Consider the following 52,374-nt stretch of genomic DNA (forward strand, 5'->3'; position numbering starts at 1 on the left):
CCCCGGTGGTTTGGTCCGCGGTGGGTAGGGGGGGGACGGGCTGGGACCGGGGGAGGGGAGAAAGGGGCGACGCCTGGCCACACGGCGGCCCGCCGCCTCCGGGAAGGAGGCGGCGGGCCGTCGGGAAAGCGGTGCCGCGGGGCTCAGATGAGGCCCAGCTCCTGGACCGCGTCGCGCTCCTCGGTCAGCTCCTTGACCGAGGCGTCGATGCGGGCGCGCGAGAAGTCGGAGATCTCCAGGCCCTGGACGATCTCGAACTTGCCGGCCTTGGTGGTGACCGGGAAGGAGGAGATCAGGCCCTGCGGGACGCCGTAGGAGCCGTCCGAGACGACGCCCATGGAGGTCCAGTCGCCCTCGGCGGTGCCGTTGACCCAGGTGTACACGTGGTCGATGGCGGCGTTGGCGGCCGAGGCGGCCGAGGAGGCGCCGCGGGCCTCGATGATGGCCGCGCCGCGCTTGGCGACGGTCGGGATGAAGGTCTCGTCCAGCCAGGCCTGGTCGCTGCCGATGGCCTCGAAGGCCGGCTTGCCGGCGATCTCGGCCTGGAAGATGTCCGGGTACTGGGTGGCGGAGTGGTTGCCCCAGATGGTGACGCGCTTGATGTCGGAGACGGGCGCACCGGTCTTGACGGAGAGCTGGCCGACCGCGCGGTTGTGGTCCAGGCGGGTCATCGCGGTGAAGCGCTCGGCCGGGACGTCCGGGGCGTTGCGCTGGGCGATCAGGGCGTTGGTGTTGGCCGGGTTGCCGACGACCAGGACCTTGATGTCGTCCGCGGCGTGGTCGTTGATGGCCTTGCCCTGCGGGCCGAAGATGCCGCCGTTGGCCTGCAGCAGGTCGCCGCGCTCCATGCCGGCGGTGCGCGGACGGGCGCCGACCAGCAGCGCGACGTTGGCGCCGTCGAAGGCCTCGTTCGGGTTGTCGGTGATCGTGATGTCACGCAGCAGCGGGAACGCGCAGTCGACGAGCTCCATGGCGGTGCCCTCGGCGGCCTTGAGGCCCTGCGGGATCTCCAGGAGGCGCAGGTTCACCGGGACGTCGGCACCGAGCAGGTGGCCCGAGGCGATGCGGAAGAGCAGCGCGTAGCCGATCTGGCCGGCCGCTCCGGTGATGGTGACGTTGACGGGGGTGCGGGTCATTTCTACCTTCTCCAGCAGATCGCCAGGTGCCCCAGGCACACCGGCGCGCTGGAGCCGAGGATGGTCTCTCGACATCGAGAGACCGGCGTCAGGTTATCGCAAAGGGAAGCGTACGCCGCGGGTGCGGGCCTGGCTGATGCGTCACAACGGACGGCGGCCCCCGCCCTGGCTCGCAGGGCGGGGGCCGTCACGGTCACCCCGGCGTCAGTGCTTGGGCCGGCCGATCAACTTGCCGATGTTGTCGAGCAGCGGGATCTCCAGCCACGGGTTCGGCTGCGCCACCAGGGTCAGCAGCACGATCGACGCTCCCAGGAAGGTCAGCACGATCACGTCGGTGAAGCGGCTGCGCACCGCCAGCATCCCGACCTCGGGCAGCACCAGCCGCAGGACGGCCCCGAGCAGCACCCCGCAGCCGAGGATCAGCAGCCCGTACTTGAAGCCGTCCTTGAAGTCGGCGAACCAGGTGACCGCGAGGCCGGCCCCGACCACCAGCAGGACCAGGGTTATCGGCCACTGCCGGACCGGCAGGGTGTGGTCGCGTCCGAGGGCCGCGGCCGCGCCCTCGGGCGGCAGGGTGCCGGTGGTCTTGACCGGCCTGCGCGGGGTCCGCGCCGGTCGCGGTTCCGTCATGCTCGCCGTCCCTCGTGGTGGTGTCGGTCGCGGGGTCAGACGCCGGCGCGGCGCTCGGCCGCCACGACGATGTTGTTGAGCAGCATCGCGCGGGTCATCGGGCCCACGCCGCCGGGGTTCGGGGAGATCCAGGCGGCCACCTCGGCCACGCCCGGGTGCACGTCGCCGACGATCTTGCCCTCGCTGCGGCTGACGCCCACGTCCAGCACCGCCGCGCCCGGCTTGACGTCCTCCGGCTTGACCAGGTGCGGCACGCCCGCGGCGGCCACGATGATGTCGGCCTTGCGCAGGTGGTAGCCGAGGTCCCGGGTGCCGGTGTGGCACAGGGTCACGGTGGCGTTCTCGCTGCGGCGGGTCAGCAGCAGGCCGATCGAGCGGCCGACGGTGACGCCGCGGCCGATCACGACCACCTCGGCGCCGTTGATCTCGACGTCGTGCCGGCGCAGCAGCTCGACGATGCCCAGCGGGGTGCACGGCAGCGGCCCCTCGATGCCCAGGGCGAGCCGGCCGAGCGAGGTCGGGTGCAGGCCGTCGGCGTCCTTGTCCGGGTCCATCAGCTCCAGGACCGGGTTCTGGTCCAGGCCCTTGGGCAGCGGCAGCTGGACGATGTAGCCGGTGCAGGAGGGGTCGGCGTTGAGCTCGCGGACGACGTTCTCGACGTCCTCCTGGGTGGCGGTGGCGGGCAGCTCGCGCTGGATCGAGGCGATGCCGACCTCGGCGCAGTCCTTGTGCTTGCCGTTGACGTACCAGCGGCTGCCCGGGTCGTCGCCGACCAGGACGGTGCCGAGGCCGGGCGTGACGCCCTTCGCCTTGAGGACCGCCACGCGGGCGGCGAGTTCGGACTTGATCGCGGCGGCGGTGGCCTTGCCATCGAGAATCTGGGCAGTCATGACCCCATTCTCCCGGATCGGGGCAAGCCGCCGTACCAGGGCCCGTCTTCGAGCTCCCGTCGTCCTCCCGTCGTCCTCCCACAGGCCCCCGTCGGCCCCCGTCGTCCTCCCACCGGCCCCCGCCGTCCTCCCGCCCTCCGGTCGGACGGGTACGGAAGGCCCGGACCACGTTGCGGTTGCGCCACAGTCTCGGTCCGGCGCGCGGAACCGGCTGGACACGGCCCCGCCGTCCGGTTGACGATATGCGGGCATTCCCTGCCGCGACCCGGCCCGGTGACGGGCCGACGGACACCCGGCGGGGGCGTACCCGGGGGAAAGAGCACGTGAGCCGACCACTTCAGACCGAGCCGCCCGACCACTGCGGCGCCGTCCTGCCCGCAGCGGGCCCGTCGACGACTCCGCTCGCACTGCTCTCACCGCTCTCAGCGCTCTCACCGCGCGCCTGAGCCGGCCGCGCCCGGATCCGCTCCGGGCTGTCACTCCCCTCCGTTAGCGTCCCGTTCCACCGGCGACCCGACTCGCCAACCGGAACCGGGCCCTCCGTCCCGTCCCCACGTCCCCGCAACTGCCCGGAGGCATCGATGAGTTACCCGCCCGACCCGAACAACCCGAACAACCCGTACGGCCAGCCGCCGCAGGCTCCCGGCTACGGCTACCCCCAGCAGGCCCCGCCGGCCGGGTACGGCTACCCGCCGCCCGCGCCGGGCTACGGCGGACCGGGCTACGGCTACCCGCCGGCCGTCCCGCAGAACATGCCGGGCCTGGTGGTCACCACCCGGGTGCTGCTGTTCATCATCGGCGCCGTGCAGATCATCGGTGGCGGCATCTACCTGATAGCCGCCGCGGCGGCCAAGGAGGTCACCAACCGGGCCCAGCAGATCGACGGGAGCGACCCGTTCAACGGCTTCGGCAACGCGGCGGCCGGCGTGCTGGTGGTCGTCGGCATCGTGTGCGCGCTGTTCGCGGCCTTCTCCATCACGCTGGGCGTGAAGTTCGGCAAGGGCGGGCCCGCGGTCCGCATCACCACCCTGGTGTACGGCTCGTTCGGCGCACTGCTCGGTCTGCTGGGGCTGGCCGGCTCGTTCGCCAACAACGCCAACCCGGTCGGCATCGTCTTCACGCTGATGTGGCTCGCGGTCTCGATCACGATGATCGTCGGGATGAGCGTCAAGGACGGCGTCGCCTGGTTCGCCCGGCCGCGCTACTGACCGGCCGCACCACTGACCGGCCCGGTCCGAGCCGATCGGACGACGAGCGGCCCGGCTCCCCTTCCGGAGGAGCCGGGCCGCTCTGTCATGCCGTCACCCGGGCGGTGCGCCGGGCGAGCGGTGGAACGCGATCAGTGGAAGAAGTGCCGCGCACCGGTGAAGTACATCGTCACCCCGGCCTCGGCGGCCGCCGCGACGACCTCCTCGTCCCGGATCGAACCGCCCGGCTGGACGATCGCCTTGACGCCGGCCGCGATCAGGATGGCAGGGCCGTCCGCGAACGGGAAGAACGCGTCCGAGGCCGCGTACGCGCCCTTGGCCCGCTCCCCGGCCCGCTCGACCGCGAGCTTGCAGGAGTCGACCCGGTTGACCTGGCCCATGCCGACGCCCACCGAGGCGCCGTCCTTGGCCAGCAGGATCGCGTTGGACTTGACGGCCCGACAGGCCCGCCAGGCGAAGGCCAGCTCGGCCAGCTCGGCCTCGGACAGCGCCTCACCGGTGGCCAGCCGCCAGTTCGCCGGGTCGTCGCCCTCGGCCTGCACCCGGTCGGCGTCCTGGAGCAGCACGCCGCCGGAGACCGGGCGCAGCTCCTGGCGGTTGGCCGGCGCCTCGGGGGCCAGCAGCACCCGCAGGTTCTTCTTCCGGGCCAGCACCTCGACGGCGCCGTCCTCGTAACCGGGGGCCACCACGACCTCGGTGAAGATCGGGGCGATCTGCTCGGCCAGCTCGACGGTGACCGGGCGGTTGACCGCGATCACGCCGCCGTACGCCGAGACCGGGTCGCACTCGTGCGCCTTGCGGTGCGCCTCGGCGACGTCCGCGCCGGTCGCGATGCCGCACGGGTTGGCGTGCTTGATGATCGCGACGGCCGGCTCGGCGTGGTCGTACGCGGCGCGGCGGGCGGCGTCGGTGTCGACGTAGTTGTTGTACGACATCTCCTTGCCGTGCAGCTGCTCCGCGCCGGCCAGGCCGCCGCTGCCGTCGCTGTACAGCGCGGCGCCCTGGTGCGGGTTCTCGCCGTAGCGCAGCACGTTCTGCCGCTCCCAGGTGGCGCCCAGGAACTCCGGGAACCGCTCGTCGCTCGGCGCGTAGCCGGCCTCGAACCAGGAGGCGACCGCGACGTCGTACGCGGCGGTGTGCGCGAACGCCGCACCGGCCAGGCGCTTGCGGGTGGCCAGGTCGAAGCCGCCCTCCTGGGCGGCCCGCAGCACGTCGACGTAACGGGCCGGGTCGACCACCACGGCCACCGACGGGTGGTTCTTGGCGGCGGCGCGGACCATGCTCGGGCCGCCGATGTCGATCTGCTCGACGCACTCGTCCGGGGTGGCGCCCGAGGCGACGGTGGCCTTGAACGGGTAGAGGTTCACCACGACCAGGTCGAAGGGCTCGACGCCCAGCTCGGCCAGCTGCGCGCGGTGCGACTCCAGCCGCAGGTCGGCGAGCACGCCGGCGTGCACGCGGGGGTGCAGCGTCTTCACGCGCCCGTCCAGGCACTCCGGGAAGCCGGTCAGCTCGGAGACCTCGGTCACCGGGACGCCGGCGGCGGCGATCCGGCCGGCGGTGGAGCCGGTGGAGACGATGGCGACCCCGGCGGCGTGCAGGCCCTGGGCCAGCTCCTCCAGACCGGTCTTGTCGTACACGCTGATCAGCGCACGACGGATCGGACGGATGTTCTCGGAGACAGGGGGGGTGGTGGAGCTGGCACTCATGCCGGGATCCATACCTTTCGGTCCTCGATGCGGTGGCCCTCGCGGGCCAGCCGGCCCACGACGTCGACGAGCAGCTTGCGCTCGACAGTCTTGATGCGCTCGTGCAGCGCTTCGCCGCCATCGGCGTGGTCGGCGTCGACGACCTCGACGACGCCCTGCGCGATGATCGGCCCGGTGTCCACCCCGGCGTCGACCAGGTGGACGGTGCAGCCGGTGACCCTCACCCCGTACGCGAGCGCGTCGGTGACGCCGTGGGCGCCGGGGAAGGAGGGCAGCAGTGCGGGATGGGTGTTGACGATCCGCCCGGCGAAGGCCGCGATGAACTCGGGGCCGAGGATCTTCATGAACCCGGCCGTGACCACCAGGTCCGGCTCGTGGGCGGCAACGGCGGCGGTCAGCGCGCGGTCCCAGTCGGCCCGGTCGGCGAAGTCCTTCACCCGGTGGACGAAGACCGGCAGGCCCGCCTTCTCGGCCCGCTCCAGGCCCGCGATGCCGTCGCGGTCCGCACCCACGGCGAGGATCTCGGCGCCGTACGCCGGATCGGCTGCGGCGTCGAGCAGCGCCTGCAGATTGGTGCCGGAACCGGAGACCAGCACCACCAGGCGGGCCGGTCCGGGCGTACGGGGCGGGAAGAGCTGGGCGGGGGCGGCGGCCACTGCGCGATTCTCCGTAGGTCGGGCGCCGCCCGCTGGTACGTCCACCGGTGGTGGGGCCACTACGAACGGCAGGTCGAGCGAGGGGGAACACCAGGAGAACCCACCGCGACGCGGGCACCCGGGAACCTCTGCGAGCTGCTGACCGTCACCACGATAACGGCTGGTCGGACGGCCTCCGCACCCTCCCGGCGGCGCTACGCGCGTAGTTGAGACGGGGATCTCCTCCGGCCCGCACAGCGGAGTTGCCCCGGGCACCGGCCCTCCCGGCACCCGCGCAGCGGGCAGGCCGCCTGAGGACCGGCGAACGGCTGCGGGATCATAGGGAAGGCGGGAGACCGCCGCCCCGACCGAGAAGGAATGGCTGAACCATGAGCAGCGGTGACGACACCGGCGAGCGCAACCCCTTCGCGCCGCCGCCGGCGGATGCCCCGGACCAGCCGTGGCAGCCGCGCAACCCCTGGCCCGGCGAGGGCCCGGACGGCACCGGCGGCCAGGGCACCGGCGAACACCCGCAGCTCCCGCCGCCGCACCCCTGGGGCCCCGGCCGGCCCGAGGACGGCCGCCCCACCCCACCGGCCCCGCAGCCGCCCAAGCTCGACCCCGCCGACCCCGCCCAGCGCCGGGCCCGCAACGCCGCACTGGCCGGGCCGCTCGCGCTGGTCTGCCTGTTCGCCGGCTTCCACTGGGCCGCCCTGTTCGTCGGCGCGCTCGGCATCGTGTGGGGCATCAGCGCGCTGCGGACCCCCAAGCCCGCCCCGGCAGCCGCCGTCACCGGCGCCGCCCCCCAGCCCGCCGCCCGCCAGCCCGCCGCCCCGAACCCGCTCACCCCGGCCGCGCTCGCCGGAATCCTCACCGGCGCGATGACCGTCGTGGTCGCGACCTCGGTGATCGGCCTCGGGATGTACTACAACGACTACGTCACCTGCGTCCGGGACTCGCTGACCTCCGTCGGCGCCGACAACTGCGACCGGTTCGCGCCCAAGTGGTACGTCGACTTCACCGGGAACGCCGGCTAGACCCTGTCCGGCCGGTCTTGCCGGACACGCCCTAGTCACTTCCGGGGGCCCGCCCACCCAGGCGCAGCACCGCGGCGTACCCGCGGGCCCGCAGCAGCAGCACCCCCCGGCGCAGCCGCTCGGCCGACCGGGCGCGGGCGGCGGGCAGGGCCTCCTCGTCGGCGTCCGCGTCGAGTTCCTCGGCGGCCTGCCCGTCGACCTCTCCGTCGACCCCTCCGTCGACCCCTTCGTCGGCCTCCGGGACGGTCGCGGGGCACAGCGCCCGATGGCGTACCAGCAGCGCGCCCGGCACGGCCACCAGCGCGAACCAGCCCGCCGCCGCCGGTCCCGTCCACCAGGGCGCCGGCCCCAGCCGGGCCATCCGACCGCCCGCCAGCGCGCCACCCGCCAGCCAGCTCGCCGCCGCCACCGCGACGCCGGTCAGCAGCGCCGCCGCCAGCACCGCCACCACCGTCACCGCGAGCGGCCACGGTCCGTCGCCGCCCCCGTCGCCGTCGCCGTCGCCGGTCCCGGACCCGGCCTCGGCCTCGGCCGCTGCGCGCGGGCCGGCCGCCGCCCGGCCCAGCAGCACCGCCGGCACCACCCCCGCCAGCACCGGCAGCAGCAGTGCCGCCAGCCGCCAGCCACCCGGGCCCTCCGCCGGCAGCAGGGCGAACATCGGGAACTCCGGGACGGGGCCCAGCACGGTGCCGCCCGGCGCCACCACCGTCCCGGAACCCACCGCGAACCCCGGGCCCAGGGCGTACGCCGTCCCCCAGAGCACCGCGTTCGGCAGCAGCACCACCCCGAGCAGCAGCAGCCCGACCAGCGCCGCCGGCCCGCGCCCGAGCACCGCCATCCCGCGCCCGCCCCCGACCGCCGCGTCCAGCGCCGCCGCCACCGCCACCAGCACCCCGCCCGCCGCCACCAGGCCCGCCCCGGCCGCCAGCACCGAGCCGCGCACCGCCGCCGCGCCGCCGGCCGGTCGGAACGGCGCGGGCAGCCGGTCCAGCAGCGGCCACGCCGGGCGGCGGGGCGGGGCGTCGGGGCCGGCGGCCCGGGCCGAACGCGCGCCCGCCGCCGTCGCCAGCCCGGCCAGCAACCCCACCACCAGGACGTCCGGCAGCACCCTGGCCCGGAACAGCCCGGCGCCCGTGCAGTGCAGCACCACCGCCACCGCGACCGCGCAGTAGCCCGCCCAGACCGCCGCCGGGCCGCCCCAGCGCGGCCGGGGCCCGCGCCGCGACGCCACCGCGACGGCGGCCCGGTACAGCTGAGCCACCGCCAGCACGCCCAGCAGCAGCGGGGTGACGGTCAGCGGGGCGCCCGCGTCCCCCCGCAGCACCGGCGCGCCGTGCCCGAGCAACCACAGCGCCCCCGCCAACCGGGTGGCACCGGTCGCCCCGTTGTCCGCGTACGGCGTCGCCACCCAGAGCCCGAGCACCGGCACCCCGACCACCGCCAGGCCGACCAGCGCCGTCCGCACCCCCGCCAACAGGTCGGCCGGCAACGGGCGTCCGCCCAATTCGCCCGGCAGTTCCAGGATCGGACGGCCCATCAGCTGCGTCATACGCCTCATGGTGCCAAGGCGACTCGCCATGCCCCGTGAAGCGGTAAACCGCCGCCGTGTCCCAGATTATTGGCTTATGCGCATTTTCAGACCCGATCCCCAAGCCGCCGGCGCACCGGCCCGGAGCGTCTGATGACCACGCCACCCACCGCCGAACACCCCGCCGGCGCCGACTCCCCCACCCCCGAGAACCGCCCCCGCAAACCCCGGGCCACCCGCCCCGACCAGGACGCGGCGCGCCCCCTACGGAAACTGACGCCCCGTGAGGCCCAGGTGCTCGCCCACCTCGCCGCCGGTCGCGACCTCCCGCAGGCGGCCGCCGCCCTCGGCGTCACCCCGGCCACCGCCCGCAGCTACGTCCAGCGGGCCATGCGCAAACTCGGCGCGGCCACCGAGGCCGAGGCCGTCGCCCTCACCACCGCCCGCCCGAAGAGCCCCGACCCCGCACCACCCGGCCCCACACCACCCGGCCCCGACGCACCCAGCCCCGACGCGCCCGGCGACGCCCAGGCGGACCCTGCCGCCGACCCCCGTACCCCCGACCCCGCGCCGCCGCGCCCGCCCGTCCTCGGCACCGGAGGAGAGCACCCCGGCCCGGCCGCCCACCCCGCCCACGCCCCCACCCCCGCCACCGACGCCGCTAGCGCCCCGGCGGCCCCGAACGCCCCGGGAGAGCGCATCAGCACACCCGCCGCCACCACGACACCGCCGGGCACCCGCGACACCCCGCCCGCGGCGCAGGCCCGACCCGACGACCCGGCCACCGGCACCGGGCGGCCCGCCCGCGCGGCCACGCCGGCCGACGACGAGCGGGCCGGGCCGGCCGGGAGCTTCGAGGAGCTGTACGAGCAGGCGCACACCCGGCTGGTGCAGCAGGTGTTCCTGCTGACCGCCTGCCGGCACCGGGCGGCGCACTGCGTCCGGCTGGCGTTCGGGGCGGCGCGCCGGGGCTGGGCGGAGGTGGCCGCGACGGGGGATCCGGAAGGGTGGGTGCGGGTACGGGCGTGCGAGCTGGCGCTGTCCCCGTGGCACCGGGGCGGGCCCCGGCGGATGCACGCCTGGAAACTGCCGCACCGGCGGATCCGGGTACGGCCGGCGGACGAGTCGCAGGCGGTGCTGCCCGATCACGACCGGCTGACCGACCGGGACCGGGCGCTGCTGAAGGCACTGCGGCGGCTGTCCCGGCCGCAGCGCCGGGCGCTGGTGCTGCACGACGGGCTGGGCCTGCCGGCGACGGCGGTCGCGGTGGAGGTGGAGTCGACGCTGGCGGCGGCCGAGGGGCGGGTGTGGGCGGCCCGGGTGGCGCTGGCCCGGTGGGTGCCGGAGCTGCTGGGGCCGGATCCGGCGGCACCGGGGTTCGCGGACGGCCTGAGCGGGCTGCTGCACCGGGCGGCGGTCCGGGGCTGCCCGCAGCCGCACCGGCCGCCGGTGCCGGTGCTGCTGGCCCGGCACCGGCTGTGGACGGCGAGCCGGACGGGGGCGGCGGCGCTGCTGACGGCGGCGGTGGGCGGGGCGGCGCTGGCGACGCTGGTGGGGATCCGGCCGGTGACGCTGTTCCGGTCCCCGGAGCCGCCGGAGCCGGCGATGTGCCTGTCGACGGCGAACGCGGGCGTGCCGGGCGCGCCTGTTGTGCCGGGTGTGCCGGCGCTGCCGGGCGGGCCGCCGAACGTCGTCCGCAGCCTGTGGTGCAGCCCGACGCCGGGGGTGGAGGCGGTCGTGGTGGAGTCGGCGCCGCAGGCCGCCGCGCGGTGGGAGCTGCCGGCGGTCGCCCGGGGGGCGGGCGCCCCGCCGCCGCCGCAGGGCCCGGAGGTCTGCCCGCTGTGGTCACCGCTGCCGTGCACGACCGGGTCGACACCGCACTGACGGCGTCCGCGAACGCGCGAGCGCCCCTGCCCGTGAAAGGGCAGGGGCGCTAGGGCCTGTCCGGTGGATCTTGCCGGGCGCGCGACGCCGGGCATCCCGGCTGGACGCACGTCCGAATCGTCCAAGTACGTCCAGTACGAGGACGACTCGGACGCACGCCCAGCCGGGCGCCCAACGCCGCGCGCTGATCCGACAAGATCCGCCGGACAGGCCCTGGCTACGCAGTCGACCGACGTCAGCCGGCGATGATCTCGCGCGCCAGGCGGGCGGTCTCGGACGGCGTCTTGCCGACCTTGACACCGGCGGCCTCGAGGGCCTCCTTCTTCGCCTGGGCGGTGCCCGAGGAGCCGGAGACGATGGCGCCGGCGTGGCCCATGGTCTTGCCCTCGGGGGCGGTGAAGCCCGCGACGTAGCCGACGACCGGCTTGGTGACGTGCTCGGCGATGTAGGCCGCGGCACGCTCCTCGGCGTCGCCACCGATCTCACCGATCATGACGATGAGCTCGGTCTCCGGGTCCTCCTGGAACGCCTTGAGGGCGTCGATGTGGGTGGTGCCGATGACCGGGTCACCGCCGATGCCCACGGCCGAGGAGAAGCCGATGTCCCGCAGCTCGTACATGAGCTGGTAGGTCAGGGTGCCCGACTTCGAGACCAGACCGATCTTGCCGGAGGTGGTGATGTCGGCCGGGATGATGCCGGCGTTCGACTGTCCGGGGCTGATCAGGCCGGGGCAGTTCGGGCCGATGATCCGGGTCTTGTTGCCCTTCGAACCGGCGTACGCCCAGAAGGCGGCGGTGTCGTGCACCGGAACGCCCTCGGTGATGACGACGGCCAGGCCGATCTCGGCGTCGATGGCCTCGACGACGGCGTCCTTGGTGAACTTCGGCGGCACGAAGATGACGGTGACATCGGCACCGGTCTTCTCCATGGCCTCGGCGACGCCGCCGAAGACGGGCACCTCGGTGCCGTCGACGTCGACCGTGGTGCCGGCCTTGCGCGGGTTGACACCGCCGACGATCTGGGTGCCGGAGGCGAGCATGCGGCGGGTGTGCTTCATGCCCTCGGAGCCGGTCATGCCCTGGACGATGACCTTGCTGTCCTTGGTAAGGAAGATAGCCATGGTGTGAAAGTCCCCTTCCTTACTTGTTGGCCAGCTCGGCGGCGCGGTCAGCGGCGCCGTCCATGGTGTCCACGCGCTGGACCAGCGGGTGGTTGGCGTCGTCGAGGATCTTGCGACCCAGCTCCGCGTTGTTGCCGTCCAGACGGACGACCAGCGGCTTGGTGACGTTCTCGCCCTTGCTCTCCAGGAGCGCGAGGGCCTGCACGATGCCGTTGGCGACCGCGTCACAGGCGGTGATGCCGCCGAAGACGTTGACGAACACCGACTTGACGTCGGGGTCGCCCAGGATGATCTCCAGGCCGTTCGCCATGACCTCGGCGGAGGCGCCGCCGCCGATGTCGAGGAAGTTGGCGGGCTTGACGCCGCCGTGGTTCTCACCGGCGTAGGCGACCACGTCGAGGGTGCTCATCACGAGGCCCGCGCCGTTGCCGATGATGCCGACCTGGCCGTCGAGCTTGACGTAGTTCAGGCCCTTGGCCTTGGCGGCGGCCTCCAGCGGGTTGGCCGCGGCCTTGTCCTCCAGGGCCTCGTGCTCGGGCTGGCGGAACTCGGCGTTCTCGTCCAGCGAGACCTTGCCGTCAAGCGCGATGATCTTGCCCTCGCCGGACTTGATCAGCGGGTTGACCTCGACGAGGAGCGCGTCCTCGGCGATGAAGACCTTCCACAGCTTCTGCAGGACGTCGGCAACCTGGTCGGCGATCTCGGCCGGGAACTTCGCCGCGGCGACGATCTCGGCGGCCTTCTCCGGGGTGCAGCCCTCGTTGGCGTCGACCGGGATCTTGGCGAGCGCGTCGGGGTTCTCCTCGGCGACGACCTCGATCTCCACGCCGCCCTCGACGCTGGCCATCGCCAGGAAGGTGCGGTTGGTGCGGTCCAGCAGGAACGAGACGTAGTACTCGTCCTTGATGTCCGCGGTCTGGGCCAGCATCACCTTGTGGACGGTGTGGCCCTTGATGTCCATGCCGAGGATCGCCTCGGCCTTGGCGACGGCGTCAGCCGGGTCGGAGGCGAGCTTCACGCCACCGGCCTTGCCTCGGCCACCCACCTTCACCTGAGCCTTGACGACGGCGCGGCCGCCGAAGCGCTCCGCGATGGCGGCAGCGTCTGCGGCGGTCTCGATCACATCACCGTCAAGCACGGGCACACCGTGCTTGGCGAAGAGGTCCCTCGCCTGGTACTCGAACAGGTCCACGTGTTTGTCCTTGTTCGTGGTCGCGGATTGTGTCTCTACGAGCGTGCCACGGCAGGATCTTCGCTGCGGGTCGTCGGGGCGGTGCGGGTACGCAGAGGTACGGCCTTGCGGCCCACACAGCCACGGGCGCACACGTCAATCAACACGCGCGTCACGTCCGTCTGGCAGGTTATCCCCGTACGACGGGACTGTTTCGCCCGGGGCCTGCCCGTCCGTGGTGAGAACCGTCACAGACAGCCTACGGGGGCGGTCGGCGCACCCCCCGTCCGCCGGTCGGCCGGTTCGCACGTCCGGGTGAATCCTCACACTCCCTGGTCAGGCACCGGCAGCGGGCGCTTCTCGATCGCCGCGGCCATGATCTCCGGAAAGGCGTCCGGGGTGCAGGCGAAGGCCGGGGCCCCCAGGGCGGCCAGGGCGGCGGCGTGGGCGTGGTCGTAGGCAGGCGCACCTTCGTCGGAGAGCGCCAGCAGGGCGATGAACTGGACGCCGGCCGCCTTCATCGCGGCGACGCGCTTGAGCATGCCGTCCCGGATGCCGCCCTCGTAGAGGTCGCTGATCAGCACCACCACGGTCTCGGACGGCCGGGTGATCCTCGACTGGCAGTAGGCGAGCGCGCGGTTGATGTCGGTGCCGCCGCCGAGCTGGGTGGCGAACAGGACGTCGACCGGGTCGGTGAGCTGTTCGGTGAGGTCGACCACCGAGGTGTCGAAGACGACCAGCCGGGTGTCCAGCGTGCGCATCGAGGCGAGCACCGCGCCGAACACCGCCGAGTGCACCACCGACGGGGCCATCGAGCCGGACTGGTCGATGCAGAGGATGACGTCCTTCTTCACCGCGCGCTGGGCGCGGGCGTAGCCGACGAGCCGCTCGGGCACGACGGTGCCGTGCTCGGGCAGGTAGTTCTTCAGGTTGGCCCGGATGGTGCGGTCCCAGTCGATGTCGCGGTGGCGGGGCCGGTTGACCTTGGCGCTGCGGTCGAGGGCGCCGCCCAGGGTGGCCCTGGTGCGGTCGGCGAGCCGGCGCTCCAGATCGGCGACCACCTTGCCGACCACGGCCCGGGCGGTCTCCCGGGTGGTCTCGGGCAGCGCGTGCTTGAGCGACAGCAGGGTGCCGACCAGGTGCACGTCCGGTTCGACGGCCTCCAACATCTCGGGTTCCAGCAGCAGCCGCTCCAGGCCGAGCCGGGCGATCGCGTCCTGCTGCATCAGCTGGACGACGGTGGACGGGAAGTACTCGCGGATGTCGCCCAGCCAGCGCGCCACCTGCGGGGCCGAGCCGCCCAGCCCCGCGCTGCGCCGGCCGCCGCGGGCCCCCCGGCCGCCCTCCTCGGGCGCGCCGCGGTAGAGCGCGGCCAGCGCGCCGTCCATCGCGGCGTCCCGGCCGCGCAGGGCGCAGCCGGTGCCGTCGGCCTCGCCGCCGAGCACCAGCCGCCAGCGGCGCAGCCGTTCGTCGGTCGTGGTCGCCATCAGGTCCTCCTTCACGGGTGTCAGGTGTTGCGGCCGGCGGCCTGCCGGGGGATCCGGGGGCGGGCGCCGAGCAGCAGGGCCACCACCGGGACGGCGGCGTCGGCCCGGGCCGGGTCGAGGGTGCCGCCCGGGGTCGGGGCCGCCGGGGCCTCGCCGAGCGGGCCGGCCGCGACCCGACCGCCGATGGTGCTGCGGACGCCCGCCTCCAGCCCGGCGAAGGTGCGGCGCAGCAGCGGCAGGACGTCGGTGAAGACCTCGCCGGGCACGCCGGTCAGCCACTCGTCGAGCAGGGCGAGCAGGCGCGGGTCGTGCAGCAGCAGGGCGCCGCCGCCGGTGAGGAAGCCCTCGATCCAGCCGGCCGCGTCCGCCGGGGCGTTGGCGGTGGACAGGACCAGCCGCAGCCGGCCGGCGGCCTCCTCGGAGTCGAGCCGCCCGTCGTCCAGCAGCAGCCGGACGGCGCGCCCGCGCAGCAGGCCGGGGGCGCCGGTGGCCGGGCCGCCGGCCGGCTCGCGGCGGGCCAGCGAGCGCAGGGCGGCGGCCCAGCGGTCGGCCAGGGCCTCGGAACCGTCCGGGCCCGGGGAGGCTGCCGGGGTGCCCGGGCCCGCTGATCCGTCCGGGGCGTCCGGCTCCGGACGGGCGGCCGGGCCGAGCAGGCCGATCGCGCCGTGCACCTCGTCGAGCCGGCCGCGCATCGCCGCCGCCCCCTCGGCGTCCAACCCGACGCAGGCGGGCGGCAGCCCGACGCAGATCCGGTCGGCCAGGCCGGTGGCGACCTCGCCGAGCGCGCCGTGGTCGGTGCCGCGCACGTCGCCGTAGCGCAGCGCCCGGACCAGCGCGGGCAGCGCCCCGGCCAGGTGCGCGACGTCGGTGTCCAGCGCGGCGCAGTCGGCGAGCACCCGCATCACGGCGGGCAGCGCGCCGGCCAGCCCGGCCAGCAGGCAGGTCTCCACCAGCCCGGTCAGCTCGGCGAGTTCGGCGGCGGCGCGGGCGGTGCCGACGGCCTTGCCGGTCGCCGCCTCCTCCACCGTGGTGCCCCACTGGGCGGCCTCGGCGATCCGGACCGCGAACTCGGGCTGCCAGCACAGCCGCCAGCTCTCCCGGAACGTCCCGGTCGAGTTGACCGCCGAGCGGGCCGGCACTCCCCAGTCGACGCCCAGCAGCCGCAGCCGGTGCAGCAGCCGCGAGCGGGCCGCGTCGGTGTCCTTGCGCAGGTCGAGGTCGAGGTCCTTCGGCGCGGCCTCGGGCTTGAGCCGCAGCGTGCGCTGCCAGCGGGTGAGGTCCCGCTGGAGCGGCACCGCCGGTGCCGCGTCCGGGACTTCGCCGAGCGCGTCGCCGACCACCAGGCGGTCCCGGACGAGCTCCAGGGCGACGTCCGAGCCCTCGCAGAGCACCGCGCGGACGGCGTCCAGGGTCTCGGTCAGCCCGGCCAGCGGGCGGCCGCGCAGCACCGCCAGCGTGCGGGCGAGCCGGACCGCCTCGATGACGTGGGCGGAGGAGACCGGGTGGTCCTCGGCGCGCAGCAGTTCGGCGGCCCGGGTGAGCCAGCGCGGCACCGGATCGCCCTCGGTGCCGAACAGGTGGTGGTACCAGCCCGGTGACTGCACGCCCGCGCCGTAGCCGGTGGCCTGGGAGAGCCGGCGGTGCGTCCACGGCACCCAGGTGATGTCCGTCCGCACCTTCCGCGGCAGTGCGGCGAGCAGCGCCCGGTCGTGCGCGACCGTCGGCAGCACCGCCAGCGCGGGCACGTGGAAGGCCCCGCACACCACGGCGATCCGGCGGTGCCCGGCGCGGCGGGCGGCCCGGATCTGCTGGCGCATGTACGCCTCGCGCAGGTCGTCCCGCCGGGACTCGCCGAGGCCCTCCGCGCGCAGCGCCGCCATCGCCTCCGCGACGGCGGCGAACGGCGCCAGTCCGTCCGGGTCGTCCGGGTCGTCCGCGCCGTCCGCACCGGGCGCGCGGTGCTCGACCACGTCCTCCCACCAGCGCTCCGGGTCGTCGTAGCCTGCCGCCTCGGCGAGCAGCGCCAGCGGGTCGGCGACCGGCCCGGCGGGCTCCCCCGGCTCCCCGGCCTCCCCCGCCTCGGCGGCGGGTCCGAGGCCGTACCCGGCGGGCAGGTCGATGAAGCGGACCGGCAGCTCCCGCTCGACGCCGTAGCGGATCGCCACCCATTCCGGGGAGAACTCGGCGTACGGCCAGAACGCGGCCCTCGCCGGGTCGTCCACCGCGTGGGCCAGCAGCGCGACCGGCGGCACCAGGCCGTTCCCGGCCGCGAGGTGGACGATGCCGTCGGCCTCCGGCGGGCCCTCGATCAGCACCGCGTCCGGCCGCCACCGCTCCAGCGCGGCGGCCACCGCCCGGGCCGAGCCCGGACCGTGGTGCCGGATGCCGAGCAGCGCGACGTCCGCGGTCATCGCACCTCCTCGCGGGCGGCCCGGTAGAAGTCCTTCCAACCGTCGCGCTCGCGCACCACCCCTTCGACGTACTCGCGCCACACCGCGTGGTCCGCCACCGGGTCCCGGACGACGGCGCCGAGGATGCCGGCCGTCACGTCCCCGGCGCGCAGCACGCCGTCCCCGAAGTGAGTGGCCAGGGCGAGGCCGTTGGCCACCACCGAGATCGCCTCCGCCGTGGAGAGGGTGCCGCTCGGGCTCTTGACCTTCGTCCGCCCGTCCGTCGTGATCCCGGCCCGCAGCTCGCGGAACACGGTGACCACCCGCCTGATCTCCTCGGCGCCGCCGGGCAGTTCGGGCAGCTCCAGGGAGCGGCCGAGCTGGTTCACCCGGCGGGTGACGATGTCGACCTCCTCCTCCAGCGAGCCCGGCAGCGGCAGCACGACGGTGTTGAACCGCCGGCGCAGCGCGCTGGACAGCTCGTTGACGCCGCGGTCGCGGTCGTTCGCGGTGGCGATCACGTTGAAGCCGCGCACCGCCTGCGTCTCGCCGCCCAACTCCGGCACCGGCAGCGTCTTCTCGGACAGGATGGTGATCAGGCTGTCCTGCACGTCGGCCGGGATCCGGGTCAGCTCCTCGATCCGGGCGAGCTTGCCGTCCGCCATCGCCCGCATCAGCGGCGAGGGCACCAGGGCGTCCCGGCTCGGGCCGTCGGTGAGCAGCCGGGCGTAGTTCCAGCCGTACCGGACGGCCTCCTCCGGGGTGCCGGCGGTGCCCTGCACCAGCAGGGTGGAGTCCCCGCTGACCGCCGCGGCCAGGTGCTCGGACACCCAGGTCTTCGCGGTGCCGGGCACGCCGAGCAGCAGCAGCGCGCGGTCCGTCGCCAGGGTCGTGACGGCGACCTCCACCACCCGGCGCGGGCCGATGTACTTGGGGGTGATCGGGGTGCCGTCGGGCAGTTCGCCGCCGAGCAGGTACGTCGCCACGGCCCACGGCGAGAGCTTCCAGCGCTCCGGGCGCGGACGGTCGTCCTGCGCGGCCAGCGCGGCCAGTTCACCGGCGAAGGCGTCCTCGGCATGCTGCCGCAGAACGTCGGTCACGGGGGCTCCTTCGGGTCGGCCGCCGGGCACACGGGTGCCCTCGGCGGCAGGGTGATCGGGGGGAGCTGGGGCCGGCGTCCCGGCCTGTGGGAACCACCCTGCACCCCGGCACTGACAAACCCCGGGGCGCTCCCGACGGGCGGTCAGCCGATGTCAGTGCCGCCGCCTACCGTCGGTCGCATGGAGGAACGCTGGAGCACCGAACACGTCCTGTCCCTGGCACCTGACGCCGCGTCGCAGAAGGCCGCCGGCAAGCTCTCCTCGCCCGCGCCCTGGTCCGGGGCGGGCACCGACGGCACCGCGCTCTGGGGCGAGTGCAAGGGCAGCGGCAGCACGCCGTACCGCACCGTGATCGAACTCGCCACGCCCGCCTACCAGTGCAGCTGCCCCAGCCGGAAGTTCCCGTGCAAGCACGCGCTCGGGCTCCTCCTGCTGTGGAGCGGCGCCCCGGAGGCCGTCCCGGCCGCCGAACCCGCCGCATGGGCGGCCGACTGGCTCACCTCCCGCGAGGAGCGCGCCGAGAAGCGCGCCGCGCCCCCCGCCGACCCGGCCGCCGCCCGCCGCCGGGCCGAGCGGCGCGGTGCCCGGGTGGCGGCCGGCGCGACCGAGCTGCGGCTTCGCCTGGCCGACCGGATCCGGCACGGCCTGGCCGACCAGTCCACCGCCGGGCCCTGGGAGGAGGTCGCCGCCCGAATGGTCGACGCCCAGGCCCCCGGCCTGGCCACCCGGGTCCGCGAACTCGACGCCGCCCCGCAGGACCGGCTCCTGGAGGAGTACGCGATGCTGCACCTGCTCGCCACCGCCGCCACCCGCGTCGACGAGCTGCCGGCCGAACTGGCCGCCACCGTCCGCACCCGGGTCGGCTACCCCACCGACACCGCCGAGATCCTGGCCGGCCCCACCGTGCGCGACCGCTGGCAGGTGCTCGGCAGCCGCGACTCCGCCGACGAACGGCTCACCACCCGCCGGGTCTGGCTGCGCGGCGCCAAAACCGGCCGCCCCGCCCTGCTGCTCGCCTTCGGCCGCCCCGGCCAGGCCCCCGACCTCGCCCTGCCCACCGGCCACCTGCTGGAGGCCGACCTCGCCTTCCACCCCGGCGCCCGCCCGCTGCGCGCCGCCCTCGGCACCCGCTACGGCGCCCCCGAGCCCGGCCCGGCCGGCCCGCCCGACGGCCTCACCGTCGCCGAGGCGGTCGCCGGCTACGGCACCGCCGTCGCCGACGACCCGTGGCTGGACAGCTGGCCGACCGTCCTCACCGGCGCCGTGCCCGTCCGCACCCCGGACGGCTGGTACCTGACGGACGGCCACCACACCCTGCCCGTCCGCACCTCGGCCCTCCCGGAGGCGGCCCTGTGGCGGCTGGCCGCGGTCTCCACCGGCCGCCCGCTGACGGTCTTCGGCGAGTACGGCCACCAGGGCTTCGCCCCGGTCACGGCCTGGGCCGGCCACGACCGCCCGATCGGCCTCACCACCGTCTAGCGTCCAGAACACATCAGGAGCACCGAAGATGACGATCACCCAGGACCCGTGGGAGACCCTGCACACCACCGCCCTGCTCGGCACCGACCGCCGCCCGCTCCCGGCCACCACCCTGCCGCTCGCCGACACCGTCGACCAGGCCGACCCGGCCACCGCGCTGCTGGAGCTGGCCGCCCTCGCCACCGTCCGCCGCCGGGCCGGCGCCCTGCCCGTCCCCGCCGCCGGACCACCCGGCCCGCCCGCGCCCGAGGACCGGCGCCCCGAGCTGCCCGCGGCGGCCGCCCGCCGGCTCGCCGTCCTGCTGGCCGGCCGGTCCGGCGGCAGCGGCGGCGCCACCCTGGCCAACCTCGCCGAACTGCTCCCGCAGTGGCTCGCCACCGCCCGCGCCCAGGGCCTGCGCCCGCCCGGCGCACTGATACCCGGCCTGCTCGACGCCGCCCGGGCCCGCAGCGAACTGCGCTCCGACGCCGTCGCGCTGGCCGGACCACTGGGCCGCTGGCTGGCCGAACAGAACCCCGACTGGCGCTTCGTGCTGCGCACAGCCGCCCCCGACCCGGCCGAGCAGCCCGGCGGGCCCGTCGACCACCAGCTGTGGCACGAGGGCCTGTTCGCCGAGCGGGTCACCCACCTCACCCTGCTGCGCCGCCGCGATCCGGCCGCCGGCCTGGAGCTGCTGAGCGGCACCTGGTCCACCGAGCGCGCCGAGGACCGCCTGCTCTTCCTGGACGCCCTCCAGGACGGCCTCTCCGCCGCCGACGAACCCTTCCTGGAGGCCGCCCTCGGCGACCGCAGCAAGAACGTCCGCGCCACCGCCGCCGAACTGCTCTCCACCCTGCCCGGCTCGGCCCTCGCCCGGCGGATGGCCGAGCGGGCGAGGACCGCCGTCCGCCTCGCCGCGGCCGGGACGCACCTGCTGGTCACCCCGCCCGCCGAGTGCGACGCGGCCATGCAGCGCGACGGCATACCGCCCAAGTCCCCCACCGGACGCGGCGAACGGGCCTGGTGGTTCGGCGAAGTGATCGCCGCCGCACCGCTGCGACTCTGGCCCGAGAGCACCGGCCTGACACCCGAGCAGCTGCTCGCCCTGCGGGTCGGCGACAGCATCGACGAGACCAGCAGCAGCTGGGCCGACGACCTGCGCGAGGCCTGGGCGCGCGCCGCCGTCCGCCAGCACGACGCCGACTGGGCCCGGGCGCTGCTCGGCCCGGCGCCCGCACCGCCCGCCCGCGGCGCCGGACGGGCCCGCGCCCCCCGCGTCACCGGCGCCCCCGCCAAGCTGCTCGCCGTCCTCCCACCCGAGGAGCGGGCCGCCTGGACGGCCGCGTTCATCGAGGTGCACGGCTTGGGCGAGGCCTTCCAACTGCTCGGCGCCTGCGGCACGCCGTGGACGCCGCCGCTGTCCACCGCCGTGGTGACGGCCCTGGCCCGCGCCGCCGGCTCCGGCGCGTACCCGTGGAGCCACAGCGGGGTGCTCGGGATGACGGAACGCGCGCTCGCCCCGGAGACGGCGGCCGCCGTGGAGGAGCTGGCCGCCGGGGCCGCGCCCGACTCCGCCTGGTCGGAGACCTTCGCCCGGCTGGCCGGAACGCTGCGATTCCGGGCCGCGATGCTCGCCGAACTCGACGCCTGACGCCCGTTCCCGAAGCGACGGAACGACGGAACGACGGAACGGGCCGACCCCGCCGAAGCCTGGGGCCGGCCCGTCCCGCACCGTCAACCTCAGCCGGCCGCCCGCAGGTTGGCCGCGACCCAAGCCACGACGTCCCGGGTGGACGTGCCCGGGGTGAAGATGTCCGCGACGCCCATCGCCTTGAGCTCGGCGATGTCGTCGTCCGGGATGATCCCGCCGCAGAAGACCTTGATGTCCGCCGCGTCGCGCTCCTTCAACAGCTCCAACACCCGTGCGCACAGCGTCATGTGGGCACCGGAGAGGATCGACAGCCCGATGCCGTCCGCGTCCTCCTGGATCGCGGTGTCGACGACCTGCTCGGGCGTCTGGTGCAGCCCGGTGTAGATGACCTCCATACCGGCGTCGCGCAGGGCACGCGCAATGACCTTGGCGCCACGGTCGTGACCGTCGAGCCCCGGCTTGGCGACCACCACACGGATCGGCCCCGACACACTCATGACTGCCTCCTGGACCTCGTCGTCCACCATCCGACCGGACCTCGCGGGCCACGGGTGCGGTTAACGGCCAATAACCAACCTGAGGGGAGGTTAGCGCCACCCGGCCCGGTTGGCCGCGCCACCTCCCAAGAGGAGGGCAAAGTCACAGCCCCCGGCCTTGCTACCAGTGGGTATGCCCGTCCACCCGGCCACCGCACAGACCCCCGGCCGACCTCTTGACAACCGGAGGTTTTTCCGGGGCGTCGGCCTTGCGGCTACAGTCTCGGCTGATTTCTCCCCGCTTCCCCCGTACCGCTTTTCCCTGCCGCTCCCCTGCCCGACGACGCGCCCCAGGCCCACCGAGGAGGCAGCCCCCGATGGCTCCCGACGCAGCCGCCCGCCCGACCCGTGCGGAGCTGCGCCTCGCCGCCCGCGAGCAGTCCCGCACCCAGCGCCGCGGCGCCGCCAAGGCCGCCACCAGAACCGCACTGCTGCGGGTCGCGCTGCCGTCGGTGGCCGCGCTCGGGGTCGCCGCCGCGGCGGCCGTCACCGTGCGGGGCGAGGCCGATCAGCACGCCCAGGCGGCCGGCCGGACGGCACGGACGGCGGTCGACGCCCCGGACGCCCAAGACAACCCGAACAACCCGAACAACCCGAACAGCCCGGACAACCCGGCCGACGGCGGCGCCGAGGCCGCCAAGACGGCCGCCCGGCAGGCGGTCGCGGCCGGCGACCCGGCCCAGGCCTCCCGCGGTGACGCCCGCCAGCCGCTGGCCGGCGCCCAACCCGCCGACGCCCAGGGCACCCCGGGCGCGCAGCCGAGCGCCGAGCCCGTCAAGCCCAAGGTGGTCATGCCGGTCGCCCGGCACGGCCTCGGCGAGCTGTTCGGCGAGGCCGGCACCCACTGGGCCAACCGCCACACCGGCATCGACTTCCCGGTGGACGGCGGTTCCGAGGTGATGGCCGTCACCGACGGCACGATCCGCACCCAGTGGAACCCGTCGTACGGCTACATGACGGTGCTGAAGATGCCCGACGGCACCGAGGCCTGGTACTGCCACCTGCGGGCGTACAAGGTCCGCAAGGGGCCGGTGAAGCAGGGCGACGTCATCGCCTTCGTCGGCAGCAGCGGCAACAGCACCGGGCCGCACCTGCACTTCGAGATCCGCCCGGCCGGCAGCGGGCCGGTCGACCCGCTGCCGTGGTTCCTCTCGAACGGGCTCGACCCCCGCTAGGGAAAGCTAGAGCTTCTCCACCGGCGCGTAGCGCAGCAGCAGCTGCTTGCGGCCCTCCGAGCCGAAGTCGACCGTGGCCTGCGCCCGGTCGCCGACGCCGGTGACGCCCACCACCGTGCCCAGCCCGAAGGTGTCGTGGGTGACCCGGTCCCCGACCGCGAGCGAGACGGCGTCCCGTTCGACGGCCTGGCCGCCGCGTCGCGCCGACTGCCCCCAGCCCGCCTTCGGCTTCGACGAGGCCGACGAGCCCGAAGAACCCGACGAGGAGCGCGAACCGCCGCCCCCCGACGAGGACTTGCCCCAGGACGACCCCGAGGAGAAGCCGCGCGCGGCCGGCGCCTGCGCCGCCCCCCTCCGCTTCCACTCCACCAGGTCCTCCGGGATCTCCTCCAGGAACCGCGAGGCCGGGTTGTACGCGGGCTGCCCCCAGGCGCTGCGCAGCACCGAGCGGGTCAGGTAGAGCCGCTGCCGCGCCCGGGTGAGCCCCACGTAGGCGAGCCGCCGCTCCTCCTCCAGTTCCTTGACCTGGTTGAGCGCCCGCATGTGCGGGAAGATCCCGTCCTCCATGCCGGTCAGGAAGACCACCGGGAACTCCAGGCCCTTGGCGGTGTGCAGGGTCATCATCGTGATGACGCCCCGGCCCTCCTCGTCGTCCGGGATCTGGTCGGAGTCGGCGACGAGCGCGACCCGTTCCAGGAAGTCGGGGAGCGAGCCGACCGGCGGGGTGCCCTCCTCGTCGGCGTCGGGCCGCTCGCCCGGGTCCTGCTCGTACTCCAGGGCGACGGAGGCGAGTTCCTGGAGGTTCTCCACCCGGGTCTCGTCCTGCGGGTCGGTGGAGGCCTGGAGTTCGGCCAGGTAGCCGGTCTCCTCCAGGACGGCCTCCAGCACCGCGGCCGGGCCCGCGCCCGATTCGACGACCTGCCGTAGCCCGGCCATCAGGACGTTGAACTTCTTCACCGCGTTGGCCGAGCGCGCGGCCATCCCGTACGCCTCGTCGACGCGCAGCAGCGCCTGGGCGAAGGAGATCCGCTCCCGTGCGGCCAGCGCGTCGACCATCGCCTCGGCCCGTTCGCCGATGCCGCGCTTGGGCACGTTGAGGATCCGGCGCAGCGGCACGGTGTCCTCCGGGTTGGAGAGCACCCGCAGGTACGCCAGGACGTCCCGGACCTCCTTGCGCTCGTAGAAGCGCACCCCGCCGACCACCTTGTACGGCAGGCCGACCCGGATGAACACCTCCTCGAACACGCGGGACTGGGCGTTCGTCCGGTAGAAGATCGCGACGTCGCCGGGCTTGGCGTCGCCCGCGTCGGTGAGCCGGTCGATCTCGTCGGCGATGAACTGGGCCTCGCCGTGCTCGTCGTCCGCGACGTAGCCGACGACCTTCTCGCCGTGCTCGCCGGCCGTCCAGAGCTTCTTCTCGCGCCGGTTGGCGTTGCGCTCGATGACGGCGTTGGCGGCGCTCAGGATGGTCTGCGTGGAGCGGTAGTTCTGCTCCAGCAGGATCGTGGTCGCGTTCGGGTAGTCCTCCTCGAACTGGAGGATGTTGCGGATCGTCGCGCCGCGGAAGGCGTAGATCGACTGGTCCGCGTCACCGACGACGCACAGCTCGGCCGGCGGCACCTCGGACAGGCGCCCGGCGGCCGGGTTCACGAACTCCCCGTCCACGGTGCGCTTCGGCGCGGCCGCGACGGATCCGCCGCTCAGCTCGCGGACGAGCATGTACTGGGCGTGGTTGGTGTCCTGGTACTCGTCGACCAGGATGTGCCGGAACCGGCGCCGGTAGTGCTCCGCGACGTCGGGGAAGGCCTGGAGCAGGTTCACCGTCGTCATGATGATGTCGTCGAAGTCCAGCGCGTTGGCCTCGCGCAGGCGCCGCTGGTAGAGCGTGTACGCCTCGGAGAGCTTCTTCTCCATCGGGTTGGCGGCCTGGTCGGCGAAGGTCTCCTCGTCGATCAGCTCGTTCTTCAGGTTGCTGATCTTCGCGGTGAAGGACTTCGGCGGGAACTGCTTCGGGTCCAGGTCGAGGTCGCGGCAGACCAGCGACATCAGCCGCTGCGAGTCGGCCGAGTCGTAGATCGAGAAGCTGGAGGTGAAGCCCAGCACCTTGGACTCGCGGCGCAGGATCCGCACGCACGCGCTGTGGAAGGTCGACACCCACATCGCCCGGGCCCGCGGGCCGACCAGCGCCTCGACGCGCTCGCGCATCTCGCCGGCGGCCTTGTTGGTGAAGGTGATCGCCAGGATCTCGCCCGGCTGCACGCCGCGGGCGCCCAGCAGGTGGGCGATCCGGTGGGTCAGCACCCGGGTCTTGCCGGAGCCGGCGCCGGCCACGATGAGCAGCGGCGAGCCCGCGTGCAGCACCGCCTCGCGCTGCGGGTCGTTCATGCCCTCCAGCAGCTGTGCCGGATCCACCACCGTGCGGGCGGCGCCGTTGCGGTACCAGGCGTCCCGCGCGGTCTCGGCGGCGTGGTCGGTCTGGAACAGCCCCTCCGGGATGGCCTCCTCGTAGGCCTCGTACGGGGCGTCGTCCTCGTACGGCGGGGGCTCCTCGTCGAGGGGCACGGCGGGCTGCTTCGACCCGGCGGCGGGTGCCTCGAAACCGGGGAGCGGGAGGTCGTCAAAGAGGCTACTCATGGCACTCCGAGTCTATGGCCACCCACCGACAAGCCCGCCCGGCCCGGAGAGAACCGGACCGGACGGGCTCGCGACCGGGGCTCAGCAGCACATGGACTCGGCCGCCCGGGCCGGGGCTCAGACCAGCCGGCGGGCGGTGGCCCAGCGGGTCAGTTCGTGCCGGTTGCTCAGCTGGAGCTTGCGCAGAACGGCGGAGACGTGGCTCTCGACCGTCTTCACCGAGATGAAGAGCTGCTTGGCGATCTCCTTGTACGCGTAGCCGCGCGCGATCAGGCGGAGCACCTCGCGCTCGCGCTGGGTGAGGCGGTCCAGGTCCTCGTCGACCGGCGGGGTGTCGGTGGCGGCGAAGGCGTCCAGGACGAAGCCGGCCAGCCGGGGCGAGAACACCGCGTCGCCGTCGGCGATCCGGAAGATCGCGTTGACCAGGTCGGTGCCGGTGATGGTCTTGGTGACGTAGCCGCGCGCGCCGCCGCGGATGACGCCGATCACGTCGTCGGCGGCGTCCGACACCGACAGGGCGAGGAACTTGACCCCGCCCTGCTCTCCCATCAGCCCGGCCGAGCGGCGCAGCACCTCGACACCGCCGCCGCCGGGCAGGTGGACGTCGAGCAGCACCACGTCCGGCCGGGTCTCGGCGACGACCCGCACCGCCGACTCGACGTCGTCGGCCTCGCCGACCACGTCGATGCCGGTCGCCTCGGTGCGGCCGATCTCGGCCCGGACCCCGGTGCGGAACATCCGGTGGTCGTCCACCAGGACGACTCTCGCGGTGCGCTCCGGCGCTGCCTCAGTCATTCGTTCTCTCCATCTCCAGCTCGACCTCGGTCCCGCCGTCCGGCGCGGGCCGCACCCGTGCGGTGCCGCCGTTGCGCTTCATGCGGCCGATGATCGACTCCCGTACGCCCATCCGGTCCTCGGGCACCGTGTCGGGGTCGAAGCCGGGACCGTGGTCGCGGACGAACACCGACACCGTCTTCCCCTCCACCTCGGCGTAGACCTGGACCGGTCCCCCGCCACCGTACTTGGCCGCGTTGACGGTCGCCTCCCTCGCGGCCTGCATCTGGGCCGCGATCCGGTCGTCCATCGGGCAGTCGCCGACGATCACGACCTCGACCGGGACGCCGTGCCGGTCCTCGACCTCGGCGACGACGGCGCGCAGGCTCTCCGCCATGGTGTCGGGAGCGGCCTCGGCGGCGGCCTCCGGGCGGTACAGCCACAGCCGCAGCTCGCGCTCCTGGGCACGGGCCAGCCGCAGCACCTCCTTGGGGTCCTCGGCCCGGCGCTGGATCAGGGTCAGGGTGTGCAGCACCGAGTCGTGGACGTGCGCGGCGATCTCGGCCCGCTCCTGGGCGCGGATGCGGGCGGTGCGCTCGGCACCGAGGTCCTGCCACAGGCGCAGCCCGTACGGGCCGAGCAGCACCAGCACCCCGGCGAGCACCGCGAGCGAGGCCTCGACCACCGAGCCGAGCGTCGAGCCGCTGCCCTGCATGGCGAGGAAGGCGATGGTGCCGGCCACCACGAGCAGCACGCCGGCGCCGACCCGGGTGTAGGCGCCGCGCCGCTTGTCGCCCTCCTCCAGGCCGAACCAGCGCTGCCAGCGCGAGTCGTCGGCCTGCCGCCAGACCAGCGCGACGCCGACGCCGATCGCCAGCAGCGGCCAGGTGTACGGCTTGGCGGTCTGCAGGCCGAGCGCGTTGAGCAGGGCGGTGATGCCGATCACCATCATCACCAGGGCGGCGAGCTGGCCGAGGCCGCCCTGCCCGGTCCTGCCGGCCGCGCTGTCCTCCCCCTCCGCGGGGGCCGCGGCCGGCTCGCCCTGGAGGGCGTGCTGGAGCAGTTCGCGCAGCCGGCCGAGCCAGCCGCCGCGGCCCTTGCTCAGCGCGCCGCCCGGCTGCTGCCCCGACCCGGTCGGGACGAAGACGCCGTTGACGTACATCCAGTGGGCGGCGCCGCGCTGCGCGGGCTCGCCGATGCCGATCGGCACCACGAACCAGAACGCCGCGTACAGCAGGGTGCCGATCCCCTGCGCGAAGAACAGCAGCACGAACGCGAGCCGCACCCACCGCACCGGGAGCCCGAGGTGCACCGCGAGCCCCTGCGCGACGCCGCCGAGCATCCGCCCCTGCGGGCTGCGGTAGAGCCGGCGGTACGGCGGCCGCCCGCCGTCGGGCGCGGTCGGGTCGGTGCCGCCCGCCGGCACGGCGTCGGGGGCGAGGGGTCGGGGGTCGGAACCGGGTGCTGCCACGCCACCGATGGTTCCACGCCCGCGCACGCGGACGCATCAGGGTGTGTCCCTGACCCCTTCTCAGGGACAAGTCAGGGTCCGGACAGGGCTCGCACCGGTTGGGCCGGGCCGGGGCAGCCGGGAGGATGGTGCCCATGACCGACGACCACCGCATCCAGGAGACCGGGCCCGCCGCCCCGCCGGAACCGGAACGCCCCCCGCTGACCAGGACCGAGCACCACCGCGTGGTGGCCGGCGTCTGCGGCGGCCTCGGGCGGCACCTGGACATCGACCCGGTGGTCTTCCGGGTGGTCACCGTGGTGCTCTGCCTCTCCGGCGGCCTCGGGCTGTTCCTGTACGGCCTGGCCTGGCTGATCGTCCCCACCGAGCCGGTGCCGGACGGCCGGGGCGGCACCCGGCACGGGCGCACCGAACTCCAGCGGGTGCTCACCGGCCGGGTGGACGGCCAGTCGGTCGGCGCGGTGCTGCTGGCTGTGATCGGTACCGGGGTGTTCTTCTCCTCGATGGGCCAGGACGACCAGCTGTTCCCGCTGCTGCTGCTCGCCGGACTGGTCTTCCTGGCGGTGCGCTACGACCCGGACCGCCGCCGCGGCCGGGCGCGCCGACGCCGCCCCGGCGGCCCGTACGACCGCCACCACCCCGACGGGGAGCAGTACGGCCCGTCCCCGTGGTCCGGGGCGGAGGACGACGAGGCCGCCCGCGCCCGGCACGCGGCCGAGCGCGCCGCCGGAACGGTGCCCGCCGACTCCCCGGCCCCCGGCCCGACCGGCTACCTGTGGGACCCGCGCCACCCCGAGCGCAACCCGTACGGCGCCGGCCCCACCCCGCCGTTCGGCACCCCGGTGCCGCCGGCGGGCGGCCCGGCCCAGCCCTGGTGGCAGCGCGTCGACCTGCCCGCGGGCGACCCGCTGCGCAAGGACGGCCCGGCCTGCCGGCCCCGGCCCGCCGCCGCCCGGCACCCCCGGGAGCGGTCCGCGCTCGGCTTCTTCGGCCTGCTGCTGGCGATCGGCGCGGGTGCCGCGGTCTGGTCCGTCTCGGCCGGCCACACCAGCGTCACCGTGCTGAGTGCGACCGTGCTGGCCACCGCGCTGCTGGTGATCGGCCTGACGCTGCTGATCGGCTCGAAGTTCGGCCGGGCCCGCAAGCTCGCGGTGACGGGCCTGATGCTCACCCTGGCGCTGGTCTTCGTCGGACACTCCCCGGACTCCATGCGCAACGCCGTCGGCCAGCGCGACTTCACCGTCATCGCCTCGGCCGACCTCCAGCCCCGGTACTCCCTGGGGGCCGGCCAGCTCCGGCTGGACCTGAGCGGGCTCGACCCGGCCGGGACCACCCTCACCAGCAAGGTCGAACTCGGCGCCGGCGAGCTGACCGTCGTCCTGCCGCCGGACGTGACGGTGAACCTGGTGGCCCGGGTGGGCCTCGGCGACGTCTCCGCCCCCGGTGACCGCAACGACGGCACCGGCCGCCACACCTACCTGCTGCCACCCGGCAGCGGCCATCCGTCCAAGGGCACATTCGATCTCGAACTCGCGGTCGGGATCGGCAACATCAAGGTGGTCCAGCAGTGAGGAAGCACCGGCTCGACCTGTTCTCGCTGATCGCGGGGGCGCTGTTCAGCACGATCGCGGTGGTCTACCTGGTCGCGGCGCTCAACGACCAGGCGGTGAACGGCCGGATCGTCATCCCGGTCACCTTCATCGTGCTCGGCCTCGGCGGCCTGGCCGGCGCGGTCGCGGCGGTCACCCGACGCGGCCGCACCGACCGCCGGGACTGAACGCGCCCGATCAGGCTCAGCTCTGCAGCGGCCCGAGGTTCAGCTTGTCGCCGGCCTGGGTGACGGTGTACTTCGGCAGCGGTTTGACCGCCGGCCCGTTGACCACCGCGCCGGTGGCGGCGTCGAACCGGGAGCCGTGGCAGGGGCAGTACAGCTGGCCGTTCTTCGGGGCGTCGACCGCGCAGCCGGAGTGGGTGCACACCGCGGACAGGCCGCAGTACTGGCCCGCCTTGGGCTGCACGATGTAGACGGCGTCCCCGGTGGCCGGGTCCTTGACCTGGGCCGAGCCGCCGACCGGCACGCTCGCGGCGGCCACCGAGGGGGCCGGTCCGGACGGCGCCTGGGTGGTGGCCGGGGCTGCGGACTGCTTGGGCGCGGAGTGCTTGGCCCGGCCGAAGGTCCGGGTGAGCGAGCCGGTGAGCAGCCCGGCGCCGCCGATCGCGACGGCGGCGATCCCGCCGTCCACCAGCGCCCGGCGCCTGACGCGGTCCTCGCCCAGCCCGCGCCCCCGGTCCCGGCCGGCCCGCCGGGCGAGGTAGCCGTCCACCGACAGGTCCGGGGTGCCGGCCAGCAGCAGCGGTGTCCAGGCCATCAGGTAGCCGAGGTCGTTGCCCAGGTAGTACGGCGAGACGCTCCAGCTGATGGACAGCCAGAGGCTGAGGTTGATCATCGCGCCGCCGAGCGCCGCGACCCGGCCCCAGAGGCCGAGCAGGGTGCCGAGGCCGACCGCCAGCTCACCGAAGGCGACGGCGAGCGCGAACAGGGTGGGCGCGTCCAGGGCGGCGCCGAGCAGGAAGGAGATCGGGCTGCCGCCCTTGACCGCCTGGGCCTGCGAGACGAACGACGCCGGGTCGGCCGCCCCGGCCAGGTAGTGCGCGTCGGACAGTTTGTCGAGGGCGGCGTACACGAAGGTGACGCCGAGGAAGAGCCGCAGCGGCAGCAGCGCGTACCGGGACGCGGACGCCCGCCACTGCGCCGCCCGGTCGGCCAGACCGGCCGCTCCCCCGACACCCGCTCCCCCGACGCCCGCTTCCCCGTCACCCGCCACGGAGTTGCCAGCCTCCGACATCGCTCACACCTTCCCTCGCGGCCCGCCACTCCCTGACAGGTCCGGTCCGCATTCTGCCCGCTCCCGATCGCTTTCGGTGGGAGGTCCCCACCCGGGCGGCCGCCCCACCGCGAACGGCCGTGCCGCCGCTCCCTGGTACGGGAACGACGGCACGGCCGTTCAGCAGCGGCTCAGCGGCCGACGGGAGTGCTCACTCCCACTCGATGGTGCCCGGCGGCTTGCTGGTGACGTCGACGACGACGCGGTTCACGTCGCGGACCTCGTTGGTGATCCGGGTGGAGATCTTGGCCAGCACGTCGTACGGCAGGCGCGACCAGTCGGCGGTCATGGCGTCCTCGGACGAGACCGGGCGCAGCACGATCGGGTGACCGTAGGTGCGGCCGTCGCCCTGCACGCCCACGCTGCGCACGTCGGCGAGCAGCACGACCGGGCACTGCCAGATCTCGCGGTCCAGGCCGGCCGCGGTCAGCTCCTCGCGGGCGATCGCGTCGGCGTCGCGGAGCAGGTCCAGCCGCTCCTGGGTGACCTCGCCGACGATCCGGATGCCCAGGCCCGGGCCCGGGAACGGCTGGCGCTGGACGATCTCCTCCGGCAGGCCCAGCTCCTGGCCGACCATCCGGACCTCGTCCTTGAACAGCTTGCGCAGCGGCTCGACCAGCTGGAACTGGAGGTCCTCGGGCAGGCCGCCGACGTTGTGGTGGGACTTGATGTTGGCGGTGCCGGTGCCGCCACCGGACTCCACCACGTCCGGGTACAGGGTGCCCTGGACCAGGAAGTCGACCGACTCGCCGTGCTCGCCGGCCTCGGCGACGATCTCGGCCTGCGCCTGCTCGAAGACCCGGATGAACTCCCGGCCGATGATCTTGCGCTTCTCCTCGGGGTCGGTGACCCCCTTCAGCGCGTTCAGGAAGCGCTCCGCGGCGTCGACCACCTTCAGCTGCACGCCGGTGGCCGCCACGAAGTCCTTCTCGACCTGCTCGGTCTCGCCCTTGCGCATCAGGCCGTGGTCGACGTACACGCAGGTCAGCTTGGAGCCGATGGCCTTGTTGACCAGGGCCGCCGCGACCGCGGAGTCCACACCGCCGGAGAGGCCGCAGATCGCGCGCTTCTCGCCGACCTGGGCGCGGATCAGCGCGACCTGCTCCTCGACCACGCTGCCGGTGGTCCAGGTCGGGGCGAGGCCGGCGCCGCGGTAGAGGAAGTGCTCCAGGATCTGCTGGCCGTGGTCGGAGTGCAGCACCTCGGGGTGGTACTGCACGCCGTAGAGGCGGGCCTCGTCGTTCTCGAAGGCCGCGACCGGGACCACCGCGGTGGACGCGGTGACGGTGAAGCCCTCCGGGGCGGCGGAGCAGGCGTCGCCGTGCGACATCCACACCGAGTGCTCCGCCGGAACGCCCTCGAACAGGGTGGAGCCGGTGCGGCTGACGGTCAGCGGGGTGCGGCCGTACTCGCGGGCGCCGGTGTTGTCGACCGTGCCGCCGAGGGTCTTGGCCATCAGCTGGAAGCCGTAGCACATGCCGAAGACCGGGACCCCGGCCTCGAAGATCGCGCGGTCGAGCTGCGGCGCGCCCTCTTCGTAGACCGACGACGGACCGCCGGAGAGGATGATCGCCTTGGGGTTCTTGGCGAGCATCTCGGCGACCGGCATGCTGCTCGGCACGATCTCGCTGTAGACCCGCGCCTCACGCACCCGACGGGCGATGAGCTGGGCGTACTGGGCGCCGAAGTCGACCACCAGGACGGTGTCGTTGTCCGGCGCGGACTGGACGGGAATTGCAGAGGACACAGACGGCCTTCCGGCAGCGGTACGAGAGGTGTCACACCGAACCGCTTCCCCGGCGGGGGCCGCGGCGGCGACGGGTGGGGGTGTCTGGACACCGATTCTACCGGGCTGTCCGGTTTCACTCGTCTGCCCGTCCAAACGACCGTGACCGGGCGGGGCCGCCTTTCGTTGCTTCAGACGACCGTACGACCGCGCCGCGCCCGCCAGACGCGCCGCCTTCGCCCCGGCCAGGGGCGCCGCCGTACGGACTTGCAGGACCACGCGTGGAGCTTCATCCCAGTCCACCGGCGCATGTGGCGCCGCCGCCCCGGCCCCGCCGGGAGTGCGGCGCCGTGGGACCGTGCGCGGGTGCCGCGGCCGGACAGCAGGGGACAGCGACCCCGGCCGCGACTGGACCGAGAGGTGGGACGGCCGGTCCCCGGGGACGCCCGGGCCGGTCGTCGCACCCCCGTCGCGAGCCGGGCACGCCCGGGCGCACACCCTTTCCCGTCCCGCGCCGCTACGCGCGTCCCCGTGCGCCGCAGCCACCCACACCACTACGCACCGTGATCATCGACGCCTCGTGTCGACACCTGCCCACAACCGCCCGACAAGGCGGAACGAGGCCTGCACCCGCGCCCGGGCCACACCCGGGAGTCGGCACCCGCACCAAATGCGCCGGGCCGAACTGTGCCGAATCGGTTGCAGAGCAAGCCCTTCGTCCAGCACGATGCTGCGTGGAAGCGGTTCTCCCGGCGGCCGGCAGGCTCACCGTGGAGGCCCCGACCGATGCCGCCGCACTGGGCGGCAGCCCCGTACGTCACCTCACGCTCCGTGAGCGAAGGCCCGGCGCAGACCTGCGCGCCGACCCGCCGCACCGCGAGCGTGCGCGCCCCGCGCCACCGGCCACCCACGCCGGGCCGCGACGGCGCGACCCCGAAGCCGACCGACCCGACGGCGCCCCTCCCCCGGCGCCGTCACCCCCAGCACCGGCGCAGCCCTGACGCCGCGTGCTGAGCGACAAAGGGCCCCGTTCCCCCGCGGGGCCCTTTGCCCTGTCCGGGCCGCCCGACTCAGGGCCGCTCCGCCCAGACCGCTCCGCCCACGGCTGCCCGGCTCAGGGCTGCTTGCGCCAGACGCTCGGACGACGCGCCGCTGGTGCCGCCGCCCCGGGGGCGTACGGCTGCGGCTCCGGCCCGGCCTCGTACGGCGCCCCCGGCGGCGGCACCGCACCGTGCGGCACCGCACCGTACGGCGGAGCGCCGTAGGCGTCCTCGCGGGCCACCGCGCCCCGGCCGCGGACGGCCGCCAGCAGCGGCGGCACCAGCAGCGCGCCGATCGCCGCCCAGACCAGGTTGGCCACCAGCACGCTGGCGAAGCCCAGGTTGATCGAGGTGTCCCGGGACACCTCCGTCTGGTTGGCGAAGGTGTCCCACCCCGCGACCGCCGAGGACGTCGAGGTCGTCATCAGCGCGCCGCCCACCGCCATCAGCGCGGTGAGCGCCACGGCGTGGACGGCCGCCAGCCGGAGCCGGTCGGCCGCGTCCAGCCGCCGCCGGTACGCCGACCAGCCGAGGACGCCCGCCGTGGCGAGGGCCAGCAGGCCGGTCCAGCGCCAGTCGGCGGTCTGGTCGTGCAGGTCGAAGAAGGAGATTTCCCCCCTGTCGGGGGTGTCCTGCCAGTCGCCGCCGATCGCGACCGCCGCGTCGCCCGCCCCGCCGCTCGCCCCGTTGAACGCCTGCAAGGTCGCCCCCGAGCCCAGGCCGAGCAGGCCCAGGCCGAGGTTGGGCAGGAAGGCCACCGAGACCGGGGTCTGCCAGCCCTCGTCGCTGTTGACGGCGACCAGCACGAAGCCCGTCACCGAGGCCAGGCCCAGTGACAGTGCCAGCGCCCGGCCGGCCGTGAGCGCGGCGACCGCCCAGCCGCGCACCGCCCGGCTGCGCCAGGCGGCCCAGCGCAGCGCGTCGGTGCCGTGGACGGCGAAGGCCGTCAGCGCGGCGAGCAGGGCCGTCCAGCCGGTCGCCTCCGGCCAGCCGGAGTCCACGGTGTACGTCACCCCGAGGGCGCGGCCGACGAGGCCGGTGCGCTGCGGCTCCCAGGACGTCCCGCCGGCCAGCCCGAGCAGCGCGGTCACCGCGGCCAGGACCACCGCGGTGCGCAGCGCCTCGCCCGCGGCCTGGGCCCGGGTCAGCTGGAGGCCGGCGGCCCGGCGGCGGCGTGCCGCGGTCCGCAGGCCGAGCCAGAGCGCCAGCGCCCACAGCACGGTGACCGTCAGCGGCACCGCCCGGAGCAGCGCGTCCATGCCCGCCGCGTCGCCGCGTCGCAGCGCGGTGGTGTACCCGAGCTTGAACGGCGCACCGAGCGCGCTCAGCGCCATCGACAGGGCGGCGCCGAAGCGCTCGCCGAACCCGGGCGCCCGGACCAGGTAGGCGTACTGGTAGTCGCTCGGGACCGCCACGATCAGCGCCGCCAGCAGCAGCACGGCGGTCGGGGCGATGGCGACCAGGAGCGCCGGGCGCCAGTCCGCGCCGACCAGCCGGCTCAGCACGTTCGGCCGGCCGGCCCGCGGGTCGTACGGCTGCCCGGCGCCCCAACTGCCCAGCGTGGGCGGCCCGGCGGGCTGCGGGTGGCCCGGGCCGTACCCGGGCGGCGGGCCGTAGCCGGGCGCGGGCGGCGGCGGCCCGTAGCCGGGCGGCGAAGGCGGCGGCGGCGGGTACCCGGGCGCGGCGGACGGCGGACCGTACGCCGGCGGGGGCGGTACGGCAGGCGGAACGGCGGGCGGCACGACGGGAGGTACCGCGGGCATGGCGGCCGTCGGCGGGGGCGTCAGCGGCCGCCCGCACGAGACGCACGCGGGCGCCCCTTCCACCGATGCCGCGCCGCACGATGCGCAGATGGCCATGGACCGGTTTCCCCCCGCTCGACGAGTTCCTGGTCCCCCAGAAAGCCCGTTTATCCCATCGGATCCGAACGAATGTCAACCGGGTACCGGGCCGGGAGGGTTGGCCCGTCGGGGCCTGCTCAGCCGCGCTTCTTCGGGACCTCCGGGACGGGCAGCAGCGGCAGTCGGAGCGCGCCGAACGCGTCCTCCGGGACGGCCGGCCGGGCCGGCGCCACCGGGGCGACCCGCCGGTAGGCCTCGCCCTGGGCCGGGCGGCGGTCCGCCTCGCCCTTGTTGGGCCACATCGACATGGCGCGCTCGGCCTGCGCGGTGATCGTCAGCGAGGGGTTCACCCCGAGGTTGGCGGAGACGGCCGCGCCGTCGACCACGCTGATCCCCGGGTGGCCGTACAGCCGGTGGTAGGGGTCGACCACGCCGGTCTCGGGGGCGTCGCCGATCGGGCAGCCGCCGAGGAAGTGGGCGGTCATCGGGATGTCGAAGATCTCGCCGGCGCTGCTGCCCGCGAAGCCGTTGATCTGCTCGGCCAGCGCCTGGGCGCCCTGTTCGGCGGCCGGGATCCAGGTCGGGTTGGGGGCGCCGTGGCCCTGGGCGGAGGTGAGCCGGCTCTTGCCGAGCAGGTCCTTCTTCAGCGAGACGGTGATCGAGTTGTCCAGCGACTGCATCACCAGGCCGATGATCGTCTTCTCGGACCAGCGGTGCTGGTTCATCGAGCGGGCGAAGGTCACCGGGTGGCGCACCGACCCACCCAGGTAGCGCAGCCAGCGCGGGGCCCGTCCGCCGCCCTTGACCTGGGCTATCGACAGCGCGCCCATCGCGTTGGAGCCCTTGCCGTAGCGGACCGGCTCGATGTGGGTGCTGGCGTCCGGGTGGATCGAGGAGGTGATCGCCACGCCCTTGGTGAAGTCCACCCGGGTGCCGTAGCGCCGGTCGGTGGTCTGCGCGCCCACCAGCGCCTCGGAGTTGGTGCGGGTCAGCTCGCCGAGCCGGCCGGAGATCCGGGGCAGGTGCCCCCCGTCACGCATCCGGTGCAGCAGCGACTGGGTGCCGTACGTCCCGGCCGCGACCACCACCCGGGCGGCGGTGATGGTCCGCGCGCCCGCCTTCACCCGGTCGGTGCGGGAGCGGGAGTCGGTCCGGCGCACGTCCACCGCGTAGCCGCGGCTCCCGTCGGCGCCGGGGAGCTCCCGGATCCGGGCCACCGTGGTGAGCGGGTGGATCTCGGCGCCGCCCCGCTCGGCCAGGTGCAGGTAGTTCTCGGTGAGCATGTTCTTCGCTCCGTGCCGGCAGCCGGTCATGCACTCGCCGCACTCCACGCAGGCCTTGCGGGCCGGCCCGGCGCCGCCGAAGTACGGGTCGGCGACCTCGTCCCCGGGCGCCGCCTCGGCCCGGCCGCCGGCGTCCTGGCCGTCCCCGAAGAAGACCCCGACCGGCGCCATGTGGAAGGTGTCGCCCACCCCCATCTGCTCGGCGGCGGCCTTGAGGTGCACGTCGGAGGGGGTGAAGGTCGGGTTGAGCCGGACCCCGAGCATCCGCTGCGCCTGGTCGTAGAACGGCGCCAACTCCTCCTGCCAGTCGGTGATGTGGCGCCACTGTCGGTCCTCGAAGAAGGCCTTCGGCGGCACGTACAGGGTGTTGGCGTAGTTCAGCGAGCCGCCGCCGACCCCGGCGCCGGCCAGGATCAGCACGTTGGCCAGCAGGTGGATCCGCTGGATGCCGTAGAGACCGATCTTCGGCGCCCACAGGTAGTTCGGCAGGTCCCAGGAGTTCCTGGGCAGTTCGTCCCGCTCGAAGCGCCGGCCGGCCTCCAGGACGGCGACCCGGTAGCCCTTCTCGGTCAGCCGCAGCGCGGCGACCGAACCACCGAAGCCGGAGCCGACCACGACCACGTCGTAGTCGAACTCCGCCGCACCGCCGGACTCCACCATCTGCCACTGCTCCTTCGGGACGCGAACTGACTACGGGACGGGCGAACCTGGTTACAGGACGGGCGGATCGGACCACCGGCCGGGCCGGCTCCGACCACGGGGGCGAACCCCCGGGCCGGGAAGGCTGCTTGGACCCCCGGTCCGGGACGGCTACTTGAACCGCAGCGCCTTCAGCACCCGCAGCCCGCCGGTCATCACCGCGGCGAACTGCCGGTCGTCCAGGCCGAACGAGGGCGCGATCGGCATCAGCCGCTGGGTCGCGACGGTCTGCGCCTCGGTGAAGCGCAGGATGCCCTCGGCACCGTGGCGGCGGCCGAGCCCGGAGTCGCCCATGCCGCCCATCGGCGAGCCGATCGAGCCGTACGCGGCCGCATAGGCCTCGTTGACGTTGACCGTGCCGGTGCGCAGCCGGGCCCCGACCGCCCGGCCGCGCCGGGTGTCCCTGGTCCAGACGCTGGAGTTCAGGCCGTACGGCGTGGAGTTGGCGGCGGCCACCGCCTCGTCGTCGGTGTCGAAGCGGTAGACGGAGACGACCGGGCCGAAGGTCTCCTCGCCGCAGACCGCCATGTCCGGGGTCACCCCGTCGAGGATGGTCGGCTCGAAGAAGTACGGGCCGAGGTCGGGCCGGGCCCGGCCGCCGGCCAGCACGGTGGCGCCCGCCTTGACCGCCTCCTCCACGTGCCGGGTGGTGGTCTCCAGCTGGCGGACGGAGACCAGCGAGCCCATGTCGGCGCCGTAGGCGAGGCCGCCGCCGAGGCGCAGCGCCCGGGTGCGGGCGGCGAAGCGCTCCAGGAAGTCGTCGGCCACCGAGCGGTGCACCAGCAGCCGCTCGATCGAGATGCACAGCTGCCCGGCGGAGGAGAAGCAGGCCCGCACGGCGCCCGCGGCGGCCCGGTCGAGGTCGGCGTCGGCGAGGACCAGCATGGCGTTCTTGCCGCCGAGTTCGAGCGAGGCGCCGACCAGCCGGGCGGCGGCGCGCTGGGCGACCTCGCGGCCGGTGCGGGTGGAGCCGGTGAACGAGACGTAGTCGGCGTGCTCCACCACGGCGGGGCCGATCACCGGGCCGTCGCCGAGCACGACCTGCCACAGGTCGGCCGGCAGCCCGGCCTCGATCAGCAGCTCGCGGGCCCACAGCGCGGTCAGCGCGGTCTGCGTGTCCGGCTTGTTGACCACGGCGTTGCCGGCCGCGAAGGCGGGCAGGACGTCGCCGACGGACAGCTCCAGCGGGTAGTTCCAGGGCGAGATGTGGCCGATCACGCCCTTGGGCCGGCGGGCCTCGACCGCGTGGGTGAGCACCGGCAGCGCCCCGCCGCGCCGCTTGTCCCGGAGGTAGCCGTGCGCGGCCCGCCCGTAGTGCCGGGCGGCCATGGCGGTGGCCAGCACCTCCTCGAAGGCGTGCAGCCGGGCCTTGCCGGTCTCGGCCTGGACGAGGTCCAGCACCTCGTCCTGCCGCTTGAGCAGCAGGTCGTGGAAGCGCAGCAGGACGGCCGCGCGGCGGCGCACCGGCAGCGCGGCCCAGGCCGGCTGGGCGCGGCGGGCCAGTTCGAAGGCGACCTCGACGTCGGCCGGGGTGGACTGCGGCAGGCTCGCCAGCCGCTCGCCGGTCAGCGGGGCGACGGTCTCCACCAGGCTGGGCTCGCCGGTGGCGGTGACGCCGGCGGCCAACCGGGCGACCAGGGACGGCGGGACGGCGGCCGCGACGGTCCGGCCCCCGCCGGGGGCGGGCGGGTTCCCGGTCGCGGGGTGTTCGGTGGCCGCTGCGCCTGCTGTGAGGTCCGACATACGGCGCAGCCTAGGCGCTCGGCGGCCGGTCCGGTACCCGTCGGTAACAAGAATCTGCCGCGGCCGGGCGGAGCGGGCGCCCCCGGTCAGCGGGTCGGCGTGAAGTAGTGCAGCACCGCGTTGAAGCGCTGCTCCGCCTCGTTCCACTCGTTGCCCCGGTCCGGGCTGGACGAGTAGATCGCGTAGCTGGTGCCGTCGTCGTCGATGAACTCGGCCTCGACCGCCCGGCGCCGGCCGCCCTCCTTGGCGAGGTAGCTGAACTCCCAGACGGCCGCCTCGTGACCGTTCACCGCGACGCCGGTCATCTTGTGCTGCTTGTAGTCCTTCAGGTTCTTGGAGACGGTGGCCTCCATCTGCCGCAGGTGCTCCAGCGGCTTGACCGACTGGCCGACGGTGACCGCGAACTGCAGGTAGTGCACCTTGTTGTCGGGGCTGTAGTAGACCTGGTTGTCGGGCGTGGCACTGCGCTGCCAGGCCGGGCTGACCGAGGGCAGCGGGAAGCGGAAGCCGGCCGGGTCGTCGACCCAGTGGTAGCCGTTGGGCGCCGCCGGTCCCGGGCTGGCGTCACTGGTCGGGTCCGGGCTGACGGAGGCGGTCGGGACGGGATCGTCGGCCGTGGAGGCGGCGACGTGCCCGGTGGTGGTGTGCCGGGTGGCGAGGAAGGTCGCGCCGGCCGCCAGCAGGCCGACGGCCACCGCGATCACGACGATCTTCAGGGTGCTGCGGCGCTTGGCCGGCCCGCGCGCGGGCGTGACGGGGTGCGCCACCGGCGCGACCTCGGCGGTGGGCGCTGCCGCCTCGGCGGCCACGCCCCCGGTGGTGTCCGGAACGGCCCCCGAGCGCGCCCCGGTCGGTTCCTCGGCCTCCGCCGCCGTCGCCCCCGGCGCGTCCTCCTCCTCGGGGTCCTCCTCCGCCGCCGGGCGCTCGCTGCGGTCCACCACCGGCACCGACTGGGTGGGCGCGCGCAGCGGCGCGACCGGCTTCAGGCCGATCGTGTGCCCGGCCTGCACCTCGGCCAGCATCCGGGCGGCCTCGTCCGCGTTCGGTCGCTCGGCCGGGTCCTTGGCCATCAGCGCGGCCAGCACCGGGCCCAGCGGCCCGGCCCGGACCGGCTCCGGCAGCGGCTCGCCCACCACGGCGGCCAGCGTGGTGATCGGCGAGGTCCGGCGGAACGGCGACTGGCCCTCCACCGCGGCGTACAGCGTCGCCCCGAGGCCCCACAGGTCGGAGGCCGGCCCGGGCCGCTCGCCCTGGGCGAGCTCCGGCGCCAGGTAGTCCGGCGAGCCGACCAGGTCACCCGGCCGGGTCAGTTCGGCCGAGCCCTCGTACGTCGCGATGCCGAAGTCCAGCAGCACCACCCGCCCGGTGCCGCGCTCCAGCAGCACGTTGGCCGGCTTCACGTCGCGGTGCAGGACGCCGAGTTGGTGGCCGCGGTGCAGTGCGGCGAGCACCTGGCTGCCGACCTCGGCGACGGCGCGCGGCTGCAGGGTGCCGTCCTGGCTGATCACGTCGGCCAGCGAGCGGCCGTCCACCAGCTCCATCACGATCCACGGCCGGCCGTCCTGCTCCAGCACGTCGTGCACCGTGATCACGCCGGGGTGCTTGATCCGGGCGGCCGCGCTGGCCTCCCGCTTCATCCGGGCGTGCAGGATCTGCAGCTCGTCCTCGGGCAGGTGGTTGACGGTCAGTTCCTTCACCGCGACCTCGCGGTTCAGCATCCGGTCCCAGGCCCGCCAGACGGTCCCCATCCCGCCGCGGCCGAGCCGGTCGCCCAGCTCGTACCGCCCGGCCAGCAGCCGCTCCGTCTCGGCCGTCTCCGGCCGGTCCTGCACGCCCATCGGCGACCACTCCCCCTCACATCCGTCTGCCGTCACAGCGACGGAGGGCCTGGTGCAGACCACTGTTCGAACAAATCCCACGCACACATTAGGCGCACCTTGCCAGCCCCGGTAATCACGCTCACCCGTCGGACCGACGGTCCGGGACACTCCGGGGCCGTCAGCCTGCGAACAGCACCACCGCGGCCACCCCGAGCACCAGCAGCAGGAACACGCCCCCCACCAGCAGCGGGCCGAACAGCGCCGGAGGTATCCGCGGCGGCCGCACCTCGTCCGGCCGCCCGGCGCCCACCCCGGCGTTCGCGCCCACGACCACCTCCGACCGCCCTCGTCCACCACCCCGCCCGCGCCGGCGCCGCACCAGCGGGGCCTCCGGTCTCAGCACCAGCGCCCGCGCCGCCCACTCCTCGTCGACCGGCTCCGGCGCGCCCGCGAGCAGCGCCGCCAACTCCCGGCGGGCCTCCTCGGCGGTCGGCCGCAGCGAGGGGTCGGGCTGCAGCAGCCGCTCGACCAGCGGCGCCAGCGGCCCGCAGGCCGCCGCAGGCTCCCGCCGCCCGTCCCGGACCGCCGACACCAGCTCCGGCACGCCACCGTCCGGGAACGGCGAGCGGCCGGTGACCAGCCGCTGCACCAGCACCCCGAGCGCCCAGCAGTCGCCCGCCGGGCCGCCGTCCAGCGGCCAGCGCTCCGCCACCGGGCCGACCAGGGTGGCCCGCACCTCGTACCGGCGGCGCCCGCCCGGGCCGCCGAGGTCCTCGGCCAGCGCCTCCTGCGCCACCCCGGACAGCAGCCCGCCGAGCATCGCCGCGCCGTCCTCGCAGACCAGCACGGACTCGGCGGTCAGGTTGCCGTGGACGAGTCCGTCCTCGTGCAGCGCCCGCAGCGCGCCGGCCAGGTCCGCCGCCAGCTCGGCCGCCCGGTAGGGCGGCACCGGTCCGGCCGCCGCCAGGTCCGCCAGCGTCATGGCGCCCGACCGCTCCTCCACCGTCCACAGCAGTTCGCCCTCGACGAAGGCACCGAGCCCGCGCAGCAGCCGGGGGTGCCCGGTCGGCGCGGCCGAGCCGACCGCCGCCACCCGGCGGACCAGCCGGTCGGCGTGCGCGGGCACCTCGCCGTCCAGGTCCTGACCGGTGGTCAGCAGCGCCGGCAGCTCCAGGGCGCGCAGCAGCACGGACTCCCCGGTGCGGTCGTCCACCGCCAGGGCCCGCAGGAGTTCGGGACGGTCCGTCAGCCGGTACCGCCCCGCCAGCAACTGCTCCGGGCCGCCTCGCATGCCAGTTCCTCTCGCTCGCCGAGCAGCCTACTGAGCGGCTCCTTTACGCTCGGTCCCATGGACTGGACCGATCTGATCGACACCGCCTTCAAGGTGGCGGGAAACAACAGCCAAGCCAATCAGGCCGAGGCCGTGCGCACGGTGGAGGCGGTCGTCATCGACGGCGAGAATCCGGTCGCCTCGACGGCCGGGCGCCATCCCGACCACTTCCGCAAGGGCGTGCTCGTTCTCACCACCCACCGACTGCTCTTTCTCAAGGACGGTAAACCGCCGGTCCCGGTTCCGCTTACGGCGGTCACGGACGCGACCGTGGCCAGGACCAAGCTCAACGGCGACGTGCTCACGATCGTCGCACTGACCGGCTCGCACCGGTTCGAGGACGTGGCCAAGGCCGACGTCTTCGCCGAGCAGCTCCGGGAGGCCGCCCGGCTCGCCCGCAAGGCCGCGTCGGCCGCCGGGCCGGCGGCCGACACCGCCCCCGCCGAACTCGGCGCGGGCGACCAACTCCTCGGCCAGCTGGAGCGGTTGGCCGCCCTGCACGGCTCCGGCGCGCTCACCGACGAGGAGTTCACCCGGGCCAAGGCCCGGGTGATCGGCTAGGCCTAGCGCCCTACGGCGCGGGCTGGAAGGTGGCGAAGGCCGTGTCCCGGGCCTGGGAGTTGGCCGGGGCACCCCAGTCCGCGTCCGGGGTGATCCAGTAGATCGCGTAGCCGTACTTGGCCGGGTTCCCGGTGACGAAGCCCCGGTTGAGCGAGTGCGTGCGCGGCGTGCCGCTGATCCACTCCCAGTCGGCCGCGTTGCTCCACTGCCGGTAGTTGATCGCGGCCAGGTTGACCCGCTGGTAGTTGGTGACCTTCGAACGCAGGCCCGGCTCGGAGTCCTGCCAGTCGGCGACGGCGCTGGGGCCGGGGGTGGTGGTCCACTCGATGGTCAGGGTACTGCCGTTGCCCTTGAAGATCCGGCGGACGCCCTCCGAACCGGCCGGCTGGAGCCAGTCCGGCAGGACGACCGAGAAGCCGGTCGGGTCCTTGTACTCGTGGTAACCGGCCGGGACGGCGGCCCCCGGCGGGGTCGGGCTCTGCGCGGGGGTGGTGGCGGGCGCGCCGGCGGCCGGCGGGTTCGCCGCAGAGGGGCCGGGCGTGTCGGCCGGCTTGTCGGGGGCCGGTGTGTCGGTGGCCGGCTTGTCCGGGGCGGGCTTGTCGGTGCCCGGCTCCGGCTCCGCCGCCGGAACGGAGGCGGCCGGGGTCCCGCTCGGCCCGGCCTCGGAGCTGGTCGAGACCGACGAGGTGGCGCCCGCGCCGTTCGCCGACGAGTCGTCCCCGTTGCCGACGGCCTGGAGCACCGCGACCACCCCGGCGATCAGCAGCAGGACCAGCACCACGGTGACGACGGCCAGCCGCCGCCGTCCGTTGCGCGGGTCGGCGCCGGCCGCCTGCGTGGCGCCCAGGGTCCACTCGCTGGTCACCGGCCGGATCGGCTCGGCCGCCGGAGCCGAACCCGACGCCGCGAGCGAACCCGAAGCCGACCCCGACGCCACGTCCGAGGACGGCGAGGCGGGCTCGGGCGCCGACTCCACGACGGGCTCCGCCACGGCGGCGGGCTCCTCGTCCTTGGCCCGGCTGCCCACCCGGACCGTCCCCAGCAGCCCCCCGATGGACCGCTTGCGGCCCTCCTCGGCCTCGGCCGGGGCCTCCTCGGGCTCCGCGGCGGCGGCCGGACTCTCGACCGGCAGCGCGTGCACGGTGGTCGACTCGGCCTTCGAGGTGGCCTCCGCGACGACCCGCTTCAGCATCGACCGGGTCTGCGAGGCGTCCAGCCGCTCGGCCGGGTCCTTGGCGAGCAGCCCCTCGATCACCGACTGCAGCGCCCCGGCGTTCACCGGGGCGGTCAGCTCCTCGGTCATCACCGCGGTCAGGGTGGCCAGCGCCGAGCCCCGGTCGTACGGCGGCCGGCCCTCGACCATCGCGTACAGCGTGCCGCCCAGCGACCACAGGTCGGCCGGCGGCCCGGGCTTCTGCCCGCGGGCCCGCTCCGGGGATATGTACGAGGGGGCGCCGACCAGCATGCCGGTGGAGGTGACCGAGGCGTCGCCCTCCACGCTGGCGATGCCGAAGTCGGTGAGCACGACCCGGCCGTCGTCGCCGATCAGCACGTTGGACGGCTTGACGTCCCGGTGCAGGATGCCCAGCGCGTGCGCGGCGCTCAGCACGCCGAGCACGTCGAGCGCGATCTCGGCGGCCCGGGCGGGGGCCAGCGGCCCGTCCTCCCGGATGACGTCGGCCAGCGAGCGGGACTCGACCAGCTCCATGACGATCCACGGCCGGTCGTCCTCGTCGACCACGTCGAAGACGGTGACCGCCGAGTTGTGCCGGATCCGCGCGGTGGCCTTGGCCTCGCGCAGCGTCCGGACGATCAGCCGGTGCTTCTCCTCCTCCTCGACGCTGGCGTTCATCCGCAGTTCCTTGACCGCGACGGTCCGCCCCAGCATCTCGTCCTCGGCGCGCCAGACGGTGCCCATGCCGCCGCGCCCGAGCACGCCGTTCAGCCGGTAGCGGCCGGCCAGGAGGCGGCCGGTGGAACCCTGCGCCTGGGTCATTCGGAACGTTCCCCCATGTGCTGCTGGCGGTCGTGGTGACGGCGTGTCGGCCCGGCCTCAGGCCCGAACGCCCAAGTCTCCATCATCCCCTGTCCCCGGGGGCCGGGACCACCCGGCCCCCGCACCCGATCCGGGGCGTACCGGATCGGGCTCGGCGCTCCGTGCCCGATCTGTGATCGAAAACTCGCCAAGATCTGGCCGGGGCGCTGCTACCGTTCGGCAGCTCATCGTCTTTCCGGGGGGATCCGACGCCCATGACCGCACCCGCACCGGGCGCTGACGGCCAGTCGGGCCGGCCGCGCACCGCCCAGCACTACTCGGTCACACCCACCCTGGATTCCCCCGAGGGCTACGTCGCGCCCGGTATGCCCGGTGTCCCGGTGGCCGGATACGTCCCCACCGTCCGCTCCCACCGGACGGGCCCGCGCCGCCGCACCGCCCTGGCGGTCGCCCTCGCCGTCCTCGCCATGCTGCTCGGCGGCCTGGCCTACGGCTGCGCGCCGGCCCGGGCCGCGGACAGCCTCGGCTGGCTGGCCATCGCCCTCGCCGCCCTGGTCGCCTTACCGCTCGGCCGGCTCGGCGGCCGCAGCCGGGTGCTGCCGCTGCTCGGCGCGCTGCTCGCGGCCTGCGCGCTGCTGCTCGGCCAGCTGACCGGCCAGCTCCGCCGGGTGCACGCGGCCGGCCCCGGCCCGCGCGGACTGCCGCACGACGCCCTGGCACACTGGCGCGCCGAGCTGCGCGCGCTCGACCTCGCCTTCTACGGCATCGCCCTGGTCGGCGGCTTCCTCCTCACCCGCCGCACCGCCAACCGCGGCTGACGCCGGTCCGGACAGCCCGAGGCCCCCGCCGGCGGAACCGACGGGGGCCTTCACCACGACGCGTCTCAGCGGTGGTTGAGCGCCGGGTTGACGGTCACCTCGACCCGCTGGAACTCCTTGAGCTCGGTGTAGCCGGTGGTGGCCATCGCGCGGCGCAGCGCGCCGAACAGGTTCATGGTGCCGTCGGGGGTGTGCGAGGGACCGGTCAGGATCTCCTCGGTGGTGCCGACGGTGCCGAGGTCCACCCGCTTGCCGCGCGGCAGCTCCTCGTGGACGGCCTCCATGCCCCAGTGGAAGCCCTTGCCGGGCGCGTCGGTGGCGCGGGCCAGCGCGGCACCGATCATCACCGCGTCGGCGCCGCAGGCGACGGCCTTCGGGATGTCGCCGCTGTAGCCGACGCCGCCGTCCGCGATCACGTGCACGTAGCGGCCGCCGGACTCGTCCATGTAGTCCCGGCGGGCGGCGGCCACGTCGGCGACGGCGGTGGCCATCGGCACCTGGATGCCGAGGACGCCCCGGGTGGTGTGGGCGGCGCCGCCGCCGAAGCCGACCAGCACGCCGGCCGCGCCGGTGCGCATCAGGTGCAGGGCCGCGGTGTACGTGGCGCAGCCGCCGACGATCACCGGGACGTCCAGCTCGTAGATGAACTGCTTGAGGTTGAGCGGCTCCGCGCCGCTGGACACGTGCTCGGCCGAGACGGTGGTGCCGCGGATGACGAAGACGTCGACGCCGGCGTCCACGACGGCCTTGGAGAACTCGGCGGTGCGCTGCGGCGAGAGCGCGGCGGCGGTGACCACACCGGAGTCGCGGACCTCCTGGATCCGCTGCTTGATCAGCTCGGCGCGGATCGGCGCGGCGTAGATCTCCTGGAGGCGGCGGGTCGCGGCGGCCTCGTCGGTGATCGTGGCGATCTCGTCGAGCAGCGGCTGCGGGTCCTCGTAGCGGGTCCAGAGGCCTTCGAGGTTCAGCACGCCGAGGCCGCCGAGGCGGCCGATGGCGATGGCCTGCTGCGGCGAGACCACGCTGTCCATCGGGGCGGCCAGGAACGGCAGCTCGAAGCGGTAGGCGTCGATCTGCCAGGCGATCGAGACCTCCTTCGGGTCCCGGGTACGGCGGCTGGGGACGACGGCGATGTCGTCGAAGGAGTACGCCCGTCGGCCGCGCTTGCCTCGCCCGATCTCGATCTCAGTCACTTCGAGCCCTTCTGGTTTGTTGCTCATGCCCGCCGGGTCACCCCGGCCGCCCCCAGTATCCCGCACCCCGGTTGCCTCGCGCGCTCGCCTCCGGGGCGCGGGGCCCGCCCCCGGCGGCCCGTCCCCGCCCCCGGGCGCGCCGAAGGGCCCGGCGCCGCGGTGCGGCGACGGGCCCTTGGGAAGCGCGGACTCAGCGGTTGGAGTAGTTCGGCGCCTCGACGGTCATCTGGATGTCGTGCGGGTGGCTCTCCTTGAGGCCCGCCGAGGTGATCCGGACGAAGCGGCCCTTGCTCTCCATCTCGGCGATGGTGGCGGCGCCGACGTAGCCCATGGTCTGGCGCAGGCCGCCGACCAGCTGGTGCAGCACGGCCGACAGCGGGCCGCGGTAGGGCACCTGGCCCTCGATGCCCTCGGGGACGAGCTTGTCGTCCGAGGCCACCTCGGCCTGGAAGTAGCGGTCCTTGGAGTACGAGCGGCCCTGGCCGCGGGACTGCATCGCGCCCAGCGAGCCCATGCCGCGGTAGGACTTGAACTGCTTGCCGTTGATGAACATCAGCTCACCCGGGGACTCCTCGCAGCCGGCCAGCAGCGAGCCCAGCATCACGGTGTCGGCGCCGGCGGCCAGCGCCTTGCCGATGTCGCCGGAGTACTGCAGGCCGCCGTCGCCGATGACCGGCACGCCGGCCGCCTGGCAGGCCACCGCGGCCTCGTAGATGGCGGTGATCTGCGGGACGCCGATGCCGGCGACCACGCGGGTGGTGCAGATGGAGCCGGGGCCGACGCCGACCTTGACGCCGTCCACGCCGGCGTCGATCAGCGCCTGGGCGCCGTCACGGGTGGCCACGTTGCCGCCGACCACGTCGATCCCGACGGCCGACTTGATCTTCCCGATCCAGGCCAGCGCGTTGTGGCTGTGGCCGTGCGAGGTGTCCACGACCAGGAAGTCCGCACCGGCCTCGACCAGGGCCTGGGCCCGGTCGAACGCCTCGGCGCTGGCACCGACGGCGGCACCGACCAGCAGACGACCCTCGGCGTCCTTGGCGGCGTTCGGGTACTGCTCGGCCTTGACGAAGTCCTTGACGGTGATCAGGCCCTTGATCCGGCCCTCGTCGTCGACCAGCGGCAGCTTCTCGATCTTGTGGCGGCGCAGCAGCGCCATCGCGTCCACCCCGGAGATGCCGACCTTGCCGGTGATCAGCGGCATCGGGGTCATGATCTCGCGGACCTGGCGGCTGCGGTCCGACTCGAAGGCCATGTCACGGTTGGTGACGATGCCGAGCAGCTTGCCGGCCTCGTCCGCGATCGGCACGCCGGAGATGCGGAACTTGGCGCACAGCGCGTCGGCCTCGGCCAGCGTGGTGTTCGGGCCGACCGTGATCGGGTCGGTGACCATGCCGGACTCGGAGCGCTTCACCAGGTCGACCTGGTTGGCCTGGTCCTCGACCGACAGGTTGCGGTGCAGCACACCGACGCCGCCCTGGCGGGCCATCGAGATCGCCATCCGCGCCTCGGTGACCTTGTCCATCGCGGCGGAGAGCAGCGGGATGTTGACGCGCACGTTCCGGGAGACCCGCGAGGAGGTGTCGACCTGGTTCGGCAGCACCGCGGAAGCCCCGGGCAGCAGCAGGACGTCATCGAACGTGAGCCCGAGCATGGCGAACTTCTCGGGTACGCCTGCGGCGTTGTAAGACATTTGGGGGGTACCTTCCGTGGCCGGCCTATTCCGCTCACGCCCTGAGGGTGGGGCGCGTTCATCGCTCACTCGCAGCAGACCGCCGAAGCCGGGTGGTTTTGGAGGAACCTCCAGGGGAACCCCGCGCGCACCCGCGAAACTTTGGCAACCCGCCCAGGCGCCGATACCCCATGGTACTGGCACGGCGAATGTGTCCTCGTGTGCCCTTGACAACACCGGCCCCCCGTGGCTCATTCCGGCCGGTCAGGACTTAGGTCCTGTCCGGCCGATCTTGCCGGTCAGGACCTAGGAGGACTCCTCCGCGAGCGCCCGCAGCCGGCTGAGCGCCCGGTGCTGGGCCACCCGGACGGCGCCCGGGGACATCCCCAGCACCTCGCCGGTCTCCTCCGCCGAGAGCCCGGCGGCCACCCGCAGCAGCACCAGTTCGCGCTGACGGGCCGGCAGGTTGGAGAGCAGTTCCTTGGCCCAGGCCGCGTCGCTGCTCAGCAGCGCCTGCTCCTCCGGGCCGAGCGCCTCGTCCGGCACCTCCGGCAGGTCGTCCTGCGGGACGACCGTCGAGCCGGGCCCGCGCATCGCGGCCCGCTGCAGATCGGCGATCTTGTGTGCGGCGATGCCGTAGACGAAGGCCTCGAACGGCCGCCCCTGGTCCTTGTACCGGGGCAGCGCGCACAGCACCGCGACGCAGACCTCCTGCGCGACGTCGTCCACGTGGTGCCGGGCGCCGCCGGGCAGCCGCACGAGCCGGCCGCGGCAGTAGCGCAGCGCCAGCGGATGGACGTAGGCGAGCAGGGCGTCGATGGCCGGGCCCTCACCGCGGACGGCGGCCGCGACGAGCTCGCCCACCAGCGGGGAGCCGCCCGCGCCGAGCACCGGCGGTCGACCGGGGCCGGGCACCGCGCCGGGGCCGCCGGGGTCGGCGTACGACGGATCGCCACCCGGGCCGGAGGGCTCGGCCTCCACCGGGTCCGCCTGGCCGGCCGCACCGGCGACGTCGTCACGCATCGGTCCATGGTGCCTGGTCGCGCGGGAAAACGCGGCACCGCGTCCGGAGTTGTGCACCGGAACGTTATGCGCTGCGGTGCCGTACGGCGTGCCGCCGCGCACCACCGGCCCCTCCTGCACCGTGCCGCCTCCCGCCCCGCCGCCGTCGGTGGTCCCGTCCTTCGCGCCGTCCGCCGAATGTGCTGCGGCCGTGTGGTTCGCCGCAGTGCCTGTCCGCTGGTCCCCGAGGTGCTCCACTACTCCATGGTGCAACCTCGGGACCGTAACGTCACACGCCCGGACGGCGCCCGTCCCGGGAACCGCCGGCGGCGCGCCGCAGCCGGCGGCGCCACCGGCGGTCAGCGGACCAGGCCCCAGCGGAAACCCAGCGCCACCGCGTGCGCGCGGTCGGAGGCCCCGAGCTTCTTGAACAGCCGTCGGGCGTGGGTCTTGACGGTGTCCTCGGACAGGAACAGCTCGCGGCCGATCTCGGCGTTGCTGCGGCCGTGGCTCATGCCCTCCAGCACCTGGATCTCACGCGCCGTCAACGTGGGCGCCGCGCCCATGTCGGGGCTGCGCAGCCGGCGCGGGGCGAGCCGCCAGGTCGGGTCGGCGAGGGCCTGGGTGACGGTGGCCCGCAGTTCGGCGCGCGAGGCGTCCTTGTGCAGGTACCCGCGGGCGCCCGCGGCCACCGCGAGCGCGACCCCGTCGAGGTCCTCGGCGACGGTGAGCATGATGATCCGCGCGCCCGGATCGGCGGACAGCAGCCGCCGGACCGTCTCGACCCCGCCGAGGCCGGGCATCCGGACGTCCATCAGAACGAGATCGGAGCGGTCGGCCACCCAGCGGCGGAGGACCTCCTCCCCGTTCGTCGCGGTGGTGACCCGGTCCACACCGGGTACGGTCGCGACCGCGCGGCGAAGCGCCTCGCGGGCGAGCGGGGAATCGTCGCAAACGAGAACGGAAGTCATGACCGTCGTCCTCCGCAGCTGATCCGCGTCACGTTGAGCCTCCTGGCTGGTACGAACCTCTCCGACACGGCCGATCGGCGACAGAGTCCGTGCTGATCGCCTCAAATTCCCCGCGATCGTTCCCGACGTCCGGCGCCCGCTAACCGCCTCCGCACTTCCAACGACCGTCACTCGAATGAGTTACGGCCTTCGGGGCCATCTCCACCACTGTACGTGGCCAACCCATTACCGATCAGCCGCATCGCGGTGCACACGCCGCACTTTTGCCCAGCTCGCGCGCGGTGGGCGCACGACCCGCACACCGGTGCGGAGTGTCGCGCGCCCGTCGGCCACCCGAATGCCACGCCCGCGCCCGCCGAACCCCTTGCCCACTTTGCCCGTTTTTATAGCTTTCGTATGGTTATTGACTGTTGTGCCACTCTGTGGGTGACTTGTCCATGGAGTTGCCGTAAGTCATATTTCCAGGTGTCCACACCAGTGCATCGACGCCCGCCGCGCCGCCCAGCAGCAGCCCGCTGAGCGCCGGCCCACGGCCGACGAGCCTCTGAAGGGAATGAGCCATGGCAGATTTCTCCCGCCTCCCAGGCCCCAACGCGGACCTCTGGGACTGGCAGCTCTCCGCAGCCTGCCGTGGCGTGGACAGTTCGCTCTTCTTCCACCCCGAGGGCGAACGCGGGGCCGCGCGGAGTTCACGCGAGGCCAGTGCCAAGGAGGTCTGCATGCGCTGCCCGGTGATCACCGAGTGCGCGGCGCACGCGCTGGCGGTCCGCGAGCCGTACGGCGTCTGGGGCGGGATGACCGAGGACGAGCGCGAGGAGATGCTGGGGCGTTCGCGGCACCGGCTGGTGGAGGTCCCGCTGACCCCGCCGGCGATCGCGCGGCGCTAACCCCGCCTCCACGGCGCGCCGTGAAGAAACGTTTCCTCGCGGCGTTTCGGGCTGTTCAAGCCCGGTCCAGAACGCTCAGGCCCCAGAGGTCAGCGCCCGGCCGACCCCGCCAGCCGCTCCAGCATCAGCGCCACGGCCGGCACCTCGGCCAGATCCGGCAGGGTCAGCGCGACCACCTGCCGCACCGCCGGCGCCCCCGCGGCCGTCCGCACCGGCACCGTCGACACCCCGTCCGGGCGCACCGACTGCAACGCCAGCCGGGGCAGCACCGCCACCCCCAGTCCGGCCGCCACCAGGCCGACCACCGCCGGATAGTCGTCGGTCGCGAAGTCGATCCGGGGCTCGAAGCCCGCCGCCGCACACAGCTCCACCAGGTGCCCCCGGCACTGCGGGCAGCCCGCGATCCACTGCTCCCCCGCCAGCTCGGCCAGCTCCACCGGCCTGCCGCGCCCCGCCAGCCGGTGCGCGGCGGGCAGCAGGCCCACCAGCGGGTCGTCCAGCAGCGGGGTGACCACCAGATCGGACCAGTCGGAGCCGGCACTCAGCTGCTGCGCCTCCAGGTTGGCCTCGGCCCGCGCCTCGCGCGGCGTCCCGTGCGCAGGCGCCGGCAGCGCGGCGCCGCCGTCGGACTGCGGGTAGCGGAAGGCCAACGCGATCTCGCACTCGCCGCCGCGCAGCATCGCCAGCGACTCCGGCGGCTCCGCCTCGACCAGCGACACGCGCACCCCCGGATGGCTGTCCCGCAGCCGGGCGACCGCGGGCGGCACCAGGGTGGAGCTCGCGGTCGGGAAGGAGACCAGCCGCACCCGGCCGGCCCGCAGCCCGGCGATCGCGGCGATCTCCTCCTCGGCGGCGGAGAGCCCGGCCAGGATCCCGGTGGCGTGCTTGAGCAGCACCCGCCCCGCCTCGCTGAGCTGCATGCCCCGGCCGCAGCGGACCACCAGCGGGGTGTCCACCGACTTCTCCAGGGCCTTCATCTGCTGGCTGATGGCGGGCTGCGTACAGCCCAGCTCGCGGGCGGCGGCGGAGAAGGAGCCGGTGCGGGCGACAGCACGCAGGACGCGCAGGTGACGGGCCTCGATCATGCCTTAGTTATAAGGCAATCTTTGCCAATGGCAAAATTCTACTGATGATTGAAGCCTCAAACGCCGGACACGCCGGAGGCAACGGGAGGACCCAAAGGGGGGGGGGGGGGGGTCCGGGGGGAGATTCCAAGTGGGGTGAAGGGGCGGGGACTCTGGCTAGTGCCACCCCCGGTCCCCCCCCCTTTTTTTCTTCCCCGA

General features: G+C 74.5%; 40 protein-coding genes and 1 pseudogene. 12 read left to right on the forward strand and 29 right to left on the reverse strand.

Features of this window, described 5'->3' with window-relative positions; translation table 11 throughout:
- Nucleotides 1-143: 143 nt before the first annotated feature.
- The 3 genes from ACFVX9_RS02030 to ACFVX9_RS02040 form a co-directional block, all read right to left on the reverse strand.
- Nucleotides 144-1,136: a malate dehydrogenase gene (locus ACFVX9_RS02030; protein ID WP_387979967.1), complete on the reverse strand. Its 993-nt coding sequence runs from the start codon at nucleotides 1,134-1,136 to the stop codon at nucleotides 144-146.
- Nucleotides 1,137-1,340: 204 nt separating this feature from the next.
- On the reverse strand, nucleotides 1,341-1,766 hold the full coding sequence (locus ACFVX9_RS02035) for a DUF3017 domain-containing protein (RefSeq protein WP_063349030.1): 426 nt from the start codon (nucleotides 1,764-1,766) through the stop codon (nucleotides 1,341-1,343).
- A gap of 35 nt (nucleotides 1,767-1,801) precedes the next feature.
- On the reverse strand, nucleotides 1,802-2,656 hold the full coding sequence (locus ACFVX9_RS02040; RefSeq protein WP_371518483.1) for a bifunctional methylenetetrahydrofolate dehydrogenase/methenyltetrahydrofolate cyclohydrolase: 855 nt from the start codon (nucleotides 2,654-2,656) through the stop codon (nucleotides 1,802-1,804).
- 323 nt (nucleotides 2,657-2,979) lie between these two features.
- Between ACFVX9_RS02040 and ACFVX9_RS02045 the strand changes: the two genes are divergently transcribed.
- Both ACFVX9_RS02045 and ACFVX9_RS02050 read left to right on the forward strand, forming a co-directional pair.
- Nucleotides 2,980-3,102, forward strand: coding sequence for a hypothetical protein (locus tag ACFVX9_RS02045; protein WP_363369236.1), 123 nt, complete (start codon nucleotides 2,980-2,982; stop codon nucleotides 3,100-3,102).
- A gap of 135 nt (nucleotides 3,103-3,237) precedes the next feature.
- Entirely contained in the window at nucleotides 3,238-3,864 is a 627-nt protein-coding gene (locus tag ACFVX9_RS02050; protein WP_063349028.1) for a hypothetical protein, read from the forward strand.
- A gap of 131 nt (nucleotides 3,865-3,995) precedes the next feature.
- Here the strand turns inward: ACFVX9_RS02050 and purH are convergent, their stop codons facing one another.
- Together purH and purN are read right to left on the reverse strand one after the other, a co-directional pair.
- Nucleotides 3,996-5,573: a bifunctional phosphoribosylaminoimidazolecarboxamide formyltransferase/IMP cyclohydrolase gene (purH, locus tag ACFVX9_RS02055; RefSeq protein WP_063349027.1), complete on the reverse strand. Its 1,578-nt coding sequence runs from the start codon at nucleotides 5,571-5,573 to the stop codon at nucleotides 3,996-3,998.
- Complete coding sequence (gene purN, locus ACFVX9_RS02060) at nucleotides 5,570-6,229, reverse strand: phosphoribosylglycinamide formyltransferase (protein WP_371518479.1); 660 nt, start codon at nucleotides 6,227-6,229, stop codon at nucleotides 5,570-5,572. The genes purH and purN overlap by 4 nt, the downstream gene beginning before the upstream one ends.
- A 368-nt stretch (nucleotides 6,230-6,597) precedes the next feature.
- Here purN and ACFVX9_RS02065 point away from each other — a divergent pair, with 368 nt between their 5' ends.
- Complete coding sequence (locus tag ACFVX9_RS02065; protein ID WP_387979970.1) at nucleotides 6,598-7,245, forward strand: hypothetical protein; 648 nt, start codon at nucleotides 6,598-6,600, stop codon at nucleotides 7,243-7,245.
- A gap of 31 nt (nucleotides 7,246-7,276) precedes the next feature.
- Here ACFVX9_RS02065 and ACFVX9_RS02070 read toward each other — a convergent pair whose 3' ends face one another.
- Nucleotides 7,277-8,794 (reverse strand): DUF6350 family protein, encoded by a 1,518-nt coding sequence (locus ACFVX9_RS02070; protein WP_387979972.1) that lies wholly within the window; start codon nucleotides 8,792-8,794, stop codon nucleotides 7,277-7,279.
- A gap of 132 nt (nucleotides 8,795-8,926) precedes the next feature.
- On the opposite strand from ACFVX9_RS02070, the gene ACFVX9_RS02075 reads away from it, so the two are divergent.
- Complete coding sequence (locus ACFVX9_RS02075) at nucleotides 8,927-10,657, forward strand: sigma factor-like helix-turn-helix DNA-binding protein (protein ID WP_387979974.1); 1,731 nt, start codon at nucleotides 8,927-8,929, stop codon at nucleotides 10,655-10,657.
- 235 nt (nucleotides 10,658-10,892) lie between these two features.
- Here ACFVX9_RS02075 and sucD read toward each other — a convergent pair whose 3' ends face one another.
- The 5 genes from sucD to ACFVX9_RS02100 all read right to left on the reverse strand — a co-directional run bounded on the left by sucD (nucleotide 10,893) and on the right by ACFVX9_RS02100 (nucleotide 17,955).
- Nucleotides 10,893-11,777 (reverse strand): succinate--CoA ligase subunit alpha, encoded by an 885-nt coding sequence (sucD, locus tag ACFVX9_RS02080; RefSeq protein ID WP_063349021.1) that lies wholly within the window; start codon nucleotides 11,775-11,777, stop codon nucleotides 10,893-10,895.
- A gap of 19 nt (nucleotides 11,778-11,796) precedes the next feature.
- Entirely contained in the window at nucleotides 11,797-12,969 is a 1,173-nt protein-coding gene (sucC, locus tag ACFVX9_RS02085; RefSeq protein WP_063349020.1) for an ADP-forming succinate--CoA ligase subunit beta, read from the reverse strand.
- A gap of 302 nt (nucleotides 12,970-13,271) precedes the next feature.
- Nucleotides 13,272-14,435 carry a VWA domain-containing protein gene (locus ACFVX9_RS02090; RefSeq protein WP_063349019.1) on the reverse strand — a complete coding sequence of 388 codons (1,164 nt, stop codon included), beginning with the start codon at nucleotides 14,433-14,435 and terminating at the stop codon, nucleotides 13,272-13,274.
- Nucleotides 14,436-14,455: 20 nt separating this feature from the next.
- Nucleotides 14,456-16,846: a DUF5682 family protein gene (locus tag ACFVX9_RS02095; RefSeq protein WP_387979976.1), complete on the reverse strand. Its 2,391-nt coding sequence runs from the start codon at nucleotides 16,844-16,846 to the stop codon at nucleotides 14,456-14,458.
- Nucleotides 16,843-17,955: an AAA family ATPase gene (locus ACFVX9_RS02100; RefSeq protein ID WP_363369253.1), complete on the reverse strand. Its 1,113-nt coding sequence runs from the start codon at nucleotides 17,953-17,955 to the stop codon at nucleotides 16,843-16,845. Before ACFVX9_RS02100 ends, ACFVX9_RS02095 begins: the two co-directional genes overlap by 4 nt.
- Before the next feature lie 150 nt (nucleotides 17,956-18,105).
- On the opposite strand from ACFVX9_RS02100, the gene ACFVX9_RS02105 reads away from it, so the two are divergent.
- Both ACFVX9_RS02105 and ACFVX9_RS02110 read left to right on the forward strand, forming a co-directional pair.
- Nucleotides 18,106-19,404, forward strand: coding sequence for an SWIM zinc finger family protein (locus ACFVX9_RS02105; RefSeq protein WP_387979978.1), 1,299 nt, complete (start codon nucleotides 18,106-18,108; stop codon nucleotides 19,402-19,404).
- 28 nt (nucleotides 19,405-19,432) lie between these two features.
- On the forward strand, nucleotides 19,433-21,034 hold the full coding sequence (locus tag ACFVX9_RS02110) for a DUF5691 domain-containing protein (RefSeq protein WP_387979980.1): 1,602 nt from the start codon (nucleotides 19,433-19,435) through the stop codon (nucleotides 21,032-21,034).
- Nucleotides 21,035-21,123: 89 nt separating this feature from the next.
- Here the strand turns inward: ACFVX9_RS02110 and ACFVX9_RS02115 are convergent, their stop codons facing one another.
- Entirely contained in the window at nucleotides 21,124-21,531 is a 408-nt protein-coding gene (locus ACFVX9_RS02115) for a cobalamin B12-binding domain-containing protein (RefSeq protein ID WP_063351339.1), read from the reverse strand.
- 356 nt (nucleotides 21,532-21,887) lie between these two features.
- Here ACFVX9_RS02115 and ACFVX9_RS02120 point away from each other — a divergent pair, with 356 nt between their 5' ends.
- Complete coding sequence (locus tag ACFVX9_RS02120; protein WP_387979982.1) at nucleotides 21,888-22,745, forward strand: peptidoglycan DD-metalloendopeptidase family protein; 858 nt, start codon at nucleotides 21,888-21,890, stop codon at nucleotides 22,743-22,745.
- Nucleotides 22,746-22,751: 6 nt separating this feature from the next.
- On the opposite strand, the gene pcrA is transcribed toward ACFVX9_RS02120, so the two are convergent.
- From pcrA to ACFVX9_RS02135, 3 genes are all read right to left on the reverse strand, one after another.
- Entirely contained in the window at nucleotides 22,752-25,379 is a 2,628-nt protein-coding gene (pcrA, locus tag ACFVX9_RS02125) for a DNA helicase PcrA (protein ID WP_380484490.1), read from the reverse strand.
- A 117-nt stretch (nucleotides 25,380-25,496) separates the two neighbouring features.
- Entirely contained in the window at nucleotides 25,497-26,174 is a 678-nt protein-coding gene (locus ACFVX9_RS02130; RefSeq protein WP_063349012.1) for a response regulator transcription factor, read from the reverse strand.
- Entirely contained in the window at nucleotides 26,167-27,624 is a 1,458-nt protein-coding gene (locus ACFVX9_RS02135) for a PspC domain-containing protein (RefSeq protein ID WP_387979985.1), read from the reverse strand. Before ACFVX9_RS02135 ends, ACFVX9_RS02130 begins: the two co-directional genes overlap by 8 nt.
- Before the next feature lie 134 nt (nucleotides 27,625-27,758).
- Between ACFVX9_RS02135 and ACFVX9_RS02140 the strand changes: the two genes are divergently transcribed.
- Nucleotides 27,759-29,195: a PspC domain-containing protein gene (locus ACFVX9_RS02140; RefSeq protein WP_380370156.1), complete on the forward strand. Its 1,437-nt coding sequence runs from the start codon at nucleotides 27,759-27,761 to the stop codon at nucleotides 29,193-29,195.
- On the forward strand, nucleotides 29,192-29,401 hold the full coding sequence (locus tag ACFVX9_RS02145) for a hypothetical protein (RefSeq protein WP_063349010.1): 210 nt from the start codon (nucleotides 29,192-29,194) through the stop codon (nucleotides 29,399-29,401). The genes ACFVX9_RS02140 and ACFVX9_RS02145 overlap by 4 nt, the downstream gene beginning before the upstream one ends.
- Before the next feature lie 16 nt (nucleotides 29,402-29,417).
- On the opposite strand, the gene ACFVX9_RS02150 is transcribed toward ACFVX9_RS02145, so the two are convergent.
- The 8 genes and pseudogenes from ACFVX9_RS02150 to ACFVX9_RS02185 all read right to left on the reverse strand — a co-directional run bounded on the left by ACFVX9_RS02150 (nucleotide 29,418) and on the right by ACFVX9_RS02185 (nucleotide 41,952).
- Nucleotides 29,418-29,867: a Rieske (2Fe-2S) protein gene (locus ACFVX9_RS02150; RefSeq protein ID WP_380425267.1), complete on the reverse strand. Its 450-nt coding sequence runs from the start codon at nucleotides 29,865-29,867 to the stop codon at nucleotides 29,418-29,420.
- Between the two features lie 42 nt (nucleotides 29,868-29,909).
- Nucleotides 29,910-30,470: pseudogene (locus ACFVX9_RS02155) on the reverse strand (DoxX family membrane protein); the annotation flags it as partial.
- A 190-nt stretch (nucleotides 30,471-30,660) separates the two neighbouring features.
- Nucleotides 30,661-32,256, reverse strand: a complete 1,596-nt coding sequence (guaA, locus tag ACFVX9_RS02160; protein ID WP_063349008.1) for a glutamine-hydrolyzing GMP synthase — start codon at nucleotides 32,254-32,256, stop codon at nucleotides 30,661-30,663.
- Nucleotides 32,257-33,349: 1,093 nt separating this feature from the next.
- On the reverse strand, nucleotides 33,350-35,038 hold the full coding sequence (locus ACFVX9_RS02165; protein WP_387979988.1) for a hypothetical protein: 1,689 nt from the start codon (nucleotides 35,036-35,038) through the stop codon (nucleotides 33,350-33,352).
- A 215-nt stretch (nucleotides 35,039-35,253) separates the two neighbouring features.
- Nucleotides 35,254-37,059 (reverse strand): GMC oxidoreductase, encoded by a 1,806-nt coding sequence (locus ACFVX9_RS02170; RefSeq protein ID WP_380484484.1) that lies wholly within the window; start codon nucleotides 37,057-37,059, stop codon nucleotides 35,254-35,256.
- Nucleotides 37,060-37,209: 150 nt separating this feature from the next.
- On the reverse strand, nucleotides 37,210-38,841 hold the full coding sequence (locus tag ACFVX9_RS02175) for a succinic semialdehyde dehydrogenase (RefSeq protein ID WP_380426835.1): 1,632 nt from the start codon (nucleotides 38,839-38,841) through the stop codon (nucleotides 37,210-37,212).
- 86 nt (nucleotides 38,842-38,927) lie between these two features.
- Nucleotides 38,928-40,679 (reverse strand): serine/threonine-protein kinase, encoded by a 1,752-nt coding sequence (locus ACFVX9_RS02180; RefSeq protein ID WP_380484481.1) that lies wholly within the window; start codon nucleotides 40,677-40,679, stop codon nucleotides 38,928-38,930.
- A gap of 160 nt (nucleotides 40,680-40,839) precedes the next feature.
- Nucleotides 40,840-41,952, reverse strand: a complete 1,113-nt coding sequence (locus ACFVX9_RS02185) for a protein kinase (protein ID WP_387979991.1) — start codon at nucleotides 41,950-41,952, stop codon at nucleotides 40,840-40,842.
- Between the two features lie 57 nt (nucleotides 41,953-42,009).
- Between ACFVX9_RS02185 and ACFVX9_RS02190 the strand changes: the two genes are divergently transcribed.
- Nucleotides 42,010-42,552, forward strand: coding sequence for an SHOCT domain-containing protein (locus tag ACFVX9_RS02190; protein ID WP_380370135.1), 543 nt, complete (start codon nucleotides 42,010-42,012; stop codon nucleotides 42,550-42,552).
- Nucleotides 42,553-42,562: 10 nt separating this feature from the next.
- Here the strand turns inward: ACFVX9_RS02190 and ACFVX9_RS02195 are convergent, their stop codons facing one another.
- Entirely contained in the window at nucleotides 42,563-44,548 is a 1,986-nt protein-coding gene (locus tag ACFVX9_RS02195; RefSeq protein WP_387979993.1) for a protein kinase, read from the reverse strand.
- Nucleotides 44,549-44,802: 254 nt separating this feature from the next.
- Between ACFVX9_RS02195 and ACFVX9_RS02200 the strand changes: the two genes are divergently transcribed.
- A complete protein-coding gene (locus ACFVX9_RS02200; RefSeq protein ID WP_063349000.1) occupies nucleotides 44,803-45,366 on the forward strand; it encodes a hypothetical protein in 564 nt (187 codons plus the stop codon).
- Nucleotides 45,367-45,431: 65 nt separating this feature from the next.
- Here the strand turns inward: ACFVX9_RS02200 and ACFVX9_RS02205 are convergent, their stop codons facing one another.
- The 4 genes from ACFVX9_RS02205 to ACFVX9_RS02220 form a co-directional block, all read right to left on the reverse strand.
- Nucleotides 45,432-46,559 carry a GuaB3 family IMP dehydrogenase-related protein gene (locus ACFVX9_RS02205; RefSeq protein WP_063348999.1) on the reverse strand — a complete coding sequence of 376 codons (1,128 nt, stop codon included), beginning with the start codon at nucleotides 46,557-46,559 and terminating at the stop codon, nucleotides 45,432-45,434.
- A 190-nt stretch (nucleotides 46,560-46,749) separates the two neighbouring features.
- Complete coding sequence (guaB, locus tag ACFVX9_RS02210; RefSeq protein WP_063348998.1) at nucleotides 46,750-48,252, reverse strand: IMP dehydrogenase; 1,503 nt, start codon at nucleotides 48,250-48,252, stop codon at nucleotides 46,750-46,752.
- A gap of 285 nt (nucleotides 48,253-48,537) precedes the next feature.
- Nucleotides 48,538-49,254, reverse strand: coding sequence for an RNA polymerase sigma factor ShbA (gene shbA / locus ACFVX9_RS02215; protein ID WP_079135824.1), 717 nt, complete (start codon nucleotides 49,252-49,254; stop codon nucleotides 48,538-48,540).
- A 338-nt stretch (nucleotides 49,255-49,592) separates the two neighbouring features.
- Nucleotides 49,593-50,204: a response regulator transcription factor gene (locus ACFVX9_RS02220; RefSeq protein ID WP_014136228.1), complete on the reverse strand. Its 612-nt coding sequence runs from the start codon at nucleotides 50,202-50,204 to the stop codon at nucleotides 49,593-49,595.
- A 560-nt stretch (nucleotides 50,205-50,764) separates the two neighbouring features.
- On the opposite strand from ACFVX9_RS02220, the gene ACFVX9_RS02225 reads away from it, so the two are divergent.
- Complete coding sequence (locus tag ACFVX9_RS02225) at nucleotides 50,765-51,091, forward strand: WhiB family transcriptional regulator (protein WP_063348997.1); 327 nt, start codon at nucleotides 50,765-50,767, stop codon at nucleotides 51,089-51,091.
- Between the two features lie 89 nt (nucleotides 51,092-51,180).
- Here the strand turns inward: ACFVX9_RS02225 and ACFVX9_RS02230 are convergent, their stop codons facing one another.
- Complete coding sequence (locus ACFVX9_RS02230) at nucleotides 51,181-52,176, reverse strand: LysR family transcriptional regulator (protein WP_063348996.1); 996 nt, start codon at nucleotides 52,174-52,176, stop codon at nucleotides 51,181-51,183.
- Nucleotides 52,177-52,374 lie beyond the last annotated feature (198 nt).

This window comes from Kitasatospora sp. NPDC058243, from assembly GCF_042882025.1.
Classification (GTDB): Bacteria; Actinomycetota; Actinomycetes; order Streptomycetales; family Streptomycetaceae; genus Kitasatospora.

Excerpts from the sequence above, each read along its gene's own strand:
- sucD (WP_063349021.1), bottom strand. The coding sequence starts at position 11,777 with ATGGCTATCTTCCTTACCAAGGACAGCAAGGTCATCGTCCAGGGCATG.
- ACFVX9_RS02075 (WP_387979974.1), top strand. The coding sequence starts at position 8,927 with ATGACCACGCCACCCACCGCCGAACACCCCGCCGGCGCCGACTCCCCC.
- ACFVX9_RS02090 (WP_063349019.1), bottom strand. The coding sequence starts at position 14,435 with ATGGCGACCACGACCGACGAACGGCTGCGCCGCTGGCGGCTGGTGCTC.
- ACFVX9_RS02095 (WP_387979976.1), bottom strand. The coding sequence starts at position 16,846 with ATGACCGCGGACGTCGCGCTGCTCGGCATCCGGCACCACGGTCCGGGC.
- ACFVX9_RS02165 (WP_387979988.1), bottom strand. The coding sequence starts at position 35,038 with ATGCCCGCGGTACCTCCCGTCGTGCCGCCCGCCGTTCCGCCTGCCGTA.
- shbA (WP_079135824.1), bottom strand. The coding sequence starts at position 49,254 with ATGCGTGACGACGTCGCCGGTGCGGCCGGCCAGGCGGACCCGGTGGAG.
- ACFVX9_RS02170 (WP_380484484.1), bottom strand. The coding sequence starts at position 37,059 with ATGGTGGAGTCCGGCGGTGCGGCGGAGTTCGACTACGACGTGGTCGTG.
- ACFVX9_RS02180 (WP_380484481.1), bottom strand. The coding sequence starts at position 40,679 with ATGGGCGTGCAGGACCGGCCGGAGACGGCCGAGACGGAGCGGCTGCTG.
- ACFVX9_RS02200 (WP_063349000.1), top strand. The coding sequence starts at position 44,803 with ATGACCGCACCCGCACCGGGCGCTGACGGCCAGTCGGGCCGGCCGCGC.
- ACFVX9_RS02030 (WP_387979967.1), bottom strand. The coding sequence starts at position 1,136 with ATGACCCGCACCCCCGTCAACGTCACCATCACCGGAGCGGCCGGCCAG.
- ACFVX9_RS02110 (WP_387979980.1), top strand. The coding sequence starts at position 19,433 with ATGACGATCACCCAGGACCCGTGGGAGACCCTGCACACCACCGCCCTG.
- ACFVX9_RS02130 (WP_063349012.1), bottom strand. The coding sequence starts at position 26,174 with ATGACTGAGGCAGCGCCGGAGCGCACCGCGAGAGTCGTCCTGGTGGAC.
- ACFVX9_RS02190 (WP_380370135.1), top strand. The coding sequence starts at position 42,010 with ATGGACTGGACCGATCTGATCGACACCGCCTTCAAGGTGGCGGGAAAC.
- purH (WP_063349027.1), bottom strand. The coding sequence starts at position 5,573 with ATGAGTGCCAGCTCCACCACCCCCCCTGTCTCCGAGAACATCCGTCCG.
- ACFVX9_RS02140 (WP_380370156.1), top strand. The coding sequence starts at position 27,759 with ATGACCGACGACCACCGCATCCAGGAGACCGGGCCCGCCGCCCCGCCG.
- ACFVX9_RS02050 (WP_063349028.1), top strand. The coding sequence starts at position 3,238 with ATGAGTTACCCGCCCGACCCGAACAACCCGAACAACCCGTACGGCCAG.
- ACFVX9_RS02035 (WP_063349030.1), bottom strand. The coding sequence starts at position 1,766 with ATGACGGAACCGCGACCGGCGCGGACCCCGCGCAGGCCGGTCAAGACC.
- ACFVX9_RS02120 (WP_387979982.1), top strand. The coding sequence starts at position 21,888 with ATGGCTCCCGACGCAGCCGCCCGCCCGACCCGTGCGGAGCTGCGCCTC.
- pcrA (WP_380484490.1), bottom strand. The coding sequence starts at position 25,379 with ATGAGTAGCCTCTTTGACGACCTCCCGCTCCCCGGTTTCGAGGCACCC.
- ACFVX9_RS02225 (WP_063348997.1), top strand. The coding sequence starts at position 50,765 with ATGGCAGATTTCTCCCGCCTCCCAGGCCCCAACGCGGACCTCTGGGAC.
- guaB (WP_063348998.1), bottom strand. The coding sequence starts at position 48,252 with ATGTCTTACAACGCCGCAGGCGTACCCGAGAAGTTCGCCATGCTCGGG.
- ACFVX9_RS02040 (WP_371518483.1), bottom strand. The coding sequence starts at position 2,656 with ATGACTGCCCAGATTCTCGATGGCAAGGCCACCGCCGCCGCGATCAAG.
- ACFVX9_RS02070 (WP_387979972.1), bottom strand. The coding sequence starts at position 8,794 with ATGACGCAGCTGATGGGCCGTCCGATCCTGGAACTGCCGGGCGAATTG.
- ACFVX9_RS02195 (WP_387979993.1), bottom strand. The coding sequence starts at position 44,548 with ATGACCCAGGCGCAGGGTTCCACCGGCCGCCTCCTGGCCGGCCGCTAC.
- ACFVX9_RS02115 (WP_063351339.1), bottom strand. The coding sequence starts at position 21,531 with ATGAGTGTGTCGGGGCCGATCCGTGTGGTGGTCGCCAAGCCGGGGCTC.
- ACFVX9_RS02185 (WP_387979991.1), bottom strand. The coding sequence starts at position 41,952 with ATGCGAGGCGGCCCGGAGCAGTTGCTGGCGGGGCGGTACCGGCTGACG.
- ACFVX9_RS02105 (WP_387979978.1), top strand. The coding sequence starts at position 18,106 with ATGGAGGAACGCTGGAGCACCGAACACGTCCTGTCCCTGGCACCTGAC.
- ACFVX9_RS02220 (WP_014136228.1), bottom strand. The coding sequence starts at position 50,204 with ATGACTTCCGTTCTCGTTTGCGACGATTCCCCGCTCGCCCGCGAGGCG.
- ACFVX9_RS02175 (WP_380426835.1), bottom strand. The coding sequence starts at position 38,841 with ATGTCGGACCTCACAGCAGGCGCAGCGGCCACCGAACACCCCGCGACC.
- ACFVX9_RS02065 (WP_387979970.1), top strand. The coding sequence starts at position 6,598 with ATGAGCAGCGGTGACGACACCGGCGAGCGCAACCCCTTCGCGCCGCCG.
- ACFVX9_RS02230 (WP_063348996.1), bottom strand. The coding sequence starts at position 52,176 with ATGATCGAGGCCCGTCACCTGCGCGTCCTGCGTGCTGTCGCCCGCACC.